The 54,009-nt window shown below is 65.1% G+C and carries 52 protein-coding genes and 1 pseudogene; 22 read left to right on the forward strand and 31 right to left on the reverse strand.

Annotated elements, in window-relative coordinates:
• The 9 genes and pseudogenes from D769_RS23135 to D769_RS32440 all read left to right on the forward strand — a co-directional run.
• Positions 1–256: pseudogene (locus tag D769_RS23135) on the forward strand (hypothetical protein); the annotation flags it as partial.
• Between the two features lie 107 nt (positions 257–363).
• Positions 364–765, forward strand: a complete 402-nt coding sequence (locus D769_RS23140; protein WP_008650032.1) for a hypothetical protein — start codon at positions 364–366, stop codon at positions 763–765.
• Between the two features lie 14 nt (positions 766–779).
• Entirely contained in the window at positions 780–3,782 is a 3,003-nt protein-coding gene (locus D769_RS23145; protein WP_008650034.1) for a type IV secretory system conjugative DNA transfer family protein, read from the forward strand.
• A 130-nt stretch (positions 3,783–3,912) separates the two neighbouring features.
• Positions 3,913–4,467 (forward strand): hypothetical protein, encoded by a 555-nt coding sequence (locus D769_RS23150; RefSeq protein ID WP_008650036.1) that lies wholly within the window; start codon positions 3,913–3,915, stop codon positions 4,465–4,467.
• Between the two features lies 1 nt (position 4,468).
• Positions 4,469–4,996 carry a hypothetical protein gene (locus tag D769_RS23155; RefSeq protein WP_008650038.1) on the forward strand — a complete coding sequence of 176 codons (528 nt, stop codon included), beginning with the start codon at positions 4,469–4,471 and terminating at the stop codon, positions 4,994–4,996.
• 91 nt (positions 4,997–5,087) lie between these two features.
• The gene (locus D769_RS23160; RefSeq protein WP_008650039.1) at positions 5,088–5,378 is read left to right on the forward strand and encodes a hypothetical protein; all 291 of its coding nucleotides are present in this window, start codon (positions 5,088–5,090) and stop codon (positions 5,376–5,378) included.
• Positions 5,379–5,770: 392 nt separating this feature from the next.
• Positions 5,771–6,259, forward strand: a complete 489-nt coding sequence (locus D769_RS23165; protein ID WP_008650040.1) for a hypothetical protein — start codon at positions 5,771–5,773, stop codon at positions 6,257–6,259.
• Positions 6,260–6,337: 78 nt separating this feature from the next.
• Positions 6,338–7,042, forward strand: a complete 705-nt coding sequence (locus D769_RS23170; protein ID WP_008650042.1) for a hypothetical protein — start codon at positions 6,338–6,340, stop codon at positions 7,040–7,042.
• Positions 7,043–7,143: 101 nt separating this feature from the next.
• On the forward strand, positions 7,144–7,293 hold the full coding sequence (locus D769_RS32440) for a hypothetical protein (RefSeq protein ID WP_155630252.1): 150 nt from the start codon (positions 7,144–7,146) through the stop codon (positions 7,291–7,293).
• 69 nt (positions 7,294–7,362) lie between these two features.
• On the opposite strand, the gene D769_RS23175 is transcribed toward D769_RS32440, so the two are convergent.
• The 4 genes from D769_RS23175 to D769_RS23190 form a co-directional block, all read right to left on the reverse strand.
• Positions 7,363–7,824 carry a hypothetical protein gene (locus D769_RS23175; protein WP_008650045.1) on the reverse strand — a complete coding sequence of 154 codons (462 nt, stop codon included), beginning with the start codon at positions 7,822–7,824 and terminating at the stop codon, positions 7,363–7,365.
• Positions 7,821–8,078 (reverse strand): toxin-antitoxin system HicB family antitoxin, encoded by a 258-nt coding sequence (locus tag D769_RS23180; RefSeq protein ID WP_008650047.1) that lies wholly within the window; start codon positions 8,076–8,078, stop codon positions 7,821–7,823. The genes D769_RS23175 and D769_RS23180 overlap by 4 nt, the downstream gene beginning before the upstream one ends.
• 83 nt (positions 8,079–8,161) lie before the next feature.
• On the reverse strand, positions 8,162–9,067 hold the full coding sequence (locus tag D769_RS23185; protein WP_008650049.1) for a murein L,D-transpeptidase catalytic domain family protein: 906 nt from the start codon (positions 9,065–9,067) through the stop codon (positions 8,162–8,164).
• 90 nt (positions 9,068–9,157) lie between these two features.
• Positions 9,158–9,745, reverse strand: coding sequence for a hypothetical protein (locus tag D769_RS23190; RefSeq protein WP_008650050.1), 588 nt, complete (start codon positions 9,743–9,745; stop codon positions 9,158–9,160).
• 237 nt (positions 9,746–9,982) lie between these two features.
• On the opposite strand from D769_RS23190, the gene D769_RS23195 reads away from it, so the two are divergent.
• From D769_RS23195 to D769_RS23205, 3 genes are all read left to right on the forward strand, one after another.
• Positions 9,983–10,729 (forward strand): hypothetical protein, encoded by a 747-nt coding sequence (locus D769_RS23195; RefSeq protein WP_008650052.1) that lies wholly within the window; start codon positions 9,983–9,985, stop codon positions 10,727–10,729.
• Between the two features lie 74 nt (positions 10,730–10,803).
• Complete coding sequence (locus D769_RS23200; protein ID WP_008650055.1) at positions 10,804–12,990, forward strand: Surface-exposed protein; 2,187 nt, start codon at positions 10,804–10,806, stop codon at positions 12,988–12,990.
• Positions 12,991–13,137: 147 nt separating this feature from the next.
• Complete coding sequence (locus D769_RS23205) at positions 13,138–13,815, forward strand: hypothetical protein (protein WP_008650056.1); 678 nt, start codon at positions 13,138–13,140, stop codon at positions 13,813–13,815.
• 86 nt (positions 13,816–13,901) lie between these two features.
• Here D769_RS23205 and D769_RS23210 read toward each other — a convergent pair whose 3' ends face one another.
• Together D769_RS23210 and D769_RS23215 are read right to left on the reverse strand one after the other, a co-directional pair.
• A complete protein-coding gene (locus D769_RS23210; RefSeq protein WP_008650057.1) occupies positions 13,902–14,564 on the reverse strand; it encodes a hypothetical protein in 663 nt (220 codons plus the stop codon).
• On the reverse strand, positions 14,561–16,267 hold the full coding sequence (locus D769_RS23215; RefSeq protein WP_008650058.1) for an integrase arm-type DNA-binding domain-containing protein: 1,707 nt from the start codon (positions 16,265–16,267) through the stop codon (positions 14,561–14,563). Before D769_RS23215 ends, D769_RS23210 begins: the two co-directional genes overlap by 4 nt.
• A gap of 156 nt (positions 16,268–16,423) precedes the next feature.
• Here D769_RS23215 and mutS point away from each other — a divergent pair, with 156 nt between their 5' ends.
• A complete protein-coding gene (gene mutS, locus D769_RS23220) occupies positions 16,424–19,102 on the forward strand; it encodes a DNA mismatch repair protein MutS (protein ID WP_040011211.1) in 2,679 nt (892 codons plus the stop codon).
• Positions 19,099–20,151 (forward strand): hypothetical protein, encoded by a 1,053-nt coding sequence (locus D769_RS23225; protein WP_008650060.1) that lies wholly within the window; start codon positions 19,099–19,101, stop codon positions 20,149–20,151. Before mutS ends, D769_RS23225 begins: the two co-directional genes overlap by 4 nt.
• A 94-nt stretch (positions 20,152–20,245) precedes the next feature.
• Here the strand turns inward: D769_RS23225 and D769_RS23230 are convergent, their stop codons facing one another.
• Positions 20,246–20,779 carry a peptidylprolyl isomerase gene (locus D769_RS23230; protein ID WP_008650061.1) on the reverse strand — a complete coding sequence of 178 codons (534 nt, stop codon included), beginning with the start codon at positions 20,777–20,779 and terminating at the stop codon, positions 20,246–20,248.
• 11 nt (positions 20,780–20,790) lie between these two features.
• On the opposite strand from D769_RS23230, the gene D769_RS23235 reads away from it, so the two are divergent.
• Positions 20,791–21,999, forward strand: a complete 1,209-nt coding sequence (locus D769_RS23235; protein ID WP_008650066.1) for a cupin domain-containing protein — start codon at positions 20,791–20,793, stop codon at positions 21,997–21,999.
• A 197-nt stretch (positions 22,000–22,196) separates the two neighbouring features.
• Positions 22,197–22,436 (forward strand): hypothetical protein, encoded by a 240-nt coding sequence (locus D769_RS32785; protein ID WP_080672714.1) that lies wholly within the window; start codon positions 22,197–22,199, stop codon positions 22,434–22,436.
• Between the two features lie 97 nt (positions 22,437–22,533).
• Here D769_RS32785 and D769_RS23240 read toward each other — a convergent pair whose 3' ends face one another.
• From D769_RS23240 to D769_RS23270, 7 genes are all read right to left on the reverse strand, one after another.
• Positions 22,534–23,322 (reverse strand): MBL fold metallo-hydrolase, encoded by a 789-nt coding sequence (locus D769_RS23240; RefSeq protein ID WP_008650068.1) that lies wholly within the window; start codon positions 23,320–23,322, stop codon positions 22,534–22,536.
• Between the two features lie 70 nt (positions 23,323–23,392).
• On the reverse strand, positions 23,393–24,634 hold the full coding sequence (bamC, locus tag D769_RS23245; protein WP_008650072.1) for an outer membrane protein assembly factor BamC: 1,242 nt from the start codon (positions 24,632–24,634) through the stop codon (positions 23,393–23,395).
• A gap of 57 nt (positions 24,635–24,691) precedes the next feature.
• The gene (gene dapA / locus D769_RS23250; protein WP_008650073.1) at positions 24,692–25,576 is read right to left on the reverse strand and encodes a 4-hydroxy-tetrahydrodipicolinate synthase; all 885 of its coding nucleotides are present in this window, start codon (positions 25,574–25,576) and stop codon (positions 24,692–24,694) included.
• 137 nt (positions 25,577–25,713) lie between these two features.
• Complete coding sequence (locus tag D769_RS23255; RefSeq protein ID WP_008650074.1) at positions 25,714–26,289, reverse strand: methyltransferase domain-containing protein; 576 nt, start codon at positions 26,287–26,289, stop codon at positions 25,714–25,716.
• A 40-nt stretch (positions 26,290–26,329) separates the two neighbouring features.
• Positions 26,330–26,995 (reverse strand): site-2 protease family protein, encoded by a 666-nt coding sequence (locus D769_RS23260; RefSeq protein ID WP_008650076.1) that lies wholly within the window; start codon positions 26,993–26,995, stop codon positions 26,330–26,332.
• 48 nt (positions 26,996–27,043) lie between these two features.
• On the reverse strand, positions 27,044–27,691 hold the full coding sequence (locus tag D769_RS23265) for an L-threonylcarbamoyladenylate synthase (protein ID WP_008650078.1): 648 nt from the start codon (positions 27,689–27,691) through the stop codon (positions 27,044–27,046).
• A gap of 21 nt (positions 27,692–27,712) precedes the next feature.
• Positions 27,713–28,558, reverse strand: coding sequence for a 3',5'-nucleoside bisphosphate phosphatase (locus tag D769_RS23270; RefSeq protein WP_080709686.1), 846 nt, complete (start codon positions 28,556–28,558; stop codon positions 27,713–27,715).
• 121 nt (positions 28,559–28,679) lie between these two features.
• Between D769_RS23270 and D769_RS23275 the strand changes: the two genes are divergently transcribed.
• Complete coding sequence (locus D769_RS23275) at positions 28,680–29,741, forward strand: NAD(P)/FAD-dependent oxidoreductase (protein ID WP_008650083.1); 1,062 nt, start codon at positions 28,680–28,682, stop codon at positions 29,739–29,741.
• Positions 29,742–29,785: 44 nt separating this feature from the next.
• Here D769_RS23275 and D769_RS23280 read toward each other — a convergent pair whose 3' ends face one another.
• Positions 29,786–30,679, reverse strand: coding sequence for an alpha/beta hydrolase (locus tag D769_RS23280; protein WP_008650084.1), 894 nt, complete (start codon positions 30,677–30,679; stop codon positions 29,786–29,788).
• Positions 30,680–30,824: 145 nt separating this feature from the next.
• On the opposite strand from D769_RS23280, the gene D769_RS23285 reads away from it, so the two are divergent.
• Entirely contained in the window at positions 30,825–32,552 is a 1,728-nt protein-coding gene (locus D769_RS23285; RefSeq protein WP_008650085.1) for an AMP-binding protein, read from the forward strand.
• Here D769_RS23285 and D769_RS23290 read toward each other — a convergent pair.
• A complete protein-coding gene (locus D769_RS23290) occupies positions 32,549–33,400 on the reverse strand; it encodes a ferritin-like domain-containing protein (protein WP_008650086.1) in 852 nt (283 codons plus the stop codon). The two genes, D769_RS23285 and D769_RS23290, sit on opposite strands and share 4 nt — an antisense overlap.
• A 125-nt stretch (positions 33,401–33,525) precedes the next feature.
• Here D769_RS23290 and D769_RS23295 point away from each other — a divergent pair, with 125 nt between their 5' ends.
• The 3 genes from D769_RS23295 to D769_RS23305 all read left to right on the forward strand — a co-directional run bounded on the left by D769_RS23295 (position 33,526) and on the right by D769_RS23305 (position 35,644).
• Entirely contained in the window at positions 33,526–34,050 is a 525-nt protein-coding gene (locus tag D769_RS23295; protein ID WP_008650087.1) for a gamma carbonic anhydrase family protein, read from the forward strand.
• Between the two features lie 49 nt (positions 34,051–34,099).
• On the forward strand, positions 34,100–35,104 hold the full coding sequence (locus tag D769_RS23300) for an Hsp33 family molecular chaperone HslO (protein WP_008650088.1): 1,005 nt from the start codon (positions 34,100–34,102) through the stop codon (positions 35,102–35,104).
• Positions 35,105–35,248: 144 nt separating this feature from the next.
• Positions 35,249–35,644 (forward strand): hypothetical protein, encoded by a 396-nt coding sequence (locus D769_RS23305; RefSeq protein WP_008650089.1) that lies wholly within the window; start codon positions 35,249–35,251, stop codon positions 35,642–35,644.
• A gap of 98 nt (positions 35,645–35,742) precedes the next feature.
• On the opposite strand, the gene ftsB is transcribed toward D769_RS23305, so the two are convergent.
• The 12 genes from ftsB to edd all read right to left on the reverse strand — a co-directional run bounded on the left by ftsB (position 35,743) and on the right by edd (position 48,886).
• Positions 35,743–36,084 (reverse strand): cell division protein FtsB, encoded by a 342-nt coding sequence (gene ftsB, locus D769_RS23310; protein WP_008650101.1) that lies wholly within the window; start codon positions 36,082–36,084, stop codon positions 35,743–35,745.
• A gap of 201 nt (positions 36,085–36,285) precedes the next feature.
• Positions 36,286–37,575, reverse strand: coding sequence for a phosphopyruvate hydratase (gene eno, locus D769_RS23315; RefSeq protein WP_008650102.1), 1,290 nt, complete (start codon positions 37,573–37,575; stop codon positions 36,286–36,288).
• Positions 37,576–37,639: 64 nt separating this feature from the next.
• A complete protein-coding gene (locus tag D769_RS23320; RefSeq protein WP_008650103.1) occupies positions 37,640–37,930 on the reverse strand; it encodes a DUF1330 domain-containing protein in 291 nt (96 codons plus the stop codon).
• Between the two features lie 128 nt (positions 37,931–38,058).
• Complete coding sequence (gene kdsA, locus D769_RS23325; RefSeq protein ID WP_008650105.1) at positions 38,059–38,928, reverse strand: 3-deoxy-8-phosphooctulonate synthase; 870 nt, start codon at positions 38,926–38,928, stop codon at positions 38,059–38,061.
• 25 nt (positions 38,929–38,953) lie between these two features.
• Positions 38,954–40,603: a CTP synthase gene (locus D769_RS23330; RefSeq protein WP_008650107.1), complete on the reverse strand. Its 1,650-nt coding sequence runs from the start codon at positions 40,601–40,603 to the stop codon at positions 38,954–38,956.
• A 175-nt stretch (positions 40,604–40,778) separates the two neighbouring features.
• A complete protein-coding gene (locus D769_RS23335; RefSeq protein WP_008650108.1) occupies positions 40,779–41,600 on the reverse strand; it encodes an alpha/beta hydrolase in 822 nt (273 codons plus the stop codon).
• Positions 41,601–41,647: 47 nt separating this feature from the next.
• Positions 41,648–42,454, reverse strand: coding sequence for a peptidase (locus tag D769_RS23340; protein ID WP_193750063.1), 807 nt, complete (start codon positions 42,452–42,454; stop codon positions 41,648–41,650).
• A 126-nt stretch (positions 42,455–42,580) separates the two neighbouring features.
• Positions 42,581–43,438 (reverse strand): transglutaminase family protein, encoded by an 858-nt coding sequence (locus tag D769_RS23345; protein ID WP_008650123.1) that lies wholly within the window; start codon positions 43,436–43,438, stop codon positions 42,581–42,583.
• Between the two features lie 84 nt (positions 43,439–43,522).
• Positions 43,523–44,476: an alpha-E domain-containing protein gene (locus D769_RS23350; protein ID WP_008650125.1), complete on the reverse strand. Its 954-nt coding sequence runs from the start codon at positions 44,474–44,476 to the stop codon at positions 43,523–43,525.
• Between the two features lie 131 nt (positions 44,477–44,607).
• On the reverse strand, positions 44,608–46,083 hold the full coding sequence (locus D769_RS23355; protein ID WP_008650127.1) for a circularly permuted type 2 ATP-grasp protein: 1,476 nt from the start codon (positions 46,081–46,083) through the stop codon (positions 44,608–44,610).
• Between the two features lie 226 nt (positions 46,084–46,309).
• Positions 46,310–46,825 (reverse strand): gluconokinase, encoded by a 516-nt coding sequence (locus D769_RS23360; protein WP_035881898.1) that lies wholly within the window; start codon positions 46,823–46,825, stop codon positions 46,310–46,312.
• A 171-nt stretch (positions 46,826–46,996) separates the two neighbouring features.
• Entirely contained in the window at positions 46,997–48,886 is a 1,890-nt protein-coding gene (gene edd / locus D769_RS23365) for a phosphogluconate dehydratase (RefSeq protein WP_008650131.1), read from the reverse strand.
• A 301-nt stretch (positions 48,887–49,187) separates the two neighbouring features.
• Between edd and D769_RS23370 the strand changes: the two genes are divergently transcribed.
• Complete coding sequence (locus D769_RS23370; RefSeq protein WP_008650133.1) at positions 49,188–50,213, forward strand: SIS domain-containing protein; 1,026 nt, start codon at positions 49,188–49,190, stop codon at positions 50,211–50,213.
• Here the strand turns inward: D769_RS23370 and D769_RS23375 are convergent.
• The 3 genes from D769_RS23375 to D769_RS23385 all read right to left on the reverse strand — a co-directional run.
• Positions 50,180–52,723 carry a DNA internalization-related competence protein ComEC/Rec2 gene (locus tag D769_RS23375; protein ID WP_040011213.1) on the reverse strand — a complete coding sequence of 848 codons (2,544 nt, stop codon included), beginning with the start codon at positions 52,721–52,723 and terminating at the stop codon, positions 50,180–50,182. The genes D769_RS23370 and D769_RS23375 overlap by 34 nt on opposite strands.
• 130 nt (positions 52,724–52,853) lie before the next feature.
• Positions 52,854–53,681: a TatD family hydrolase gene (locus tag D769_RS23380; RefSeq protein ID WP_008650136.1), complete on the reverse strand. Its 828-nt coding sequence runs from the start codon at positions 53,679–53,681 to the stop codon at positions 52,854–52,856.
• Positions 53,682–53,732: 51 nt separating this feature from the next.
• Positions 53,733–54,009 (reverse strand): ATP-binding cassette domain-containing protein (locus D769_RS23385; protein ID WP_008650137.1); only part of this gene is annotated, 277 nt, incomplete at its 5' end.

Below are 54,009 nucleotides of genomic sequence, written 5' to 3' on the forward strand. Positions count from 1 at the left end.
CCCGATCGCGGCTGCGCCCGTCGCCGCTCTTCCGGCGCCGAGCGCTTCCGTGCCCGTGGTCCAGCCGGCCAAGGTCCCCGCTTCGGAGCCGGTCAAACCCGCCGCCCCCGTGTTGGTGAAGCCCACGGCTGCGCCGACCGTGCACCGCCTCGTTGTGGTCCACCATGTCGACAACCTGGCGCGTGAACAGGCCCAGCTCAACGCGGCCAACGCCAAGCTCGACGCTTGGGCCAAGGCACAAAACGAGCACCCGTGATGTTGTGCACGGAGGGGTGCCATAGCACCCCTCGTTTTGACGCCCCGTCGACTTGACATGCCTGGCGAACCTGCCAGATTGAACCCACCAACGACAAGGAGGAGACCTTGACCGACGCCACCGCGATCACCGCCCAGCCTGTAGAACCGTCGCCTCTGGTGCCGGTGCCCAGCGACGAACGTCCTCTGCCGTATGGCGCGTTGCCGGACGAGATTTCCTGGCGGAGCAAGGTCTTCGACGCGATCGGCCGATCCCTGTTCGGCACGCCGGAACGGCTCGGGGTCAGCCCTGCCTTTTACTACATCGCGGCGGAACGTCCCCAGTCGAAAGCCGATTACAGCGAAATGGTCCGCGACAACGTGCGTGACCAGTTCACCCGTCGTGAACTGCGGGTGTTGATCGCCCGCCGCATGCTGATCGTGGGCGTCATCGTGGTCGCGGTGAGCTGGTCGTTCACCGGCAGCTACGCCCATGCGCTGGCGTCGTCGGCGACGCACTTCTTCAACTGATCACGGGAGGAACCATGGACCAGCGCGAAACGATCGACCACGGCGATACCTCGGTCGCGGTGATGCCCGAGGAGGCCCAGGCCACGCACCATAGCTCGAAGTTCGACGCACGGGCCGACGCGTTCATCCAGGACATGCTCGAGAATCTGCGGAACGGTGCGCTCCCGGTGCTGGATCCCCGTGCTCGCGATGCGCGCGAGCGCATCCGCAAGGACATCCTGCTCAAATGCTCCGATTATTTCGGCCGCAAGATCCCCAGCACGGCCAACGTTCCGTTCGATCTGCAGGACAAGGAAGGCGATTTCGCCGTGTCGCGCAGCGGCAAGCCGTTGACCCAGTTCATCAAGGTCAGCGGCGACGAAAGCGAGATCGGCTACGGCGGGGCCAGCCTGGCCGAAACCGCCCTGCTGTACGCCCATCCTCTGGTCACCGTTGCATCGCAAGCCTGCATGGCCATGGGGTGGATCGGCCTGCCGGGCTTCGTCGCGACGCAAGCCGCCTACGCGATCGGCACCCTTGCCCTGCAAGGCCGGAACTGGCGCTACGCGATCCGCCCGACCGCTCAGTACACCCTGGGGATCACCGCGGTGCAAACCGCCGCCGCAACGTTCCTCGGCGAATACGCCGGCCCTGTGGTGGCGGCCGGCAATGCTCTGCTGCTGGGGCGTCCGTTCCTCGAATCGTTCCTGGCCAACCGCTCGGGCAAGAACCGCCAGTTCGAACTTCCCAACGTGTTCGAGCAGCCCGACGATTCGCAGGACCAGTTGAAGCGCGACGCCCAGCTCGATGCCGCTGCGAACTTTGCCGCGAACGGACCGGTTATCGTCATCGCCCGCTCGCAGGGCCTGGTGAAGTTCCAGTCGAAGGATCCGTCCGCCCCCGATGCCAACATGCCGATGGGCCTGTCCGCGCACGGGGATTTTCCGACCCACATGCTGGTCGTCGGCCAGACCGGTTCGGGCAAGACCTACGGCATTCTCACGCCGATCGCCCAGCAATGGCTGGCCATGGGGACCCTTCGCAACGGCCGGTTCCAGAACTGTGGTGGGGCGGTGTTCCTGGACGGCAAGGGGAAGCTGGCCGACGAACTGATCAAGGCGTTGCGCGACCAAGGCCTGGACCAGGTGCTGGAGATCATCCGCGTGTCCCCGGAACCCGGCGGTTCGCCCCTCGCCCTGCTCGAGGGGATGACCCCCGACGAGTTCACCGCCGCCATGATGGAGATCAACAACAGCCCCGGCCGCGGCGACGACGACGACTTCTGGAAGATCAGCCCGGGCAACTGGCTGGGGCACTCCTCGTGCCTGAACTGGGCGTGCTACGAGACCGAACAGCACCTGCTGAAGAAGCGGGCGAAAGATGCCGGGTTCGACAGTTACGAGGCATGGGTCGCTCACCTGGACAAGGAGATTCAGGCCAAGAAGCGCAGCGATGGCACGAGCTGGGGCTTCACCGGTCTGCGCCAGTACATCGCCTGGCGCCGGAAAAACGGCAAGGACGTGCCGCAGAAGTACGCGGACGCCGAGCGTCACTTTTACTGGCACTTCAAGGGGATGAACGACTTCACCATGTTCTACATGGAGGACTACCTGTTCATCACGGGGAAGGAGCCCGAGCCTCCGAAGGACCCGAAGGCTCCTCCGCGCATGCCGTCCATCGCGCCGAAGCTCCCGGGCGGTCTCATCGCCTGGCTGGAAGCCAACCACCCCGATATGCAGGAGGAGGACAACACCAACGCTAACCTGATCCGGCAGTCGTTGCTGTACGCCTCGCGTGAACTCCCGGGCTTCCGCGCCGACCTCCGTTCGGACCTGCGTGCCACGCTTTCGTCCTGGTTCACGCCAGTCATGCGCAACAAGAAGCTGGCCCCCTGGACCACGCTCGAAAATGGCTGCGACATCCTCGCCTGCCTGCGCGGGGCCGTGGTCGGTATCACCTTGCCCGAAACTGCCTACCAGAAGGCCGGCCGGATCATCACCACGCTGGCCAAGAAGCGCATCTTCAACGCCATCAAGAACCGCCCGGACGACTGGAAGGTGTCCTGCCCGGATCAGCGGCCGGTGCTGTGCATCGCCGACGAGGCCCAGCTCCTGATCGGCAGCGGATACCATACCGACGAAGCCCAAATGCTGTCGATCGCGCGCAGCCTCGGGTTGGTGTGCGTGTACGCCACCCAGAGCGTGAACGAGTTCTACGGACGCATGGGCGACGACGCCGGGAAGGCCTTCATGGCCAACTTCGTGTCGTGGGTGGTGCTGCGGTCCGTGCCGGCGACGAACGAGTGGGCGAACGCTCGCTTGAAGATCCGCAAGATTTTCCGGTACAACACCTACCTCACGGGCCTGTTGAAGCGGATCCTGTCGAACGACTTCCAGCGCGCTCACGTCCAGGCGCTGAACGACCAGTTCATGGGTACCCCCGAGCTGGACCCGGGCCAGCGGCTCACGCTGCTGAAGCGCATGCGCTACGACCTCAGCCGTCCGGCGGACGTTTTGCTGACCAAGAAGGACCGCGAGGCCCTGAACAACAAGAAGGATTGGACCGGTCGCCTCCCTCGGTCGATCTTCGACCTCGCCTGGATGCTGACGGGTGGAGTCGTGACGACGAACGTCCTGGAAGCTGCACGCGGCACGGTGTCGATCACCAAAGGGCTGGCTCGCCGCGTCGGTAACACGTTCAGCCGGATCTTCTTGGGCGGCCACGTGGAGCACGAGGACTACAAGCCGGGCAGCTTCAAGGTGGAACGCAAGATCCCCTATGGCAACGCCCATTTGCCGGGTGAGTACGTCGAGCTGTTCCCCAAGGAGAACTGGAACCTCCTGGACCGGCCGCGCACGGCCCTGGTCTGCGTGAACCGTGGTGGGGTGCCCCGTGCCGACGTCTGCGACACGATCGGCAAGCTGTCGGTCGAGGAGATCCGGACCATCGCCGCCCTTCAGGGGGTGCCGACGATCTACGACGAGTTGGAACGCCGGGCGAAAGCCGCCGCCAACGACGCGACGAAGGCCGCCGCTTGACCTGCCCGCAAGCCTGGACGCGTCCGGGCTTGTCCGTGCCCTGGCACGGGTTGACAGGCCATGGAGAGCTGCTAAGTGTTGTACCTGGACGCCCACCCTCCACGTGGGCACCACCAAGGGAGGACACCTGATGTTGACCGCCACGATTCCCGCCTACGCGTACTGGGCCGGGAACATGTTCATCCACTCTATTTATGACCCGCAGTCGACCGCCAACGTCGTGGCGTTCGTCCTCCCGTTCATCGTCGCCGCGATGGCGTACCTGGGCCTCCGGATGCACCTCGTAAAAAGGAGCCAGGCCCGGCTGAGCCGGTATCGCGACTGGATGGAAAAGACACTGCAAGAGCACAAGCAAGCGCGTCTGGAAGGTCGCGAGCACGAGCTCGAGGACCTGACGGTCTCGGCCGGGGACGTCAAGCAAGCCGGGTGGGAGCTGATCACGGGCCGGCGACGGGTGAAGATGTGCATTGCCGGGCTGGCCATGCTCGGCGTTCTCGTGGCCCTCGGCGTGGGCGTCATCGCGCTGTGCTGGGGTAACTGGTGGCTGGAGGGCGGCTACAAGTGCACGGCCCCTGGTGTTGTTGTGCACAACCAGCTCGACCCGCAGGCTTACGAAAACCCGATGATGGCCCAGCCGGTGAATCTCTGCGATCCCGGCGTCTTCACCCTTCGTTGGAGTCGCTGATATGAAACTTGATCCCCGTGTCCAACAGGGCGCTGCCCTCCTTGCCGGCCTGTGCGTGCTGTTCGCCGCCACCGTCGGGGTGACCAAGTTCCTGCACCGTCATCCTGCGGGTCCTGCGCCTGCGACACCGGAACAGGTCGTCGCCCAGGAGGTGGCGGTCAACCCGGCGCTGGTGTCGCGCGAGGCGTGCATCCGCCTGGCCATCCTACCGCTGCCGCCGTCGCTGCAGGACCCGTATCGCCACCCGCTGCCGACCCAAGCTGACGCGGAAAAGCAGACCGACCAGACCCTGCGCAACTGGCTGTCGCGTTTCAACCCGCAGGTCCTCGCAATGCCGATGAACCACGCTCAGCTCGTGATGTCGGTGATGGCCACCATGCCGCAGGCCCAGGCCCGCCGTGATGCTGAGCACACCCAGGTCGAGGTCGAAACGCGCCAGATCGAGGTCTACAAGGGCATCTGCGCGAAGACCTGGCCCGCGAAGGACCGTCTGGCTGAAGCGCTCTTCCGCCTGCACCGTACCCACTGATTCACCACGACCAGGAGACCACCTCCCGCTTCACCTTGTTGTTCAACCCCGGGCCGCGCCCTGCGGCCCACGCACACCGGAGGAGACCACCGTGCACCCGCTGACCGTTCCGTTCTACATCGCCCACCCGCTGCTCGCCTGCCTGTTCGAGGCCCTCGTCCTGCTGGCGTGCGTCGCCCTCGCCCTGGGCGGTGCGTACCTCGGCTTCGTCCTGGGTGCGCGTCGCCACGCCTCGCACGCGCTGCCCATCGAGCTGGACCACGAGGTGCAGCCCACCTGGATCCGCCCGGCCCGTCCGGCGTTCACGCAGGCCGAAGCCGGTGCCCGGCTGCGCGCCACGATCGCCGCGTTCAACGCCAACCGGACCGGCACGCTCGCCTGAGCACCGCCACCACCACCTGATCTGGGGGGCTCACGGCCCCCTTCGCCTTGCTGACGCCCCTGTGCCCTGGCACATCGATTCGCCGCCTCCACGGGCCGAAGGCACGCGCCCCCTGCTTTTTGCCCGGGTTTCGACGCGCACGCGCACGACCCCTGCAAATAAATCCTGGAATCGCCCCTTTTACGGGGCTATGGCTATTGACCGACCGATAGACGCTGCTAGGTTGAGAGTAGGAGGTTCGCAAATTCACACCTGACCGAGAGCACCATGCATCACCTCAACCCGCTCAACGTTCGCGCCCGCGGTTGTGCCCTGGCACGGGCTAATGACCTCACGACCTGCAGCGGTGGCCAACCCTGCACCACCACCCCGCCCCTTACCCATACCCCATCATGAACGACCTGATTGTCATCCCCACCCCCGAGAGCCTGCCCGCTCCTGTCCCGGCCACCGTGGCTGCTGTGCCCGCCCGTGTTCGCCGGAACGACGAGATCGACCGCGCCATCGCCCACTACCGCAAGCTGGTGTCCACTGGTGTTCGGGTCGAGGTGCCCCGCAGCACGCCGGTCACCGCGCTGACCCTGTTCACCAGTGGCAAGGCCATCCACATCGCCCACGTGCCCACCTTCATCCGGGCCGAGGCCGACACGATCGGGGTGTCCCCCAAGGTCCTCGCCGCCGTGGTGACCGCTGTCCTGAAGCGCCGCAGCGAGGCCGACGCGGCCAGCCTGGCCATGTCTACCGAGAGCAAGGCCGCCTACGACCCGGTGAGCTACCCCTACGACGCCGAGGACGGCGTGGTGAAGGCCTACGACACCCGAACCATGGACCGCATCGACGGCAACCCGTCGTGGTCCGCCGGCTTCGGTCTGAAAGCCTGAGCACGACGCCCAGGAAACCGAACGCGGGGCCAACGCTCCACGAACCGATGCCGCTGAACCACCACCCGGAGGAGATCGATGAACGCTGACGACAACGATGTGCTGAACTGTGAAGAGGGGCGCTACCCCTACCCGGACGCGTGCGTGTTCGTGGTCATCGGCCTGCTAAGGAAGGCGGCCACCCGAGACGGCTATACGGCCGCCGTCCTTCGCACGTACGTGGCCGTTAGCACCCAACGACGCATCGTGGAACACGCCTTCGACCGGGCCTACCCTGAGTTTCGTTCGATGCTCACGCTGTCGCTCGACGAGCTGCGCGAACGTGTGACCGCCCTTCGGGCCATGAGGACTCAGCGACGAAGCGGGGCCGTCGGGCTGCTGCTCCGCGTTGTTCAGCCGTTCGCCGAGCCCTACCTCGTGGCCCACAACGACGTGCTCGACCACATCGCCCTCGATGCTGTCTACGCGCCGAGCGTCCACGACGCCCGGAGGCAGGTCCGGCAACCGATCCGGGCCGGCATGGCGGTGTCCCTAACCCACCTCGAAAAGACCTTGGCCCAGATGGAGCGCATCAAGACCGGGGATGACGCCGCACCGTATCACGGGGATTACAGCGAGGCCGGCGATTTCGACCGTTCCTTGGAACAGTGGAACCGAGAACAGCCGCCTGAATACCACGCATGGAAGGAGCGGAAACTGAAAGAGCTGGCTCCGTATCTGACCATTCGCCCTGGGGAACCTTCCGCGGCCCAACACGAAACCGGCCATGACCCGTCCGCGTGAGCGACACCGTGCCAGGGCACGGGCTTGACGTGTCCCGGATTGCTGCTAAGTGTTGACCATCGCCCACCCGCCCGGTGGGCACCACCCAGGGAGGAACCATCATGCTCTACATCGTCGCCATCATCGTCGCGCTCGTCGTTCTCGTCGCGGCGTTCCGGAACACCCCCAGCTCGCTGTTCGGCGGCCAGAGCCTGGCCCAGCGATTCAAGCAGAACCTCGAGGCTGTGCGGGCCAAGCGCCACCAGCGCTGAGCGAACCACCGCCACCATGTGCAAACGGGGCCATCGGCCCCGTTTTCCATTGCCCGCTCCGCCCTGCGATCACTGCCAGCGGGCGCCGTCCATCTCCAGCTTGGCTTCGTGCACCCGCGTCAGGTGGGGCTGCTGGTGGTGCTCGAACGCCGCCTCGCTGGCCAGGGCCTCGATCGCGGTACGCACGTCCTGCGTGAAAAAGATGTCCTCGAACGCCATCAGCTCGCCGTCGAACACGTCGTCGACGATCTGCCGCTTCAACGCCTGCCAGGCCGGCCCGTCGTCGATGGAGGTGCGCAGCGCGTCCAAGCGCCCATGGCGGGTGTACATCGTCCACCAGCTATCGTCCGCCTGCTCCGTCGCCGGGATCGCGTGGTGCCGGCCGTTGAGCGTGACGCCCACCGTCACCGTCATCGCCGGGTACACCGCGTCGAGCCCCTCCACCACCACCGGCTCCTCCACCAGCTCCACCACCAGGCTGCCCAGGATGGCCGCCTGCGTCGCCCGCTGCTGTTCGGTCAAGTAGCTCATCGCACGCTCCCCAGGATCCGGTCGATGTCCACGCGCAACTGTGCCAGCCGTTGCGCCTGGTGGGGCTGCGTGCCGGGCGCCGCCTCGTTGAAGGCCACCCACCACCGCACCTCGGGGTGGTCCGACAGCACCGTCACGAGCAGCTCGTTCAGGCTCTGGTGGTGGCGACGGGCCACCGCCGTCGCTGCGTCGTGCAGCACCGGCGTCATGCGAAGCGTGGCGGTCCGTCGAGGGGTCTTGCAGGTGGTGGTCATCGGGTCCTCCGGTTCTGGGTGGTGGGCGGCCTACTCAACGTAGCAGCTCGATTCGGGTCGGCAAGATCGGGGGTACCCCCGGATCAGCACAGCTTCCCCGTCAGGAACCCCGACGCCTGCTGCCAGCGCGTGTCCGGGTAGTACGAGAAGAGGTACGCCCCCTTCTTCAGGCTGTTGATCATCGGGACGATCACCCCCCGCTGGACGGCTGCGCAGCCCTCTGATTGCGACACGTGGCCCGTGGCCGCGCGCTCGTCGTTCACGTAGTCGGTGCCGTGCAGCCAGATCCCGCGCTCCACCGCGTGGTCGTTGATGCCCTTCTCCAGCCCCACCATGCTCATCGCCGGACCGAACTGGCTCTTGAACGGACTCCCCAGCTCGAACAGGCCCAGGCTGGACTGCTCGCTGTCCGGCTGGTTCGAGAACGACCGGGCGTAGAGCCCTGCGCCGGATCCGCGCCCGTGCAGGACGTACTCGTTCCAGAGCAGCGTGCCGTTGCGCAGGTCGAAGACCCAGAGCCGGCGCGCGGTGCTGGGCAGTGAGTAGTCGATCACCACCAGACGGTCCTTGTCCCCGTAGTGCTTCGCCGCGCATTCCATCGCCCGGATGGCCAGGCGCAGCGCGTCCGGGTTGATCGTGGGCGCCACCGCCAGGAGCTGCTGCTCCGTCACGCGGAACGCCGGGCGAGGCACGACCACCTGCGCAACCCCAGCCACCGTGGGCCAGAACGCGCCCACCATGCGCTCAGGCATGCGGGTAAAACGGGCCAGCCGCGGTGCCGCGTCGAATGCCGGGGCCGGTTCGCCGAAGGACGCCGGCACGTCGACCAAGGACGCGGGTTGGGAAATCGCGGGAACCGCGATGTCGAGCGGCTTTGGGGTGTGCCCTGGCACAGCCTTGAGCGAACTTGGGCAAAGCGCGAACGCACCAAGGCAGGTCGCGGTGAGCACCACCAGGCGGTGGGCGATGGGTTTGAACGTCGGGTACAAGGTCTCCTCCGAGAGCGTGTGGTGATCGCCTCCTTGTCGTGTTGTTGGCGACGGTGGGTGATGGCCCCTGAGCGGGGGGCCCGTGGTGGTTCAGCGCGGGCTGAACCGTGAACGGGGACGGTAAGCCTCCACCCCGTTGTTCTGGTCGAACGCGACGGCGCTGGGCCGGATCACGCTCGGTTCGATGCGGCCCTCCACCCGACGCACGTCCAGGCGGTCGCCCAGGCTGCGCCGGTTGCGAACGTTGATGCCGTCCGAGGGGGTGCGGATCTCCGCGGCCCGCCCGTTGGGGTCGACGCGAGGACCACGGCTGGCCCGCACGTCCGCCATGCTGAACTTGCGGCGTCCGCCGTCGATGCGCCGCCCTTCGACGTCCAGGGCCTGCGGCTCGCTGGTCAGCACGTCGCGCGGCACGATCGTCACGCCGTCCGCTTCCAGCTTGCGAACCCGCGCCAGCTTCGCGGTGGCCCAGGCCTGCCGCTGCCGGATCTGACGGATTTGCTCCGCCTGCATCGCGATCGCGCGGCTCTGCATCTGGACGGTGAGCATCACCAGGATCGCCTCGAGCATGTCGAGCAGCGCCTCGATCGGCTTGCCGATCATCGCCTTCAGATCCTCGTCGGGTTCGATCGAGAAGTCATACAGGCCTTCTGGGGTGTATCCGTTGCGGGTGGTCATCGGGGTCTCCTGGTGCGCATCGCTGGCGCGTTGTCCTCTACCTTCAACCTAGCAGGACGTACAGGCCGGTCAAGCCTTTTGGAGGTGCTTTTCCGCCCCGTCCGACGAACGGTTAACCCGTGCCATAGCACGCTCTAAAATATTTTCACAAGTCGCTTGACTCGCCGTTTTAACCCGTTAGGTACAGAGGTGTCGGGCCCGGAGAGGAGGCCCCTGGATCGTCAAGGGAGGAGAACCGTGACGCGTAAGACCAAGTACCGCCTGAAACAGCTTGGGGCCGTGGCCCTGGCCATGATCACCGGGCTCGAAGCCCTGCCCGCCTTCGCCCAGAGCGATGCGGAACGCAACGTGAGCGACAGCACCGGTCAGCCGCAGAACGCGGTGGTGAGCTACGAGCAGGACCCGGTTCCCCAGACGCCGTTCCTCTACCCGAGGGTGTCGTTCCAGCCGCTGGGCTCGAAGGACTTCCACCTCTACGTGGACCTGAACCTCCACGCGTACCACTTCGACCGCCAGGCCAAGAAGGAATACGACTTCAACGAGAACAACTGGGGCGGTGGCCTGGAATACACCAACGACGTCATCGGGGTGATGGCCGGCTACTACCGGAACAGCATCTGGCGCCCGAGCTGGTACCTGCTCGCCCGTTACACCCCGGCGCAGCTCGACATCACGTCGAAGGACCGGGTGAACGTCGGGATCGTGGCCGGTGCTCTGAGCGGCTACATGAAGAACACGATGGTGCCTGGTTTCACCTACACGCCCGTTCTGAACGCCCTGGGTGCCACGTGGGTCAAGACGCCGACCTCGGTGCCGGGCCAGGAGCCCCGTGGGTTCATGCCGGCCGCCGGCCTGATCGTGTCCTACGAGCACGACCACAAGTGGGGCGTGAACGTCATCGCCGTGCCCAACGTCAAGAGCGCCGGCATCTACGGCTTCGTGGGCGCCCAGGCTCGCATCGCCATCCCGCCGTCCTGGTTCTGACCACCCGATCGCTGCACCTCGTTTCGCCCGCTGTCCGTCGTTCCAACCACAAAGCTTAAGGAGACCTACCCATAATGTCCGCATTTTCCAGATCCACCCTGCACCGCGTGTCCCTGGCGCTGGCTGCTCTGACGCTCGTCGCGTCGGTGGCGGCCAACGCCCAGGTGACGCAAGGTAGCGGGGCCACCGCCGATGCGACGTCCATCGCGATCGGCGACAACTCGACCGCGAGCAACACCAGCGCCGCGATCGGTGCCAACAGCACGGCCACCGGGGTCGACAGCACCGCCGTCGGGGCGCTCTCGAAATCGACGGGGCAGAACAGCGTCTCCTTGGGCTACCAGGCGAACGCGTCGGCCAACGGTGCCTACGCCATCGGCTACGGTGCCGGGGCGAGCGGGGTGGGCGCCTACGCTATCGGGTCGGGCGCCAGCTCCACCGGGTCGAACGCCTACGCGATCGGCACGAACAGCCTGGCCTCCGGTGACTACGGCCTGTCCTTTGGGATGGGTGCCAACGTCGTTGCCGCTGCTGCCAACGGTATCGCGATGGGCCAGTCGGCCGGTGTCTACACCGCGGGGAGCATCGCGATCGGCTCGACGTCGATGGTGTTCGGCACGGACGGTGTTGCGCTGGGCTACAACGCAATGGCCAACGGTGCCTACGGTGTCGCGCTGGGCTACCAAGCGAACGCCTCGCAGCCGAACAGCGTGGCCCTGGGCAACGGCTCGACGACCTACTCCGTGACCGGCACCTCCGGGATGACGATCCGGGGAACCGGGTACACCTTCGCAGGCGCCGCGCCGACCGGCACCGTCAGCGTGGGGACCGTGGGCGGTGAGCGCACGATCACCAACGTGGCCGCCGGCCAGGTGAACGCCAACAGCACCGACGCGGTGAACGGGTCGCAGCTCTACGCCGCCACCCAGGCGATCGAAGCCCTGACCAGCGCCTCCAGCCTGGTGGCCCAGTCGAACGGTACGAGTGGCACCATCACGGTGGGCGCTTCCACCGGTGGCACGACCGTGGACCTGACCGGTACCAGCGGTGCGCGCACCCTCACGGGCGTGGCCGCCGGCAGCGTGTCCGCCACCAGCACCGACGCGGTGAACGGTTCGCAGCTCAACGCGACGAACCAGACCGTGTCGTCGCTGAGCAGCCAGGTGTCGACCAACACCACCAACATCGCGTCGAACACGTCGTCGATCAACGCGATCAACTCGGGCCTGAGCAACGGCACCGTGGGTCTCGTGCAGCAGACCTTCGGCTCGCCGGGCAACGGTTCGATCACGGTGGGCGCGTCGACCGACGGTACCTCGGTGGACTTCACCGGGACCACCGGTGCGCGCACCCTCACCGGGGTGGCTGCCGGCACGGGCAGCACCGACGCGGTGAACGTGGGTCAGCTCACCGCCGCGCTCGCCAACGTGACCAGCGCCACCTCCAACGCGGTGTCGTACGACAGCTCCGCGAAGACCAGTGTGACGCTGGGCGGGGTCGGGGCCACCACGCCGGTGATCTTCACCAACGTGGCCCCCGGTGCGCTCACCGCCACCAGCACGAACGCGGTCAACGGTTCGCAGCTCTTCGCGACCAACCAGGCCGTGTCCTCGCTGGGCACCCGGGTCACCGCGCTGGAAGCCGCCGAAGGCACGTCCTCGGGGGTGTCCGCCGCCTACGTGCAGCAGCAGGTCGCTGCGGCCGTGTCCTCGGCGAACACCTACACCGACCAGCAGTCCGCCGCTGCGGTGACGTCGGCCAACGGGTACACCGACCAGGCGATCGCCAAGATCCCGACCACCGGTTCCGGTTCGGGGGATGCGACGACGGTCCTGCAGTCCGCGAATACCTACACGGACCAGCAGACCGCCCAGACCCTGTCGCAGTCGAAGACCTACACCGACCAGCAGGCCGCTCAGACGCTGTCCCAGTCGAAGAGCTACACCGATCAGCAGGTCGGCGCCCTCTCGAACAGCGTGGACCAGCGGTTCGACGCGGTGAACCGGGGGATGAACGACCTGAGCAACCGCATCGACGGTGTGGGGGCCATGTCCGCTGCGGCTGCTTCCGCGATGTACAACCCGGACAGCGCCCACGACACCCAGGCCGCCATCGGGGTGGCGAACTTCCGCGGCCAGTTCGGCTACTCGGTGAAGGTGTTCCACCGGTTCGGCCCGAACGCCGTGGTCAACCTGAACGTCGGGGGCGCCACCGGTGCGGCCGGCGTCGCGGTCGGCGGTGGGATCAACATCGGTTTCTGACCCACGGTCCGACGTCGAGCACAACGCCCACTCCGGTGGGCGTTTGTCCGTGCCAGGGCACGGGTTGACAGCCCTGGTAATGCTGCTAGATGTGGACCACGGACGCCCGCCCCGTCGCGCGGGCATCACTCGGGAGGAGACCCTTTCATGCTCAAAACGACCATCACCGCCGCACTGCTCGCCGCTTCGCTGGTCAGCGGGGCCGCGATCGCTGCACCCCAGCCGTACACCTTGCTGAACGATCTGAAGACGCCGCAGCAACTGACCGCCGACGGTCAGGCCTCGGTCGAGGGCTACAGTTTCCTCCCCACCGACGGTTATAGCTTCCTCACCACCGGCTTCGTGCACGGTCTGGTGCTCGGTGAAGCGCTGCCGGCCCGTTGCTCGAAGAGCACCACGCCCGAGCAGCTCCCCTGCTCCATCCCCGTGCCGGGCACGTCGAACCTCCACGTGATCGCCGGGCTGCACCCGGACGCCAACGACGGCGCGTACGAAACCAGCGCCCTGGCGGTGACCGGTCTGGGCAACACGATCGTGGGAATCGGTCAGCCCCTGGGCGCCACCGACGAAGCGGTGTCCGCCACCGCGAAGGACCTGCTGGTCTTCCTGGGCTCGCCCAGCGAAGCGAGCGCGAATCAGGCGACCTTCGACAAGACGACCTACGCCGTGACCATCGTGCGCGGCGAGGGCCCGACGGGTCCCTTCGCGAACGTGTGGGCGTATCAGAAGGCCGCGTTCCCGGTCACGAAGGTGCCGTACGTGGCGGGCACCGCGCCGATCGCCAACCTGCTGCGCTGGAAGCAAGAGGTCTTCATCGCCCCGTGAGCGGTGCCCCCGGGCCCGCCGGATGTGAAAACGCCCCAGGATTGGGGCGTTGGTCGTTGAAGCATCCGGAGTTTGGGGTTCGGGGTTCAGAGGGGTCTGTGTCCCGGCCCGTCCGGCAGGGGTTCGCCCCGCTCGTCGTCCAGCGCGTCGAACTCCGCCCGCAGGATCGCATCGTCCTGCCGAACCTGGCTGAGGCGCATGGCCTCGCCGAGCACTTCGGTGTACGCGTCGTGGAACGGTGTGCGCTCCCGCAGGTTGGGCCAGGGTCGTGCCATGGCCTCGGGCATCGGGAGCCAAACCACCTCCAACGACTTGTCGTCGAGACGTTCGCCCAGCAGTTCCTCTGGCCCGGTCAACGCGTGCCCCACCAACTGGTCGGTGCCGGCCTTGGCGAACCACGGCTGATCGTCTAGCAGGTCCGCGATGGTCTCGAAACGCAGGGCCTGGCGATCGCGAACCGTTGCCTCGCGTGGGTTGCTGACCTTGTGGCTCTCGCGCCAGGCCCGCAGGTCCCGCATGAGGTATGTGACCGACGGCTTACGGCCGGTGTGCTTGGGTCCATCCTCCTGCTTCGCCTGGGTGTAGACGGGTCCCCGCCCCTCGCTGCGCATACGTTCCAGCGTGCGCGCGGAGCGCCCCAGGAACAAAGCGGCCACCGGCTCGCTCACGCTCTGTTCGTCGTGCAGCGACGCCGCGACGTTCATACGCCGGACCACCACCTCATCGTCCAGCATTTCGATACTGATCATGCTTCTGCTTCCTCGTCTTCGTCGCTGGTATCGGTGTCGTCCTCGTCGTCCACCGTGATCGTGTCCAAGCCGCGGACCTCGATGCCCGCCCTCGGTTTCGGCCACTTTAAGGCAGCGGGCTCCCACATCGGCATCGGCGGGTACTCCGGCGAGGTGGCGATCAGCATGTTGTACAGCAGCGGGTAGGTCGACAGGATGGTCGACTCGACCGTTTGCATCGCCTCGCGCAGCCGCTCCGCGTCCGGGATGGTGTAGCGCACGGTCACGTCCGACAGCGGCTGGGAGTTCTGTAAGGTCCTAACCACGTTCGGGGTCACCGCGTGCGCCTTCTCGATGCGCTGATCGGTCTGCGACCGGGCGTTCGTGAAGTGATTTAGCAGCTTCTTGGTGGTGTCCTCGCTGTAGTGCAACGCGTCGGTCACCCCACCGAAGGTCCGCCGCAGGTCGTGCATGCCCAGCGCCGCCACCGGCACCTGGAAGCGCCCACCGTCCGGGTCGGTCTTGACCACCCACCGAACGATCCCGACGTCGCGGCAGATGTACCCGCGCAGGGACTTGCTGTCCTTGTAGTGCGGGGTCTTGCGCAACCGCGACACGGATCGGGGCGGGAACACCCAACGCTTGCGGGACGCCCGACGGAACGTGTCTAGGTCCGCCTCCGCCTCCCGATTGCGGATGTCCAACCGCTCCTCGAGGATCTTGCGAGCGCCTCGGCACAGCGGTATGACGTGATCCAGATGGTTCTTGGTATCCCTCATCATCACGTAGCCCTCGTCCATGTTGACGAACGAGGCGCGCGCCGCTTCCTCGGGCGTGATCTGGTCCAGCCACATGAGGTCGGAGCATTCCTGCGACCTGCACCCCCAGAGGGTCGCCAATAACAGGTAATCGCAACCGGTGCGGTTTTCCTTGCGCCGACCGTAGATGCCTTTGAGCCACGGGCCCAGGCTCTCGTTCAACGTGAGCGGGCGGCGACGCCCCACCTCCTTATAGAGGTTCTCCAACTCCTGACGCGTGCGGTACCGGTCCTTCAAGATGTTGAAGGGGTTGTACGTCAACACCGGGCGCTCGGACCGCCGCTGCGCCATGCGCGCTTCCTTCTCGATGGCGAACGACACGGCCGTGCTAGCCCATCGGAACGTCTGCTCTGCGGTCGTGGGCGTCTTGGCGTTGAGGGCGTCGAAGGCATCGACGATCTCTTCGTCCACGAGGTCGTTGATCCGTTTGTTCTTCCAGCGCTCCAGTTTTCGCACGGCCTTGTCGTAAGACTTTAAACTACCGGGTGTTGCTGGACGCTTTCGGTGCAACAGTTCGTGTCTGTAAACGTCCAGCGCTTCGCCCAGCGTCAGATCCCGTTCGTCGCGGTTGCGTTTGTCCGGGCCCGGTGCCCGTCCCGTTTCGACGATGCCATCCAGCACCTCGTGCGCTTTCTTGCGCGCCTGCTGAACGGTCATCTCCGTGACGCGGCCCAGGGTCGCGCGAATCACCGCGCCCGGCCCGGATGTACGCACCCGCTTTTGAACGATGTACGACGCGTTGCTCGCGGTCACCTTGATGCCGAACCCGGTCGGACCGATGGCGTCGGTGACCACGTACGGCTGCCGATCCAGGTTTTTTGGCCACTTGTCGGGTGGCACGCCGACCTCGGGTCGAACGCCGATGTGCAGCGCGCTGGCGATGGTAGCTGTGATCTCGATTTTCATGATTTGTATGCCCGAAAGAGCCTGTATGCCTAGAAACGACCTCGCACGCCGATTCTATTACACTGGCATACGCCCGGCATACTTTCAGGTGCGGGCTATTGGCGGCAAATGCCGCGCTAGATACCCGCACAAAACCCTTAAAGAGGCCCGCCCAGTATGGCGTTGAAGGAAAAAGACCGTGCAACCCCCGATCAGGCGGAAGGGGTAAAAGCCCACACGCCCTACATGCAGCAGTACCACCGCATCAAGGCCGACCACCCGGACACGCTCCTTTTCTACCGGATGGGTGACTTCTATGAGCTATTCCATGACGACGCCGAGAAGGCCGCGCGATTGCTCGACATCACGCTGACCGCGCGCGGCCAGTCTGGCGGTGTGCCAATCCGCATGGCCGGGATCCCATTCCATTCGGCAGACCAGTATCTGGCGCGCCTGGTAAAGCTTGGCGAATCCGTGGCTATCTGCGAACAGATTGGTGACCCAGCGACCAGCAAGGGCCCGGTCGAGCGCAAAGTGGTGCGCATCGTTACGCCCGGCACGCTGACCGATGCCGCCCTGCTGCCGGACAAGTCCGACACGTTCCTGCTGGCCGTGCACCAGCAGACCACACGCCGCGGCGTCGGCAAGACGGGCCTGGCATGGCTGAACCTGGCCAGTGGCGAACTGCGACTCATGGAGTGCGACGCCGCGCAGTTGTCCCGCGAACTCGAGCGTATCCGCCCCGCGGAGGTGCTGTACACCGACGGCATGGACCTGCCGGCGCTGACATGCGCGCGCACCCGGTTGCCGGAATGGCACTTTGACCAGGAAGCCGGTACTCGCCGCCTGCGCGAACAGATCGGCGTGGCCAGCCTGGAGCCGTTCGGCTGCTCGGGCCTGGGAGCCGCCCTCGGCGCTGCCGGCGCGCTGCTCAACTATGCGGCCACTACGCAAGGCCAGTCTCTGCGGCACGTGCAGGGCGTCACCGTCGAGCGGGAATCCGAATTTGTCGGCCTCGATTCGGCTACACGCCGCAACCTCGAACTGACCGAGACGCTGCGTGGCACCGAATCGCCAACGCTCTTCTCGCTGCTCGACACATGCGCGACGACGATGGGCAGCCGCGCGCTGCGCCACTGGCTGCATCATCCGTTGCGCGACCCGGCCCTGCCGCGAGCGCGTCAGCAGGCCATTGGGGCACTGATCACACAAGGGCCGGACGGCTTGCGTACCGTGCTGCGCAAGCTTGCCGACGTCGAGCGGATCACCGCGCGACTCGCGTTGCTGTCGGCACGTCCGCGCGATCTGTCCTCGCTGCGCGACACCCTGCGTGCCCTGCCCGATGTGCAGGCCGCCACGGTCAGTTCAGAGGATGCGCCGCTGCTGGCGCAGACCCTTGAGGAAATCGACATTCCGCAGGACTGCCTGGAACTGCTGATCCGCGCCGTGGCGGATGAACCCTCAACGGTGATTCGCGACGGCGGCGTCATCGCGCGCGGCTACGACGGTGAGCTCGACGAACTGCGCGATATCTCGGAAAACTGCGGTCAATTCCTGATCGACCTCGAAACCCGGGAGCGCGAGCGCACAGGCATCACGAACCTGCGTGTCGAATACAACCGTGTTCATGGCTTCTATATCGAAGTCACCAACGGGCAGGCCGACAAGGTGCCCGACGACTATCGACGCCGGCAGACCCTCAAGAACGCCGAACGCTACATCACACCCGAACTGAAAGCGTTCGAGGACAAGGCGCTCTCGGCGCAGGATCGCGCGCTGGCTCGCGAGAAGCAGCTCTACGACGGTCTGCTGCAGGCCCTGCTGCCGCATATCGGCAGTCTGCGCCGCGTAGCCGGCGCGCTCGCCCGCCTCGACGTGCTTGCCACACTGGCCGAACGGGCGAAAACACTCGACTGGGTCCAGCCGGAGCGCGTCCACGAGAACGTCATCGACATCTCGCAGGGCCGCCATCCCGTCGTGGAAGGTCAACTGGCCGCGGAATCGATCGCGTTCATCGCAAACGACTGTCAGTTGAACGAGGCCCGCAAGCTGCTGCTGATCACCGGCCCGAACATGGGCGGTAAATCGACGTTCATGCGCCAGACCGCATTGATCGTTCTGCTGGCCTGCGTCGGCGCCTGGGTGCCGGCACGCCGTGCCGTGATCGGCCCGGTGGACCGCATCTTCACGCGTATTGGAGCCGCCGACGATCTGGCGGGCGGACGTTCGACCTTTATGGTCGAAATGACCGAGGCCGCAGCCATCCTGCACAACGCCACGCCATCCAGCCTTGTGCTGATGGATGAGATCGGCCGCGGTACTTCGACCTTCGACGGCCTCGCCCTCGCGTGGGCCATCGCGCGTCATCTGCTGTCCCACAACCGCAGCCACACACTGTTTGCCACCCATTATTTCGAGCTGACGCAACTGCCGGTCGAGTTCCCGCAGGCCGCCAACGTGCACCTGTCAGCCGTGGAGCATGGCGATGGCATCGTATTCCTGCACGCGGTGCAGGACGGTCCGGCCAGCCAGAGCTACGGGCTGCAGGTGGCCCAATTGGCGGGTGTTCCGCAACCGGTCATTCGCGCAGCACGCAAGCATCTCGCGTGGCTGGAAGAACAATCGGCGGACGCCACGCCCACGCCGCAGATGGATCTGTTCTCGGCGCAGTCTTCACCGTCCGCGGACGATGAAGATGAAGATCACAAATCGACGAGCCAATCCGCCGTGCCGCCCGCGCAGGCTGCCACGCTGGAAGCGCTGGCCGATCTCGACCCGGACAGCCTCTCGCCGCGAGAAGCGCTCGAGGCGCTGTACCGACTCAAGTCCATCTCGGAGACCGCGCGAACGGTATGACGGCACGCTTCCGGGGTCGAAGCTCGGCGGCCACTTGCCTGGCGGCCATTGCCTGCGCGTTGCTCGCGGTGCCGGCGCTCGCGCACGCGGCGCGGGCGGGCAACGTTGCGCCGCCGCCAATGCCGACCGTGCAGATGACCCGGATTGCCCTGATTGCCGACACCCCGCAATGGCCGGCCGCGGAAGCGGACACCACTGCGCTGTTCGACATGATGAACGCGCAGCAGGTAGCGATGATCGTCCATGCTGGCGGCATCAAGGGTGATACCGAATCCTGTGGTGACACCCTTCTCAACGCGCGGCTGCAGGTGCTCGACGATTCGCCCACACCGCTGCTCTACGTACCGGGCGAGACCGACTGGGCTGAGTGCCAGAAACCCTCAAACGGGAAGTTCGATGCCGTCGAGCGGCTCAACCGATTGCGGGAGCTGTTTTTCCCGCTCGACACCACGCTTGGGCGACGCACGTTGCCAGTGGTGCGTCAGTCGGACCAGGCGCTGTTCCGCAGCTATCGGGAAAACGTGCGGCTCGTCACCGGTGGCGTGATGCTGGTGGGCCTGAACCTGCCCGGCGATAACAACCACTATCGCATCGAGGGCGGGCGCAATGGCGAATTCGAGGATCGGCGCGAAGCCAACCGGCAATGGCTGGCCAGGGCATTCTCGGTTGCCGAGCAGCGCGATCTGCCCGGCATCGTGGTCATCGCGCACGCCGATCCGCTATTCGGGAACGGCTGGGAAAAACGGGGCAAGCCAAGCCTGCTGGACGCGTTCGTGCGCCACGGGGCACGCGACGGCTATCTTGAGTTCAAGCGTCAGCTTCGCGACCTGTCCTCGAAGTTCTCTGGCCAGGTGCTGCTGGTCCATGCAAGCGATAACGGCTTCAGCGTCGACAAGCCTTTACGCGACACGTCAGGGAAGATCGTTGCCAACTTCACGCGAGTCGCACTGCCCATTGGCGCTCCTTCGCGATGGACGGAGCTGACGATCACGCCAGGCACACGTTCGGTATTCCAGGTCCAGCTACAGGATGGGCCCAAGGGCAATTGATGCTCATCAACAAGAGGACAAAATGAAAAAGCCGGCAAATGCCGGCTTTTTCATTTTCGCGATGACCTATCGCGGATCGCTCGTGTTGTGAGACTCAGTGCAGCGTGCGAGGTGCCTCGCCTTCGCCGTCCTCGTCTTCGTCCACCACTTCAATGCCCGAAGCGCCGTGCGCGTGACCGTGCTCGACTTCCTCGCTCGTCGCCTCGCGGACTTCCGACACCTTCAGCCAGAAGCGCAGCGCCATGCCGGCCAGCGGGTGATTACCGTCGAGCACGACCTTGTCCTCGGCGACATCGGTCACCGTGTAGATGATCGAATCTTCGTCGTCACCGTCCTCGGGCACGCCCTCGAACTGCATGCCCACTTCGAGCGGCTCCGGGAAACGATCACGCGGCTCCACCTTCACGAGTTCGGCGTCGTAGTCGCCAAACGCCTCGTCCGGTTCCAACTGCAGCTCGGTCTCGAAGCCGGCGTCGTGGCCGTCCAGCGCTTCCTCGATCTTGGGGAACGTGCCATCATACCCGCCGTGCAAATAGACCATGGGCTCATCCGACTCTTCGATCAGATTGCCCTGCGCGTCCGACAGCTTATACACCACGGACACCACCGTATTCTTAGCGATTTTCAATTCTTGACTCCATGAGCGATTCCGCATTATACGCGCACGCCTTGCCTCCGGAACCTGTCGATCCCGACGCGCCGCTCACCCTGCTCGGCGGCATGACGCCCACAGCCTTCATGCGTGATATCTGGCACCGCAAGCCGCTGCTGATTCGACAGGCCGTGCCGGAAATCGTGCCCCCAGTGTCGCGCGAGGCGCTTTTCGAGCTTGCCGATCGCGACGACGTGGAATCACGTCTGGTGTCGTTCTTTCGCAACCGCTGGAAGCTCGAACACGGACCGTTCTCCGAGGACAACCTGCCCTCGCGCAAGACCGGCAAGTGGTCGTTGCTGGTCCAGGGCGTCAACCTGCACGATCGTGCGGCAGCCGAGCTCATGAGCCAGTTCCGCTTCGTTCCCGATGCCCGGCTCGACGACGTGATGATCAGCTATGCCACCGATGGCGGCGGCGTGGGACCTCACTTCGACTCCTACGATGTGTTCCTGCTGCAAGTATCGGGCCGGCGCCGCTGGCGCATTTCGTCACAGACGAAGCTCGACCTGATCCCCGACCTGCCCCTCAAGATCCTTTCGGATTTCAGCGCCGAGCAGGAATGGGTACTCGAGCCCGGCGACATGCTCTACCTGCCACCTCAGTACGCGCACGATGGCGTGGCCGAAGGCGAATGCATGACGGCCTCGATTGGTTTCCGCGCCCCCGCCTATCGTGAGCTCGCAGGTCATTTCCTGGCCTGGCTTTCGGAGACCGTTGCCGACAACGAAGGCCTCGACGGACGTTACGCCGATGCAGGCGAATCGGCGACCTCGACGCCCGCGCAACTGCCGGCAAACCTGGCACGGGCGGTGGCGGAACGCCTTCAGGCGCTCAAATGGAATGCGGGCATGGTGTCGGAATTCCTTGGTACGCATCTGTCCGAGCCGAAGCCGTCCGTGCAATTCGACGAAATCGAGGAAATTCCGCTGCGTCAGTTCACGAAGCTGGCGCGCGCGCATGGTGTTGTTTTGGCGCCCGCTTCCGTTGCGCTCTATGACCGCACGCACTTCTTCCTGAACGGCGAAGCCTACGAGCCGCCAGCGTCGCTGACCAAGTGGCTGCGACGTCTGGCTGACCGTCGTCAGCTCACCGCGAGCGAGGTCGAGGCATGTGTTGCGCTGCCCGACTTGATGGATACCTTCCACGACTGGGCAATGGAAGGATGGCTCCAGATTGCACCGAAACGCGTGTAATAATGCGTAACAAATCAAACCTGCAAATCTTGACTGTACACAAGCAGGGGAAACGCGGATATAATCGCCCGCTGGCTAGTACTGTGGACCACTGCACTGTCGGCACCCGGGAGAGCCACAAATTCGCAGTTCAAGAGCGATAATTACCGGTAATTATTCATCGCCTGTTTTCGTTATTAAAAGTTAAAGGACGAACAATGAAGAAGTCTCTCCTGATCGCATCCCTGCTGGCTGCTGTTGCTCTGGCCGCTTGCGGTAAGAAAGAAGAAGCTGCTGCTCCCGCCGCTGACACGGCTGCTCCGGCTGCTGCTGCTCCGGCTGAAGCTTCGGCTCCGGCTGCTGCTCCGGCTGCTGACGCTTCGGCTCCGGCCGCTGCTCCGGCTGCTGACGCTTCGGCTCCGGCTGCTGACGCTTCGGCTCCGGCTGCCAAGCAATAATCGGATTCGTCCGATAAAAAAGCCGACCTTCGGGTCGGCTTTTTTTATTTCTCGGATTTTTCTCACCCCTCATTCGCGGGGAAGATGAATGCCGAGATTATGGGCGCACCGTCTGCCAGCCCAATCCCTCTTCCTGATCCGCGATCAGGATATCCCCCGGCGATGTGCCAAGCACCGAGGCCAGCGCACCTGCCGCCAGTTCGCACGTATTGTTCTGCTTGCTCAGATGCGCGGCAACCACGCGCGACATCTGCCCATGCATGACCTGAGACAGAATACTCGCGGCAATGTCATTCGCCAGATGCCCAAAATCGCCACCAATGCGCTGCTTGAGCGAATACGGATAGACCGACTTACGCAACATCTCCCGGTCGTGATTGCATTCGAGCACCAGTGAATGCACGCCCGCCAGCCGAGCGGTCACATACGGCGTCTCCATCCCTGCATCGGTCAGCACACCGAGCCGCGCATCGCCATCAGTCAGCACGAACTGCAATGGCTCACGTGCATCATGCGGCACCGTATAGGGATGGATCTGCAAGCCACCGACCGAGAATGAATGATCGGCACAGCACACGCGCACATCCGCCACATCCGCGCCTCGCATATGTGACGTCGCCAGCCACGTGCCGTGGCTCGTGTGGACCGGTAGCTTGTGGCGCGCCGCGAACGCATAGGCCGAGCCGACATGGTCGCCATGCTCGTGTGTGACCAGCACCGCGTCGAGCTGCTCCGGCACGACGCCGAGCCGCTCCAGCCGGCGAGCGGTCTCCTTGATGCCGAAACCGCAATCCAGCAGGACGCGCGTCACGCTCGCACCATCGCCCGCCTCGATCAGCAGCGAGTTGCCCTCGCTGCCGCTGCCCAAAAAAGCAAAGCGCATCATGGATGCGCTCGCTCGGGTTGGCACTCGACGGCTCGCGCCGTCGGTGCCACTTGACTGCCTGGGACGATCATCAGTGAAGCTGTTCGTCGAGCAGGGTCAGGATCTTCTTGCCGATCTCGGAGTTCTCGGGCTGGCCAGCATCGTTCAGGACGGTCACGGTGGTGCCGGTACCGTTGCCCTTCAGCGCCACGCGATACTTCTTCGCGGTCTTGCCATCATTGGGCTTGGTGAAGAGCTTGCCAAAGAATCCGCGATCATCAACGGTGGTCTTCGGATCGACGTAGCGCACGTAGTACAGGCCCTGAGCGCGATCACGATCTTCCACGGTGAAGTTCACACGATCCAGCGACAGACCAACCGAGCGCCAGGCGCGATCGAACGGCTCCGGCAACTGCAGCGCGGGCGAGCCATTCACCTGCGCCAGGAACGACTTGTTGCTAGATGCCGCGGCTGCCGTGGCCGCGCCAGTAGCGGCGGCGGCACCAACGCCTGCTGCAGCAGCCGACGGCTGGGCCGTACCGATACCGGCCGGCGTCGGGTTCTTGGCCATCTTGTCGGCCTGCTCCTTCTGCACGCCCAGGCGTTGCGCCAGACGCGAGAGGAATTCGGCCTCCAGCTCCGGATCAGCCGGACGCGGCGTCCAGACCGTCTGCGACTTGTCCACGCCGGTCAGTTGTTCCTGCGCACCACGGTGGCTGATGAACACCTCGAGCTGGCCGTTCTGCGAACGCTCGACGCGCGTGCGGAACTTGTCGCGCTCCGACGTCGAATACAGGCCATCGAACACCTTGCCGATCGTGTTGCGGATGATGTCCTGCGGAATCTTGGCGCGGTTCTCGGCCCAGTCCGTTTCCATGATGCCGGTCTCAGGAGAGTCCTGCGTCAGCAGGAAGCCGTTCTCCTGCCAGAAGCCACGCAGCGACTCCCAGAGCTTGTCAGGGGGCATGCCGTTGTTGATCACGAGCCAACGCTGGTTGCCGTCGCGCTCCATGCGGATGCCGTCCGTGCTCGGCAGCACGTTGTCGGTCGGCGAGGCTTCGCGGGTCTTGTTGGCCTGGCTGTAGTTCGACAGCGTCGACGTACCGGCGGCATCAGGCACCGTGTAGCGGCGATCGCCCTCGAGCTTGGTCAGGTCCGGCGGGATATCCAGCGATGCGGTCTTCTTGCCCTGGGACTTATAGTCGATCTTGTCGGGCTGCATGGCCTCGTTGATGCTGCTGCAGCCTGCAATCAGCGACAGCGCCAGCACCGGCGCAACCACAGCGACACGGCGGACTTGCGTCGCGCCGCGACGGTTAAGCTTCTGTTTCATTGACACGTAATCCTGGTTTCAAGAGTCGGCACATCGCCGCATGTGGGCCGGTAAGTCTTAGCCAAGCAGGCCGGCGGCGGCGAGCGCGCGGCGCACGGTTTCATGCTGACCTTCGGCCAGCGGGGTCAGCGGCAGGCGGATACCACCTTCCATCTTGCCCATTTGCTGGAGCGCCCATTTCACGGGGATCGGATTGGCCTCCACGAACATTGCGCGATTGAGGTCAATCAGCTCCATATGCAGACGACGTGCCGTCACCACATCGCCCTTGAGCGCGGCAACACACATCTCATGCATCTTGCGCGGCGCCACGTTCGCGGTCACCGAGATATTTCCATGGCCGCCCAGCAGGATCAGCGCCACGGCCGTGGGATCGTCGCCACTGTAGATGGCGAAGCCTTCCGGCGCGCCATTGATCAGTTGCGCGGCACGGTCGATATTACCAGTCGCTTCCTTTACGCCGACGATACCGGGTACCTGCGCCAGGCGCAGGATCGTATCGTTGTTCATGTCCGCCACGGTACGGCCGGGTACGTTGTAGAGCACCACCGGCAGATCCACCGCTTCCGCGATCGTGCGGAAATGGCGGTACATGCCTTCTTGCGTCGGCTTGTTGTAGTAGGGCACGACCTGCAGCGATGCGTTGGCACCCACCTTCTTGGCGAAGGCGGTCAGCTCGATCGCCTCGCTGGTGGAGTTGCCGCCCGTGCCCGCGATGATCGGTACACGGCCCGCGGATTGCTCGACGGCCACGCGAATCAGTTCGCAGTGCTCGTCGACGTTGACGGTCGGCGATTCGCCCGTGGTACCCACGATCACGATGCCATCGGTACCTTCTGCCGCGTGCCAGTCAATGAGGGCGCGCAGCGCGGGAAAGTCCAGGCTGCCATCCTCGTGCATCGGGGTGACGATGGCCACGATGCTGCCGGTAATCTGTGTCATAGCTCAGGAATTCGGAAATTCGAACATCCGCGATTGTACCGGAACCGTCAGGCCCTCCGGACACCTACGGAATGAGGGAAAACGTTAGCGGGCGTAACGTGTGAAGGCGCCGCCGCGCTGACACCTGCGCCCACGTTTCAGGTGGGCAATCGGTAACGCGGCGGCGCAGTGCCATCCACGCCACCCGGCGCTTCGCGCACCGCACATATGCGCTGCACGAACGCCGTACGGGGCACTTCAAGCGTGCCATCTTCGTAACCGACCACGCGCAGCGCGTCATGCGCCACTTCAAGCAATTCGCCCGGACGCAGCAAAAAATCTGGGCGGGAAGGCTTGCCCACGGTCTCGTTACCGGCCGCGAACGTCTCATAGATCAGCACGCCACGGGGCGCCAGCACTTCAATCAGGTGCGGCCACAGCGGGCGGTGCAGGTAGTTCGTGACCACCACGGCGTCGAACCGGCCGGCATCGGCCAGCGGCCAGGCGCCCTGCTCCAGGTCCACCGTGCGGCGCTCGATGCCCGACGGCAGCGCCGCGATGGCCTCGGCATCGCGATCCACCGCCAACACGGCAAATCCCTGCGCCGCCAGCCATGCCGAATGGCGTCCGCTGCCGCAGGCAAGGTCGAGCACGCGGCCGCCAGGTCGAATCAGATGCGCCCATCGGGTCAGCCAGGGCGATGGCGCCGCGATCGGCGGGTGTGTCAGGGTCATGCGCGGGACAGGCAAGGATTGGGAAAGACGGAGACTGGCGTCACTGGAGCAGCCACATGACCGGACGCAGCATCAACTCGACGATCGACAGCAGCCCGTTCATGACCGGACGCATCCAGATCTTGGTGATCACACCCGCCGCCACCAGCGCGAGAACGACAAAAATGCCATAGGGTTCGATGCGCGCCATGACGCCGGCAAGCCGCTGCGGCAGCAGCGCAGTCAGTACCCGCCCGCCATCGAGTGGTGGAATCGGAAACAGGTTGAACGCCGCCACCACCGTGTTGACCAGTACGCCAGCGCGGGCCATTTCGCTCCAGAACGGCTCCTGGATATGCGCCACCGCCAGACCAATGGCCACCAGCGCCCACGCGAACGCCTGGACGATATTGCTGGCCGGGCCGGCCAGCGCCACCCACATGCCATGCCAGCGCGGATTGCGCAGGCGATCGAACGCCACCGGCACAGGCTTGGCGAAGCCGAAGACGAACTGGCCGGCAGTCAGGAAGTACAGGAGCAGGGGTACCGCCACAGTGCCGATCGGATCAATGTGCCGTACCGGGTTCAGGCTAACCCGGCCAAGCAGGTAGGCGGTGTTGTCGCCGAAATGCTTTGCCACATAGCCATGCGCGGCCTCGTGCAGCGTGATGGCGAACAGAACAGGCAGGGCGTAGACCGCGAAGGTCTGAATCAGGGAGGAATCCATGCGGACTATTCTATCGGGCAACCTGCCCACGGAGGCATCGAATGTGTGTCAGGTCGTGGCGAAGTCCGACGCATTCAGGCCGAAGCGCTCCACATCGCCCCTGCCCGCCCGCACCAGTACCGGCTCGCCGCTGGTCAGATCGATGACCGTGGTCGGCTGAGCCGGCGCCGAACCACCGTCGATCACCAGGTCGAGGCGCTTTTCCAGACGCGCCCGGATCTCTGCCGGGTCGTTCATCGGCGCATCGTCGCCCGGCAACTGCAGCGTGGCGGAAATCAGCGGCTGACCCAATTCGGCCACCAGCGCCAATGGAATCGGATGCTCGGGCACGCGCACGCCGATGGTCTTGCGCGCCGGGTGCGACAGCCTGCGCGGCACTTCCTTCGTCGCCTCCAGGATGAACACATACGGTCCGGGCGTCGCGCCCTTGATCCAGCGGTACTGGCGGTTGTCCACCCGGGCGAAGTTGCCGAGTTCGGACAGATCGCTGCACATCAGCGTCAGGTGATGCTTCTCGTCGATCTCGCGCAGTCGGCGCAACTGCTCCACGGCGGCCTTATCGTCGATCTGGCAAGCCAGCGCGTAACTCGAGTCAGTCGGGAGCGCAATCAGGCCGCCCTGGCGCACGATCTGCGCGGCCTGCTTGACCAGTCGCGCCTGCGGATTGTCGGGATGAATCTCGAAGTATTGGGACATGTAGGCTGGCTATGAGGGCGCTTACCAGTCGTACCAGACCGGCGTGACATCGGCCGGCAGCGGGGGCAGCGCGCCGAGTTCCACACGGCCCTCACCGGGTCCGTGGAAATCCGAACCACGCGACGCGAGCAAGCCATAGTGGCGTGCCACGTTGGCATAGCGGCGGAACTGATCGGGCGTGTGGCTGCCAGTCACCACCTCGACGGCCCGGCCGCCAAGCTGCGTGAACTCGTCGAACAGCGCATCGTGCTGCATATCGGTGTAGTTGTAGCGACCCGGATGCGCCATCACTGGAATACCACCAGCGGTCCGAATCCAGCCTACAGCCTCGGCCAGCGTGGCCCAGCGATGCGGCACGAAACCGGGACGCCCTTCGGAGAGATACTCGGCGAAGACATCGCCAATCGTCGCGCAACGTCCTTCGTCGACCAGCCAGCGCGCGAAGTGCGTACGAGAAATCAGGTCGGGATTGCCGACGTAGCGCAGCGCGCCATCGTAGGCGCCGGAAATGCCGACTTTCGCCAGCGCTTCACCAATATCCTGCGCCCGGCGCGCGCGGCCATCGCGCGTTTTCGCCAGACCATCGATCAGTTCGGGATGAAAGGGGTCGATCTGCAGGCCGACGATGTGGACGGTCTGCCCGGCCCACGTCACCGATATCTCCACACCCGGCACATATTGCATGCCAAGCGCTTCGGCGGCGCGGCGCGCCTCGATCTGTCCGCCTACCTCGTCATGATCCGTCAGCGACCAGAACGCGACGCCACCGGCGTGCGCCCGGGCCGCCACGTCGGACGGCGACAACAGCCCGTCGGACACGGTGGAATGACAATGCAGATCGGCGTTGATGGCGTGAGCATTTTGCATGGCAACCATTCTACTCCCGGCAGGGTTTTTTAGCCCTGCCGGCAAAGGTGGCGTGCCCGGATTGCCGACGACCGCAAGGTATGATGGAACCGTTACGAAACCGATACCTTCCTCGTCCGCCATGTCCACGACACCCACCTCCGCGCCAGAAACCACCCAGACCGATGTGCTGATCGTCGGCGCAGGCCCGGTGGGGCTGTTCGCGGCGTTTCAGGCCGGCGTGCTAGGGCTGAAATGCGAGATCGTGGATGTGCTCGACCGCGCCGGCGGCCAGTGCACGGAGCTGTACCCCGAAAAGCCAATCTACGACATTCCGGCCGTCCCGGGCTGCCTTGCCCAGGACTTGGTCGACCGCCTGCTGGAGCAATGCGCGCCTTTTGCGTTTCCGATGCACTTCAGCCAGCGCGCCGAATCGGTCAGCGACACCACTTGCACAAACGGCCATCCGCGCCTGCTGGTGACCACCGACGCAGGCAAGCGCTTCGACGTGGCTGCGGTGCTGATCTGCGCCGGTGCCGGCGCCTTCGCGCCGCAACGTGTGTCGCTGCCAGAGGCGGCAGCGCTGGAAGACCGTCACGTCCACTACGCCGTGCGCGATCTATCGCGCTTCGCCGGCAAGCGTGTGATCGTGGCCGGCGGCGGCGATTCGGCTCTGGATTGGGCGATGGCGTTGCGCAAGACCGCGGCGCGCGTGACGCTACTGCATCGGCGCGAAGGATTCCGCGCGGCCGACCACACGGTCAATGCGATGCGTGACGCGGTAGCCGCTGGCGAGATGGATTTCGTGGTCGGCATGCTTGGCGGGCTCCAGACCAATGCGGATGGCGCGCTGACCGGCGCGGTAGTCAAGTCGCGCGACGGCGAGCAGGCGATCCCCGCCGACGACCTTGTCGCGTTGTATGGTCTGGTGTCCGAGCCGGGCCCGATCGCACAGTGGGACATGGATATGCGCGCGGGCCGTATCGCGGTTGATACCACGACGTATGAAAGCTCCCGCCGGGGCATCTTTGCGGCCGGCGACATCGCGTTCTATCCGAACAAACAGAAACTGATCCTGTCGGGCTTCCACGAGGCCGCGCTGGCGCTGCGCAAGGCCTATCACTACGCATTCCCCGAGAAGTCGCTGGTGCACGTGCATACGAGCAACAACGCGGCGCTCAAGGAGAGGCTCACGCACGGGTGATGTCGCTGCCCCCTTCCACTCGTGGAAGAGGGAGACAGCCGGCCTCAGCTCAGAAAATCCTCGATCAGTTTGGCCACCACCGCCGGCTGGTCGTGATGCAGCATGTGCCCCGCATCGTCGACGGTGGCTTCGCGGAAGTCGGAGAACGCCCGGAAGCGTTCCCTGAACTCCTCGATGGTCTGCTTGTGCGCGATGTGCTTGAGCGTGGCGGAATCGCGTGCCTCCACGTGCAGCACCGGCGCCGTGACCTTGGCCCAGATCGCCATGATTTCGTCGATGCGATACAGCATCGGGTTGGTCATCTTGTGGGCGGCATCGCCAAGAATTTCCCACCTGCCATCGGCATTGCGACGCGACCAGTGCGCGGCGAGGAAGGCGGCCCGGTCATCGGGCAAGCGCGGATTGGTCTTCTGCAGACGCGCCGCGACCGCTGCCTCGCTCTCGTAGGTCTTCAACTCGGGCGGGTCGCGTAGCTCGTCGAGCCAACGCGCCATGCGGCCCGGTGCCTGCTCGGGGCGCGTGCGCGTCATCCCGAACCCCTCCAGGTCCACGACGCGCCGCACACGTTCCGGACGCACGCCGGCGTAGATGCACACCACATTGGCACCCATGCTGTGCCCCACCAGATCCACCTGCCCGTCGGGCTGGTAGTGGTCGATCAGTCCCTCGAGATCGGCAACATAATCAGGAAACCAGTACGACGCGGTACCCGGATAGCGCGTCGGATGATCGGTCTCGCCGAAGCCGCGCCAGTCCATGGCGATCACGTGCCAGTCGCGCTGGAACGCATCGACCAGGAACTGGAAGGAAGCGGCCACGTCCATCCAGCCATGCAGCATGAACAGCTTGGGCGCGCCAGGATCTCCCCATTGGCGCACGTGCGTGCGGAGCCCCCGCAGCGTGATAAATTCGGAACGCGAGGTTTCCGTGATGGTCATTGTTTCTGTCTCCGTGTCCGGGTCTTCTGGCACGCGCGGCTCAAACCCACGCGGCAGCCCGAATAAAAATAGAACGATCGTTCGCTTGCCGGATTATAGCCATTTCGCGAGATCCGGGCGCGGCCGACAACCTGGAGACAACCGGATGACCGCCTTGCCGGCCACGCGGCGCGACGACTATCGCGCACTGCACGATTCCTTTCACTGGGACGTGCCCGAGATATTCAACCTGGCCGAAGTCTGCTGCGGCCGCTGGGCACGCGACCCGGCCACGATGCACCGCATCGCGGTCTACACGGAGCACGAGGACGGCCGACGCGCGTCGCACACCTACGCGCATATCCAGGCCGAGGCAAACCGTCTTTCGCGCGCGCTGCGCGAACTCGGCGTGCAGCGTGGCGACCGCGTGGCCATCGTCATGCCCCAGCGCATCGAGACCGTGATCGCCGGCATGGCTGTCTACCAGCTCGGCGCGGTAGCCATGCCACTGTCGATGCTGTTCGGCCCCGAGGCCCTGTCCTACCGTATCGACCACAGCGAGACCTGCGTGGCCATCGCCGACGAGACCTCGATCGACAACATGCTCGCCGCCCGCCCCGACTGCCCGACGCTGCGGACAGTCATTGGCGTGGGCGACGCCACCGGCCGCGGCGATCTGGACTGGGACACGCTGCTGGCCGCGCAGATCCCCGAGTTCACCGCCGAGCAGACCAAGGCCGAGGAAGCCGCGGTGCTGATCTACACCAGCGGCACCACTGGCCCTCCGAAGGGCGCGGTCATCCCGCATCGCGCGCTGATCGGCAATCTGACCGGCTTCGTGTGTTCGCAGAACTGGTATCCACAGGACGACGACGTGTTCTGGAGCCCGGCGGACTGGGCCTGGACAGGTGGCTTGTGGGATGCACTGATGCCGGCGCTCTACTTCGGCCGTCCGATCGTCGGATATCAGGGGCGATTTTCGGCGGAGCGCGCGTTCGAACTGCTCGAACGCTACGGTGTCACCAACACGTTCCTGTTCCCGACCGCGCTCAAGCAGATGATGAAGGCCTGTCCGACCCCATCGGATCACTACCAGCTCAAGCTGCGGGCGATCATGAGCGCCGGCGAGGCCGTCGGCGAAACGGTCTTCACCTGGTGCCGCGACGCGCTTGGCGTGATCGTCAACGAGATGTTCGGCCAGACCGAAATCAACTACATCGTCGGCAACTGCACCGCGCAGTACGACGAAAGCCGCCTTGGCTGGCCCGCGCGACCTGGGTCGATGGGACGCCCCTACCCCGGCCATCGCGTGGCCGTGATCGACGAGGACGGCCGCCCCTGCCCGCCGGGCGAGGATGGCGAAGTCGCAGTCTGCGCGACCGATATCCACGGCCATCCCGATCCGGTGTTCTTCCTGGGCTACTGGAAGAACGAAGCGGCCACCGCGGCCAAGTATTCGGAATATGACGGCCTGCGCTGGTGTCGCACCGGTGACCTCGCGCGAATCGACGCGGATGGCTACCTCTGGTACCAGGGCCGCGCGGACGACGTGTTCAAGTCATCGGGCTACCGCATCGGGCCGAGCGAGATCGAAAACTGCCTGCTCAAGCATCCGGCGGTGTCGAACTGCGCCGTGGTGCCGTCGCCGGACCCCGAGCGTGGGGCGATCGTCAAGGCGTTCATCGTGCTGACGCCGTCGGTGACGCGTTCGTTCGATAACGACGCGGCACTGATCGCCGAGCTTCAGCAGCATGTGCGAGGCCAGCTTGCGCCGTACGAGTACCCGAAAGCGATCGAATTCATCGACCAGTTGCCGATGACCACCACCGGCAAGATCCAGCGCCGCGTGTTGCGGCTGCAGGAACAGGAGCGCGCCGAAAAGCCAGCCGGCTAGCCGGCCGAGGCCTCGAGCCAGGCCAGTTCGTCCTCGTCGAAACCGGCCGCGCGGCGAGCGTCGAGATTGAACGGGCCGCGCAGCTTCGGCGCGCGGTACTGTTCGGCAAGCCGCGCGTAGGTGGAGATCGGGTCCAGCCCTCGCTGGGCGCAGAGCCAGCGGTACCAGTGATTGCCAATGGCCACGTGCCCGACTTCGTCGCGCAGGATGATGTCGATGATCTCCGCGGCCGCGGTATCGCCCACCTCGGCCAGCTTGGCACGCACTGGCGGCGAGGCGTCGAGCCCACGCGCCTCCAACGTGCGTGGCACCAGCGCCATGCGCGCCAGCACATCGCCCGAGGTGCGATCGGTCATCTCCCAGAGCGAGTTATGTGCCGGATAGTCACCATAGGTCGCCCCAAGCGTGGCCAGATGGTCGGCCAGCAGCGTGAAATGGAGTGCCTCCTCGTCAGCCACGCGAAGCCAGTCGCGGTAGTACGCCTCCGGCATCCCGGCAAAACGCCAGACCGCATCGAGCGCCAGATTGATCGCATTGAATTCGATATGGCACAGCGCATGGATCATCACCGCGCGGCCGGCCAGGGTGTGTAGCGAGCGCCTGCGGTCCACCTGCTGCGGGGGCACCAGCTCGGGACGCGCCGGGCGCCCCGGGATCGCCGCCGAGGCATCGGCCACCAAAACTTCATCCACATCCGTTACCGTGCCCCCGTGCGCCAGCAGATCGGCATGGAGCGCACGCGCAGCGGCCGCCTTGGCCCTGGCGTCGGTGATACACAGCACCGCCAGCGCCCGGCGGCGCGTGGCAAGTGGCGAATCGGCGATTTCGGCGGGTGCGATGTCTGGCATAGGCGTAAAATCCGGGAAGCCGTCATTGTAGAGCCTCGCCGGTGCCACGCCGGCCCGCGGGAACCGGCTCTTTTAATCGCGACGGCCACCCCCAATTACTTACATTGCTTCAGGCAGGAGACCCCATGGCGCTTTACCAGCTCGGCGAGATCGCCCCGACCATTCACGACGATGCCTACGTGGCCGCGGAAGCCACCATTATCGGCAATGTGACGCTAAAGGCGCGTGCGAGCGCCTGGCCCGGCGTCGTGATCCGTGGCGACAACGAACCGATCGTGGTGGGCGAGGATACGAACATCCAGGAAGGCTCGGTGCTGCACACCGACCCGGGCCGCCCCCTGACGCTGGGCGACAAGGTCTCGATCGGCCACCAGGCCATGCTGCATGGCTGCACGGTCGGCGAAGGCTCGCTGATCGGTATCCAGGCCGTGGTGCTGAATGGCGCAGTAATCGGCAAGGAATGCCTGGTCGGCGCCGGCGCCGTCGTGACCGAGAACAAGGTGTTTCCTGACCGCTCGCTGATCCTGGGCGCGCCCGCCAAGGTGGTGCGCGAACTGACCGATGCTGACGTGGCCAACCTCTATCGCAATGCGGAGACGTATGCGAAGCGGCAAGCCACTTACAAGACCGATTTGAAGCGTATCGGTTGATACCGATACGCCGGATTGACATTGCTTTACGTGAAAGACTGATAGAACCGTGACCGCTACATCGAATCCCGACACACTCCAGAAATTCCTGTTCGACGCTGCCCCCGTGCGCGGCGAGCTGGTCCGCATGGAGGCCACCTGGCAAGAAGTGCTGAACCGCCATGCCTACCCGGCACCGGTGCGGCGCCTGCTGGGCGAGATGATGGCGGCCGCGGCGCTGCTATCGGCCAACCTCAAGTTCAACGGCGCGCTGGTGATGCAACTGCACGGCGACGGCCCGGTGCGGATGCTCGTGGTGGAGTGCCTGTCCGACCTGTCGATGCGCGCCACGGCCAAGATTGCCGAGGACGCCACGATTACCGACGATGCCACGCTAACGACGCTCGTCAACGCGCATGGTCATGGCCGCTTCGCCATCACGCTCGACCCGCAAGACAAGCTGCCGGGCCAGCAACCGTACCAGGGCATCGTGCCGCTTTCCGACGAGAACGGCCCGCTCGAATCGATGGCCTCAGTGCTCGAACACTACATGCAGGCGTCCGAGCAGCTCGACACCCGCCTGTGGCTTGCCTCGAATGAGCAGGTCGCCGCGGGCATGTTGCTGCAGAAGCTGCCGTCTTATGGCGGCACCATGGAAGCACAGGTTGGCGAAACCGGTTCGCCGCTCTCCGGTGATGTGCAGGCGCAGGACCTGGATACCTGGGATCGCGCGTGCCAGTTGGGCGCCACGCTCAAGCAGGACGAACTGCTGGCCGAGTCGCCTGAGACCCTGCTGCGCCGCCTGTTCTGGGAAGAACTGCAGAATGCCGGCCTGCGCGTCTTCGAGCCAATGACGCCGCATTTCCAGTGCTCGTGCTCGCGCGCCAAGGTCGCCGGCATGTTGCAGTCGCTGGGCCAGGCCGAAATCGAAAGCATCATTGCCGAACGCGGCGACGTGGAAATCCATTGCGACTTCTGCGGCCAGCGCTACGTGTTCGACCCGGTGGATGCCGCGCAGCTCTTCACGGTACCCGTGGCAACGGGCGCAGGCGAAGGCGCGCAGCAGCAGCACTGAGCATCCGTCCGCTCCCCTGCCTCATCAGGGAGAAGGGGAAAAGACCACGGGTATGTCAAAGGTTCCGGATCTGCGCGGAACCACATACCCGCGCTCGCGGGTCCAATGACATTCCCGAACCCCAGTTGCCGGACGGAGGCCGACATGATCAAGACGTATCGTTCCCGCGCACTGTCCGGGCTGGTCATTGCCATGGCTGTGATGATCGCCGGCTGCGCAGCGCCCGTTCCACGCGATATGTACGGCAGCCCTGCCACCGCGCGCCTGGAGCCCGGTTCGACTCCCCCCGCCCCCCTTACTGACGAAGAAAGGCAGCACCTCACGGCGCTGAACCAGCAAGTGCTGCGCGAGCAGGAGCAGGCGATCGCCAGCCAGCAACAGGCCGAAGCCTGGGCGCGGGCGGCTTACGCCTACCCGACTACAAACTGGAATCTGTACTACGGCGGATGGGGCGGCGGCCACTGGGGTGGCGGCGTAGGAATCAGCTCGCCTGGCTGGGGCTGGGGTGGTTACCCGTACGGCTCCCCGTACTGGTGGTAATTCAGAAGAAATCGAAACCGGGCCGCAGGGATACGCAAACGCGACAGACCGAACGGTCAAGGTCGCACCTCGGCATCGGAATAGTCCTAGTAAGCCAGTTAATGTCCGCCGCGTCCCGCGACGGAATTGGGTGGCGGCGGCAGCGGAGGCGTGGCGCTGACCTTCGGAGCCGGCGCCACGAACTGGACGAAGACTTCCCCGTCCTTGACCATGCCCAGCTCATAGCGGGCACGCTCCTCGATGGCACCCGTGCCATCCTGCAAATCCTTCACTTCCCCTTCCAGCTTGGCATTGCGCAGCTTGAGCGCCTGGTTGTGCACGGTCTGCTCATTGACCTGGCGATTCAGATCCCATACGCGTAGCCAGCCGCCCTTGCCCAGCCATAGCGGGTACTGGATTGCGAGCAGCAGCACGAACAACAGCAGGGAAATCAGGCGCATCAGGGCGAAAAGGCGCTAGGAAAAGGATGATTTGGCTATTTCTGCGGGACCAATGATCCACCAAGCCGCCAAAGATTGCAAAACAAAAGACGATACAAAGCGAAACAACGGCGCAACAGGCATCCGGTTGACAAAAAAAAGCGCCGCCCCAGTGCTCTGGGGCGGCGCTTTTTCTGGAACTCAGAACACTAACCGGCGATATCAGCGCAGGTTGTAGAACGTGCTCTTGCCCGGGTACGTGGCGATGTCGCCCAGGTCTTCCTCAATACGCAGCAGCTGGTTGTACTTCGAGATACGGTCCGAGCGCGACAGCGAACCGGTCTTGATCTGGCCGGCGTTCGTACCGACGGCGATGTCGGCGATCGTGCTGTCTTCGGTCTCACCCGAACGGTGCGAGATCACGGCGGTGTAGCCGGCGCGCTTGGCCATCTCGATAGCGGCGAACGTCTCGGTCAGCGTGCCGATCTGGTTGATCTTGATGAGGATCGAGTTGCCGATGCCCTTCTCGATGCCTTCCTTCAGGATCTTCGTGTTGGTCACGAACAGGTCGTCACCCACCAGTTGGACGCGCTTGCCCAGCTTGTCGGTCAGCGTCTTCCAGCCTTCCCAGTCACCTTCGGCCATGCCGTCCTCGATCGACACGATCGGGAACTTGTCGCACAGGTTGGCCAGGTAGTCGGCGAACTGGGTCGACGTCAGCTTCAGGCCTTCGCCTTCCAGCGAGTACACGCCTTCGGCTTCGTGGTAGAACTCGCTGGCGGCGCAGTCCAGCGCCAGCAGCACGTCCTCGCCAGCCTTGTAGCCAGCCTTTTCGATGGCCTGCACGACCGTGTTCAGGCACTCCTCGTTCGACGAGAAGTTCGGGGCGAAGCCGCCCTCGTCGCCCACGGCGGTGGACATGCCCTTGTCGGACAGGATCTTCTTCAGCGCGTGGAACACTTCGGCGCCGCAACGCAGGGCTTCACGGAAGCTGGTCTGCGACACGGGCATGATCATGAATTCCTGGATGTCCAGGCTGTTGTTGGCGTGCGCGCCACCGTTGACGATGTTCATCATCGGTACCGGCATCTGCATCGCGCCCGAACCGCCGAAGTAGCGGTACAGCGGCAGGCCGGCTTCCTCGGCAGCTGCCTTGGCCACGGCCATCGACACGGCCAGCATGGCGTTGGCGCCCAGGCGGCCCTTGTTCTCGGTGCCGTCCAGTTCGATCAGCGTGCGGTCCAGGAAAGCCTGCTCGGAGGCATCCAGGCCCATGATCGCTTCGGAGATCTCGGTGTTGATGTGCTCGACAGCCTTCAGCACGCCCTTGCCCAGGTAGCGCGACTTGTCGCCATCACGCAGTTCGATGGCTTCGCGCGAACCGGTCGATGCACCCGACGGCACGGCAGCACGGCCCATCACGCCCGACTCCAGCAGCACGTCGCACTCGACGGTGGGATTGCCGCGCGAGTCGAGAACCTCACGACCGATGATATCTACGATTGCACTCATATTTCCTCTCTGGACTGTTGAATCTGGTGAATCTTATTACCGCGCAGGATGCCCGACGAATATGTCAGATGCCTTCCACGACGATCATGTTCATCTTCGCCGCATGCTCGCGGGACTTGCGCGCCGCCAGGTATTCCTCGCTGGCGTGGAACGCGCGGGCGGCTTCGTAGCTCTGGAACTTCAGGACCACGACGCGCGTGGGGCCCCAATCACCCTCGAGCCGTTCGGTCTGGCCGCCGCGCACCAGCACTTCCGCGCCGTGCGCCTGCATGGCTTTCGTGGAAAGCACCTTGTACTGCTCGTACTGCTGGGGATCTGTCACATCGACGTACGCGATGATATAACCGGCGGCCATGCGCTATCTCCGAATCTTTTGTATTGTCTTTCGATACCGTTTCGTCAGCATTGAAGCCGGAGGTCCGGCAGCGGCACCAGAAACAGCACCGCCCGCGTCAGGCGCGGGCGGCAGTTGCCAAGGCAGGCTCAGGCGCAGGCCGGCCAGCCGAAGTTGTCTTCCAGGAAGCCGGCACGCTTGACCATGCTGTCGAGATCGCGCAGCACAGTCAGCAGTTCCTTCATGCGCGACAGCGGCACGGCGTTGGGGCCGTCCGACATCGCCTTGCTCGGATCGGGGTGGGTCTCCATGAACAGACCCGCCACGCCCGTAGCCACCGCGGCGCGCGAGAGCACCGGCACGAATTCGCGCTGGCCGCCCGAGCTGGTGCCCTGGCCACCCGGCAACTGCACCGAGTGGGTGGCATCGAACACCACGGGGGCGCCCGTCTCGCGCATGATCGCCAGGGAGCGCATGTCGGAGACGAGATTGTTGTAGCCGAAGGAAACGCCACGCTCGCAGGCCATGAAGACGTCATCAGGCAGACCCGCCTCACGGGCAGCGTCACGTGCCTTGTCGATCACGTTCTTCATGTCGTGCGGCGCCAGGAACTGGCCCTTCTTGATGTTCACCGGCTTGCCACTCTGGGCGCAGGCACGGATGAAATCAGTCTGGCGGCACAGGAAGGCCGGTGTCTGCAGCACATCCACCACGGCCGCGACGGGCTTGATCTCGTCGATCTCGTGGATGTCGGTGAGCACCGGCACACCGATCTGACGCTTTACCGTGGCCAGGATCTCAAGACCCTTTTCCATGCCGAGGCCGCGGAACGACTTGCCCGACGACCGGTTGGCCTTGTCGAACGACGACTTGTAGATGAACGGAATGCCCAGTTCACCCGTGATCGCCTTCAGCTCGCCGGCCGTATCGAGCGCCATCTGCTCGGACTCGATCACGCACGGGCCAGCGATCAGGAAAAACGGCTTGTCGAGGCCGACGTCGAATCCACACAGTTTCATGGCAGTTTCCTTCCCCACCAGCGCCTCAGGCGCCTTGGCGTTGCGCGGCGAGCGCGGCTTCCACGTAGGCCTTGAACAGCGGGTGGCCATCACGCGGCGTCGAGGTGAATTCCGGGTGGAACTGAACGCCGACGAACCACGGGTGCATCGATTCCGGCAGTTCCATCATCTCCGGCAGGTTCTCGGTCGGCGTGCGCGCCGAGATCACCATGCCAGCCTTTTCCAGCTCCGGCACATAGTGGTTGTTGACTTCGTAGCGGTGACGATGACGCTCGTTGACTTCGGCGCCATAGATCTGCGAGGCCTTGGTGCCGGTCTTGATAGGCACGCGCTGGGCGCCCAGACGCATCGTGCCGCCGAGGTCGGAGTCCGCCGAACGCTGTTCCACCTTGCCGTCGCGATCGACCCACTCGGTGATCAGCGCGACCACCGGGTGTTCCGTGTCGAGGTTGAATTCGGTCGAATTGGCGTCGCCCATGCTGGCAACGTGACGCGCGAATTCGATCACGGCGAGCTGCATACCCAGGCAGATGCCCAGGTACGGCACCTTGTTCTCGCGGGCATACTGGATCGCGCGGATCTTGCCTTCGGTGCCGCGCTTGCCGAAACCGCCCGGCACCAGGATGGCATCCAACGGCTTCAGCACTTCGAGGTGACCCGACTCGAGCTCTTCCGAATCGATGTACTCGATGTTCACGCGCGTGGCGGTATGCATGCCGGCGTGGCGCAGCGCCTCGATCAGTGACTTGTACGACTCGGTCAGGTCGACGTACTTGCCAACCATGCCGATCGTGATTTCATGCTCGGGGTTTTCCTGCGCGTTGACCAGCTTCTGCCACATCGACAGGTCAGCCGGTTTCGGGTCCAGACGCAGTTCCTCGCAGATCAGGCGGTCGAGGCCCTGCTCGTTGAGCATCTGCGGAATCTTGTAGATGCTGTCGGCATCCCAGACCGAGATCACGGCTTCCTGCGGGATGTTGGCGAACAGCGAAATCTTGGCGCGCTCGTCGTCCGGAATCGGGCGGTCGGCGCGGCACAGCAGCGCGGTCGGCGAAATGCCGATTTCGCGGAGCTTCTGCACCGAGTGCTGGGTCGGCTTGGTCTTGAGCTCGCCGGCGCTGGCGATGAACGGCACCAGCGTCAGGTGCACGAACGCGCAGTGATTGCGGCCCATGCGCAGACTCATCTGGCGCGCGGCTTCCAGGAACGGCAGCGACTCGATGTCACCCACCGTGCCGCCGATCTCCACCAGTGCCACGTCGGCCTTGCCGTCATGCGACGCAGCAGCGCCACGCTCGACGAAAGCCTGGATTTCGTTCGTGATATGGGGAATGACCTGAACGGTCTTGCCGAGGTACTCGCCGCGGCGTTCCTTGCGGATCACCGATTCGTAGATCTGGCCAGTCGTGAAGTTGTTCGACTTCCGCATCTTGGCCGACACGAAGCGCTCGTAGTGACCCAGATCGAGGTCGGTTTCCGCGCCATCTTCGGTCACGAACACCTCGCCATGCTGGAAGGGGCTCATCGTGCCGGGATCGACGTTGATGTAGGGATCGAGCTTGAGGAGGGTGACTTTGAGGCCGCGCGACTCGAGAATAGCCGCGAGCGAAGCAGCAGCGATGCCCTTGCCGAGAGAAGAGACGACGCCACCGGTGACGAAGACGAATTTGGTCATAAACCGAGCTTGCCGGGGAAATCGGGATTATACATGAGAGCCCGATCCCCGCCGACGCCGAATTTGTGAAATCGGGGTGTCGGCCCGGCACGCAAAGGCGGCCTGCGGCGCATACGCCGCACTGCAAGCCGTACCGCAAGCCGAGCCGGCGCCGCGCGCGCCGGCTTCCTGGACTTCAGCGCCCGGACTTGCGCATTTCCTCGATCAGGTCCCGCACCAGACCGGCGGTCTCGAGGGGCCGCTCCATTGGATACAGGTGGCCGCCTTCGATATAGCGCAGCCGGTCGCCCACGAGCTTGCGGGTTGCGCCGAGCCCCGCCTGCCTAACCTCGCGCGAGCGGGTGCCTGCAACGAAGCTGACCGGGATCGGCGCGCCACGCGCCACCTTGCGGCCAAGGCTGGTCGGCAGCGTCCGGTAGATCCAGTATTCGACCTCGCGATCGAAGCGCAGCTTGCGTTCGTTGGCCACACCAGTGGGCTCGGTCCCATGCTCGGCGTAGTCGCGCAGGACCTCGGGATCCCACACCTTGAAATTGCGCTTGGACTGAAAATGACTCCAGACCGCGTCGGTATCGGGCCAATGGGTGCGCCGGTTCTTGGTGACGGCGGCGGGGCCCGGCTTCTCGTCGAGCCCCAGCATCTGGGACGCGCGCACCAGTGACGCCTTCCAGCCGGCGATGATCGGTGAATCCAGCATCACCACGCCCCGCACCCGCTGCGGCCGACGCAGCGCGGCCATCAGCGACAGGAAACCGCCCAGCGAATGGCCGACCAGCCAGACCTTGGGCGCGTCGGCACCGCTCCGCCCCGGGCGATCCAGCTCGCCAAGCAGTTCGTCGACCAGATGCGGCCACTCGCGCGTGACCGGAAACTTGGGATTGTGGCCGTAACGTTCGACGGCGCGGATGTCGAAGGTGTCGTCTAGCGCGCCGAACAGCTTGCGATAGATCGGCACCGGAAAACCGTTGGCGTGGGAAAAGAGCAGGATGTCGCGCATGGCGGCAAGTCGATGGAATGAGTCGGAAAAACCTGGAATGAAAAGAATCAGCTTCGGTCGCGGCTGGCCCGAACCGGCTGGCCCCAGCGATCGGCTTCGTCGCGTGCCAGCGGGAATTCGGCCGGCTGGCTCGCATCCCATTCGGGATTGGCGATCTCGCCGAAAACCTGGCGCAGGCGCTGCCCCCAGGTGTCGCGGATCATGCGGAAGTATGCGTTCTTCTCGTCGATGCTGACGAAGCGCGTCACGCGGAGCGAATCGGCCTCGTAGACCAGCAGGTCGAGCGGCAAACCGACCGAGATATTCGACTTCAGCGTGGAATCCATCGAGACCAGCGCGCACTTGGCCGCCTCGCCCAGCGGCACCGACGGCGTGATGACACGGTCGACGATCGGCTTGCCATACTTGGCCTCGCCAATCTGGAAGTAACAGTTCTCGGGCGTGGCCTCGATGAAGTTGCCTGCCGCGTAGACATGGAACAGACGCGTGCGCTCGCCCCGGATCTGCCCACCGAAGATCAGGTTGACGCTGAATTCGATGCCAGCCTCGCGCAACGCATGGGCATCGCGCTTGTGCACGGCGCGCACCGCCTCGCCGACGATGGTGACCGCCTCGAACATGTCGCGCGCGGTCCACAGCGAGCGCTTTTCGTCACGCGCCTCGGCCAGGCATTGGCGCACAGACTGGCTGATCGCGAGATTGCCGGAGGTAAGCAGCACCATGACGCGGTCGCCCGGCTCCTCGAATACGGTCATCTTGCGCGCGGTGGAAATGGCATCCACACCGGCGTTGGTACGGGAATCAGACAGGAATACCAGACCGGCATCCAGCCGCATGGCTACACAGTACGTCATGGGTTCGGGTTGACAGAGGCGCGACGGCAACGCCCCATTCTAGCCGCACGGCAGGCGCAACGGCGGTGTATGAATACCGAAGGATTACTCTGCCGCCGCACGTCGAACCAACCAGCCCGCGCCATTTCAGACCAGCGGCGTGATCTCGATGTCGACTTCCATTGTTTCCCCGGCCCCGCCTTCGAGAATGCCCCGGATTGGTGCGGCCGAGGCATAGTCACGCCCCACGGCAAGGCGGACGTGGCGTCCATCGGTGATGCAGCGATGCGTGACATCGATGCTGCACCAGAGCCCGCGGTCCGCGTTCAGACAAATGTCGGCCCAGGCATGACTGGCCAGCGAGGCTGCGGCCGCATCGTAGAAGTAGCCACTGACATAGCGGGCCGGAATGCCGAGCGCGCGACATGCCGCCACCATAACCTGCGCCTGATCCTGGCAGACCCCGCTACCCAGCCGGAAAGCCTCGACGGCGGACGTGCCGACATCGGTCGTATTGGCCCGATACTGGACCCGGTCGGCGATGCCGTCGGCCAATGCCAGCAGGGCCGGCACCTCGTGACCAGCGGCCAGGTATGGGGCCGCGAACGCCTGCATGTCCGCCGGCGCCTGGGTCAGCGGCGTGCCCGAAAGAAAATAGAGCGGCGACACGCGCGACTCACCAGCTTCTGGCAGGTCCTGGAAAGCGCCATGACCACCCTCCCCGGCATCGGCGCCCGCCTGGCCCGTTGGGGCTGGATCGATCCTGACCTCGACCTCGCCGGTAGCGACGATCGCAATCGTACGGGCCGGGCCGGCCATCGTGAAGTTGTGGACGATATTGCCGAAACCGTCACGCGCTTCGGACAGGTTGCCCGGCGCGGAAAGCGTCCAGTACTGCACGGACTGCAGCGGGCCGCTGCGGGGCGCCAGACGCAGCTCATGCACGCTGCGGCGCACCGGCTCGGTGTAGCGGTAGATGGTCTTATGATGGATCTTGTATTTCACGGGTATATCTCGCGCCACATGCATGCCGGCCCCAGTCGGGGATGCCGCACACCCGGCGCATGGCGCCGGGCGTTCCTGCAACGGTCAGGCAGCCAGCAGCGGCACGAGGAAATCCCGGCTGATGCCATTGCCGAGGTCGCCGATGCGCTCCAGGAAGCTGGTCAGGTAGGCATGCAGGCCGACGGCGAAAATGTCGTCGATGCGCGCGTACTTTAGGTCTGCGTGAAGTTTACCAGCCTGCCTTTCGGTCTCCGCCGACTGCTGGTTCGACACCAGCGCCAGAATCGCAACCACTTCGTCCATGCTGGAAACCAGCGAACGCGGCATGTCGGGCCGCAGGACCAGCAGTTCCGCCACGCGCTGCGGCGTGATCACGGCACGGTAGATCTTGCGATAGACCTCGAAGCCGGAGACCGACCGCAACACGGCCGCCCAGTGATAAAAATCGTTCTGCTCGCGGTTCGGGTCGCTGTCGTCGCGGCCCGAGGCCTGAAACTTGACGTCGAGAATCCGCGCGGTGTTGTCGGCCCGCTCCAGGAAGGTGCCAAGCCGCATGAAGTGGAACGCATCGTCCTTGAGCATGGTGCCGAACTGGACGCCACGGGCCAGATGCGAGCGGAACTTTACCCACTCGAAGAAGCGCGATGGATCTTCGTGCAGCTCGCCATCGGCGATCATGCGCTGGACGTCGAGCCAGGTGGTGTTGATGGTCTCCCAGACCTCGGTCGTCAGCGATCCACGCACCGCGCGCGCATTCTCGCGGGCCGCGCGCAGGCAGCTCATGATCGACGAGACATTGGTCATGTCGCGCACCATGAAGTCGATCACGTCGTCACGGTGCAGCAAGCCGTACTTGTGGTCGTAGGCCTGGGTCAATTCGGAGATATCGAGCATCGCCCACCAACCCTGCTCGGCCACTTCGGCCGATTGCGGCAGCAGCGAAGTCTGGTAGTTGACGTCGAGCATGCGCGCAGTATTCTCCGCGCGTTCGGTATAGCGGGCCATCCAGAACAGGTGGTCGGCGGTACGGCTCAGCATGGTGAAATCTCCCGGCAAACAGCGCCTGTGGACTTAGAAGCCGTTGCAGATTGAAGCGAAGCGGTTCTGGCCAGGGTGAAGCGGTACGGCAAGGCCGCGCAACCACGCCAGAATCATTCTGAAACGGTTTCCTAGCGTTCCAGCACCCAGGTGTCCTTGGTGCCGCCGCCCTGCGACGAATTGACCACGAGCGAGCCTTCTCTCAACGCCACCCGCGTCAGCCCACCCGGCACCATGCGCACCTCCTTGCCCGACAGCACGAACGGGCGAAGGTCGATATGGCGCGGCGCGATGCCCGCATCGACATAGGTCGGGCAAGTCGACAACGCCAGCGTCGGCTGCGCGATGTACTGCTCGGGGCGCGATTTCACGACCTCCCGGAACTGGTCGATCTCCGCGCGCGTCGCGGCCGGCCCCACGAGCATGCCGTAGCCGCCGGCGCCATGCGTTTCCTTGACCACAAGATCCTGCATATGGTCGAGCACGTACTGCAGGTCGTCCGGACGCCGGCACATGTAGGTCGGCACGTTCGACAGGATGGGTTCCTCGCCGAGATAGAAGCGGATCATGTCGGGCACGTACGGGTAGATCGACTTGTCGTCGGCCACGCCCGTTCCGATCGCATTGCTGATCGTCACGTTGCCGGCACGGTAGACCGAGAGCAGCCCGGCCGCACCCAGCGCGGAATCGTGGCGAAAAACGAGCGGGTCGAGGAAATCGTCGTCCACGCGCCGGTAGATCACGTCGATACGCTGCGGCCCCTGCGTGGTGCGCATATAGAGGTGGTCGTCCTCGACGAACAGGTCATTGCCTTCCACCAGTTCGACGCCCATCTGCTGGGCCAGGAACGCGTGCTCGAAGTAGGCCGAGTTATACATGCCCGGCGTGAGCACGACGACGGTCGGATCGGCGATATTCTGCGGCGACACGCTGCGCAGCATGTCCAGCAGCAGATCGGGATAGTGCGCCACCGGGGCCACGCGGTTGCGGGCGAACAGGTCGGGGAACAGCCGCATCATCATCTTGCGGTTCTCGAGCATGTACGACACGCCCGATGGCACCCGCAGGTTGTCTTCGAGAACGTAGAACTCGCCCTCGCCCGCGCGTACGACGTCGATGCCGGCCACGTGCGCGTAGATGTCGCGAGGCACGTCGATGCCCAGCATTTCCGGGCGGTACTGCGCATTGTTGTAGATCTGGTCCGGCGGAATCACGCCGGCACGGATGATGTCCTGCCCGTGGTAGATGTCGTGGATGAAGCGGTTTAGCGCCGCGACGCGTTGCCGCAGGCCGCGCTCGAGCGTGGCCCACTCGCTGGCCGGGAAAATGCGCGGAATCACGTCGAACGGAATGGTCCGCTCGGTTCCGCTGTTGGACTCATCCTTGTCGCCGTAGACGGCAAAGGTGATACCCACACGCCGGAAGATCAGATCCGCTTCCGCGCGCTTGTTGCTCATCGTCGCCGCAGACTGCCGCCCCAGCCATTCGGCAAAGTTCCGGTAGTGGGGCCTGACCGCCCCCGACGGCAGCGCCCGCCCGGCCTCGATGGCCTCGGTTGCTCCGTCCTCTCGCCCTTCCAGCATCTCGTCGAAAAACCGCGCCGCCATGATGGCCGCTCCTTCGTGAAATTGGGCGCCTTGCCGCGGTTGTCCTCCGGTGGTTGTCTCCCGGTTACTGCCTGATACCAACCGCCGCCGCCCGTTTATCGATGCCTTGTCGAGTCGACTCCTTCAGCATATCCGTACCGACTGAACCCGCAAGGGGTTGCACACAAGTGACACGCGCCGGCACACAGAAAACGATTTAGCAAGATGCTTGCCAGCCACAGGTGATTCAGGGCGCCTTCCCGGAACAGGAGGCCGATGCCGGCGGGCATTTTTCAAGAATATCCTCGACCAGTGCCTCAGGGGTGCGGCGAATATCGAGCACGAGCGCGTCGCAAGGCTCCTCCAGGGTCTCGAACTGGCTCTGGAGCAGCGCGGGATTGAAAAAATGGTCCGTGCGCGCGGACAGGCGGCTGCCGATGGTCGAGGCGTCGCCCTTCATGAACACGAAGGTCACGCCGCCGTCCGACGGCAGCAGGCGGTCCCGATAGACCTGGCGCAGCGCCGAACATGTGAATACGTGGGTGCGGCCCTCGGCGCGGGCGGTGTCGATGGCGGCCCGCATTGCGTCCAGCCAGGGCCAGCGGTCGTCATCGGTCAATGGGATGCCGGCGTGCATCTTGGCCTTGTTGGCGTCGCTGTGAAAGCTGTCCGCGTCGTGGAAGCCGCAATGAAGCCGGTCCGCCAGCATCTGGCCGACCGTGCTCTTGCCGCTGCCGGAAACGCCCATCAGGATATAGATCATGTCTGCTCCATCGATCATGTGTCGGATGGTGTTGCCATCCTTGTCGGTAGCCTTCGGCCACGTCGATGTGGCGCGAAGGTGCTTCCGGGGTGCAGCGCGTGCTGCCGGGCACCCCGGAAGAATACGCAAGAGAAACGGAATGATTGGCGCGAGCGCCGCCTGACGGCCCGCCTATTGTGCGACGGCGGACGCCGTTTGGACAGCGGGCGCCAGCGCATCGGCTTCGGACAGGTCCAGCGCGCTGCCCCCCTCCTCGGCGGTCCGCGCATGGCGGCGGAACAGGCCGAACAGGCCCCGGCCCATGCTGAAACGGGCGAATTCGTCGGCTGGCGCCGCTGCCGGCACTCGCCCGGCAAAGTTAGCCTGGGTGGCAGCATCGCCCACCAGATCGAGTGTGCCCGCCAATGCGTCCACGCGAATGACATCGCCGTCGCGCACCCGAGCCAGCGGCCCGCCTGCCAGCGCCTCCGGCCCGACATGGATTACGGCGGGCACCTTGCCCGACGCACCCGACATGCGGCCATCGGTTACCAGCGCGACCTTGCGTCCGGCATCCTGCAACGCGCCAAGCGCGGGGGTAAGCCGGTGCAACTCGGGCATGCCATTGGCATTCGGGCCCTGGAAGCGCACCACGGCCACCACGTCACGATCGAGCTCGCCCGCCTCGAAGGCGGCCTGCAGCGCTTCCTGCGAATCGAAAACTCGCGCCGGCGCCTCCACCACCCGGTGCTCGTCGGCCACGGCCGAGACCTTGATCACCCCGCGCCCCAGGTTGCCCGCCATCAGCCGCAGCCCCCCCTCGGGCGAGAACGGCGCCGACGCTGGCGCCAGCACCGACTCATCCCCGCTCGTGGCCGGGCCAGCCCGCCAGCGCAGCACGCCATCGGTCATGACCGGCTCCTCGGTGTAGCGCTTCAGGCCGGGGCCCGCCACGGTCTGCACGTCCTCGTGCAGCAGACCGGCGTCGAGCAGTTGGGCAATCACATAGGCCACGCCGCCCGCTGCGTGAAAATGGTTCACATCGGCCGAGCCATTCGGATACACACGCGCCAGCAATGGCGTGATGGCTGACAGGCCGTTGAAATCGTTCCAGTCGATCAGGATGCCGGCGGCACGTGCCATCGCCACCAGGTGAATCGTGTGGTTGGTCGAGCCACCAGTGGCCAGCAGGCCAACCATCGCGTTGACGATCGCCCGTTCATCGACAATCTTCGCCAGCGGGGTATAGGCGTCACCGCGAGCGATCAGCGCCAGCGCCCGCTGGGCTGCCGCGGCGGTCAGCGGGTCACGCAGGCCGCTGTCCGGGTGCACGAACGCCGAGCCGGGCATGTGCAGGCCCATGATCTCCATCAGGAACTGGTTGCTGTTGGCGGTGCCATAGAAGGTGCAGGTACCCGCGCCATGATAGGCGGCGCATTCGGCCTCCAGCAACGCATCGCGCCCGACCTGCCCGGTGGCATAGAGCTGGCGCACACGCGCCTTTTCCTTGTTCGACAGGCCCGTTGCCATCGGCCCGGCCGGGACGAACACGATCGGCAGATGGCCAAACTGCAGCGCCCCCATCAGCAATCCCGGCACGATCTTGTCGCACACGCCCAGCATCAACGCCGCATCGAACGTGTTGTGCGACAGCGCGACGGCCGTACCCATCGCGATCGCATCGCGCGAGAACAGCGACAACTCCATGCCGGCATTGCCCTGGGTAATCCCGTCACACATGGCCGGCACGCCACCTGCCACCTGCGCCACGCCTCCCACGGCGCGCGCGGCTTCGCGAATCACGGCCGGGTAACGCTCATAGGGCTGGTGGGCGGACAGCATGTCGTTGTAGGCGGTCACGATGCCAAGATTCGGGGCATGCTCGACCCGCAGCTTGAGCTTGTCGTCCGAAGGCAGTGCGGCGTAGCCGTGGGCAAGGTTCGCGCAGGACATGCCACGCAAGGGCCCGAGTTCCTGCTGGGCGCGCTCGCACCTGGCCAGATAGGCTGCCCGGCTGGCGCGACTGCGGTCGACAATGCGTTGCGTGACGGCCAGTACCTCGGCATGAACGGCTTGGGACATGTTGGAGTTCTTCCTGGTGGGGAAGCCGAGGCACTCATTGGATGCCTCGGCATGTAGAATTTCTACATTATATCCAAGAGACTCACGCCACCGGAAGATATGAGCCTCAGGTCGATGGGCGTTTTTATGGGAAATCCGGGTAAATCCCGAGCACAACACCCCACGTAAGCCCTTCCGAGAATCCTCGCAATCTGTGTAGAATCTCTACATTACCGAGGCTGCACCGAAGCCAGCCCAGGGACACCGACACAACCGGCGCCCCCCCCCAATACCTTTACGCACGATCCCGCACTCTCTCACCATGCGCGACAGAATCCTTGCCGTCTACGACTCGCTACGCCCGTCCGAACGCCGCCTGGCCGATTACGTGGCACGACACGGTGCGAGCGTCATCCGGCTGACCATGCCGGAACTAGCGGAACGGGCCGGTGTCTCGCAGCCCACGATCGCCCGCTTCTGCGCCGCGCTTGGCTACGACGGCTTCAAGGAGTTCAAGCTTCAGTTCGCTCAGAATGTGGGGGGTGGCACGCCCTTCGTTCACCAGGATGTGGAAGCCGACGATCGGCCTGCCGATATCGCCGGCAAGGTGTTCGATCGCACCATCGCCACGCTGATGTCCGTGCGCAACGCGCTGTCCGCCGACCAGATCGAGCACGGTATCCGGCTACTGGCCGGGGCGCGCCGCATCGAGTTTTATGGCTGCGGCAACTCGGGCATCGTTGCGCTCGACATCCAGCACAAGTTCTTCCGCCTGGGCATTCCCACCACGGCCTATTCGGACCCGCACGTGTTCAGCATGTCCGCAGCGCTGCTGCGCCCGGGCGATGTCGCCGTGCTGGTGTCCAACAGCGGCCGCACATGGGACATGCTCACCGCCGCCACGCTGGCGCGCAGCAGCGGCGCCAGCGTGCTGGCGCTGACCCATAGCGGATCACCGCTCGCCCGCCTTGCGGACGTCTGCGTCTTCTCCGACGTCGAAGAGGACAGCGAGGTCTATACGCCCATGACTTCGCGCATCTGCCATCTCGTGCTCGGCGACGTGCTGGCCGCAGGCGTGGCACTGGATCGCGCCGACTCGGTCGCCGCAGGCCTGCAGCGAGCCAAGGCACATCTGCGCGAGCGCCGGATTGCGGGGGCCGATCCGACGCCGCTAGGCAAGACTCCGGCATCGACCTCGGCCACGACCGCATCCGAGGCGACATCACAAGCATCCAAACCGAGCCGTGCAGCGCGTCGTCCGACAAAATCCGACAGCCCAGACAGCCCCGCCAGCAAGACTACCAAGCCCGCAGCTCACCGTGGCGCGGGGGGCGCGTCCCGCCAATAACGGCGCTGTTGCTGGCGGAACGACGTCACCACGTAGTCGCCGCCGCCAGTAACGATCGACACCGCGCCGGTTTCATCGGTGCGATACCGCGCCGCCCCTGCACGCGCGTACCGCTGCCAGACATCTTCACGCGGATGCCTGTGCCGGTTTGCGAAACCGAGCTGAAACACCGCCACTTCGGGCCCTACAGCCCGCAGGAATGCCGCATGCGAAGACGTGCCACTGCCGTGATGCGGCACCAGCAGGAAATCCGCGCGCAATCGCTCACCTAGTTCGCTATCGATCAGCCGCCGCTCCTCCGATACACCAATATCGCCGGTCAGCAGCACGCTGCGCTGCGCCGTTGCCACGCGGAGCACGCAACTCCGGGCGTTGGCCGACAGGCGCCGCTGCGCCAGATCCTCTTCCGTCGGGTGCAGGACCTCGAACTCCACACCATCCCAACGCCACGCAACGCCAGCCAGACACGGCTGCCACGCGCGCCCCTCCGGCAAGCGTGGCAGTGGCTTGTTCCCAGGCCCTTCGGCGGTCAGCCCCCGCGCTACCGGCACGGCCTGCAGCACAGCTTCAACGCCGCCCGCGTGGTCGTCATGCTCATGGCTGACCATCAGCATGTCCAGATGCCGCACCCCGGTCGCGCGGAGATAGGGCACGATCACCTGACCACCTGCGCTGGCACCCGACACATACGAAGGCCCTGTGTCGTAGAGCAGCGCGTGGCGGCGCGTTTCCACGAGCACGGCTTCACCCTGCCCGACGTCGAGCGCCGTCACGCGCATTTCCCCTTCCTCCACCGGCTCGCGCCCGGCCGAGAGCATCGGCGCCATCAGCAGCGCGCCCAACCAGCGCGGCACGATCCGCACTCGCCTGGCGCCTTTCGCATCGGACGGACGGGGGATGAGCAGGACGTAGACACCAGCCAATGCCAGCCCGGTCGCCACCGTCCCCGGATGCGCGGCCTCCCATACCGCCCACGCAGGCGCGGCCAGCCACGCGAGCCCCCCGACCAACCACTCCAGCGCTTTGTGGGCAATCCACAGCAACGGCGCAGCCCAGTCAGGCGGCAACACCGCGCCAGCCAGCGCCAGCGGCGTAACAAGCAGACTGACCACCGGAATCGCCACGGCATTGGCGAACACGGATACCACCGATACCTGCCCGAACAGCAGAAGCGTCAACGGTACGAGCCCAATAGTCACCGACCATTGCGTGCGCGCCGCCTCGGCAACCACGCCCCCAATCCGGCTCATCCAGCGGCTCACCCAGCTTCTCGGATCCGCCTGCCGTTCCTCCACCGTCTCCCCATCCCCACTGCCGTCGCCCCGCGCGCCCAGGAAGATCACCGCCACCGCGCCAAATGACAGCCAGAAGCCCGGTGACATCACCGCCCATGGATCGATGGCCACCGAGATCCCCGCCGCCCAGGCGAGCACTACCGTCGGCGGTGGTGTCCGCCCGCTCCACAGCGCCACGGCAGCGACCATCAGCATCGATACCGTGCGCAGTGCCGGAATCTGCATGCCCGCAATCAGCCCGTAGCCGAGCGCCGCCTGCACCGCTACCACCATCGCCACCTTCTGCGCGGGCCAGATCAGCGGCAGCGGCCGCCGGAGCCAGCGCCCGATGCCGAACGAATGGCGCCAAAGCAGGCCCGCCAGCGCCGCAGCCACCCCCGATATCATCGTGATGTGCAGCCCGGAGATGCTGACCAGATGGGAGATGCCGGTACGTCGGAACACATCCCAGTCCGCCTGCCCAATGCCCCGCTGATCACCGATCACCAGCGCGACGAGCACTGCCCGGTATTGCGCATCGGACGGCAACGCCGCCCACAAGCGGTCACGCAATCCGGCCCGCCACTGCGTGATCCGGATCGACAACGGCATCGCGACATCACGATCCAGCAACTGACCGTGGCGTACATAGCCCGTCGCCCCGATGCCTTCGGCAAGTAGCCAGTAGCCATAGTCGAAACCATGCGGATTCGCGAGACCGCGCGGCCTGCGCAGACGGACCGTCAACCGATGGCGCTGGCCGGGCTGCAGCACCTCCGGCGGATCTCGCCACGTCAGCAATACCCTGTGCGGTAATGGCGCTATTGACAGTGGCGCCACCCCTTCGTGGCGATCTCCCATCGCCACGCCACCCGACGCCCCGCTCTCCACCGTGAACAGGAACCGCGTGCCGTGCGGGGCCGCGTCCGGCAATCCGCTGACAACACCATCGATGATCTGGTCACGCCCTGCCAGCGACGGGTCCAGCCACGCGCCGAGCCGCACGTCCGCCCGCCACGCCGACCAACCCAGCCCCACGAGTGCCGCGATCGACAAGCTCACCAACCATCGAACCCAGATTACCCATCGCGCCCCACGCCCACGCAACCCCCAGACCCCAAGCTGTCCAACCAGCGCAAAACACCCACAACCGACCCAATCCCATGGCCCCGGCAATGCTGCCTGCTGCTGCAACCACCAGCAGCCCACCACGAACGCGAGCAGCACTGCACGCATAGCAAGGCACGCCCCCGCATCTGATTGCTGAAGGGCTTATTTGTACTGCGATTGACAGCTGGGAAACGTGACCGAGCGATACGTCGGTGTGTCAGAAGGTTAAATCTGCGCGCGGAGCGCTGAGGGCCGCCTAGCGAGGGGCCATGACATCCGCGAACGCCGCCAGTCTTGGCAGCGCGGCCACGGAATTGCGCCACATGGTATCGGCGAGCTCTCGTTCCGAGACGCCGCGCAGCTCGGCCATGACGCGCGCCACGCCCACCACTTCCGCAGGCGTATTACGGGCCTTGTGCTGCTCGCCGAACTGATCGTCGGAAAGCCAGGCGGGCGCGATATCGGGCGCGTCCGTTTCCAGCACGATCGACTCGATCGGCAATTCGGCGGCCAGGCGGCGGATCTGCCGCGCTCGGGAAAACGTCACGTTGCCGCCGAATCCGAGCTTCATGCCGTGGGTCACGTAGTGGTGCGCCTGATCGTGACTGCCGTTGAACGCATGGGCGATACCCTGCCGCACGCCCGCGCGACGCAGCTGCGCCAGGATCTGGTCCTGCGACTTGCGCACGTGCAGCAGCACGGGCAGGTCGAAGTCGCGCGCGATCTTCAACTGCTCCGCGTACAGCCAGGTTTGATGGGTGGCGTCGAGCCCAGGCACGAAGAAGTCGAGCCCGATTTCGCCAATGGCAACGAGGCGCGGGTCGTCGATCGACGCCGTCACCTGGCGGCGCAGTTCATCGAGATCGGCCTGCCCGGCGGCCCGCGAGTACAGCGGGTGGATGCCGAGCGCATAGACGCAGCGTGGGTCGGCATGCGCCAGCCCACGCACCACGTCGAAGTTCGCCACTGCGACGGCCGGCAACACAATGCCGGTCACACCGGCTGCCGCAGCCGCATCCGTGACATCAGCCCGGTCGGCATCGAACTCGCTGGCGTCGAGGTGGCAGTGCGTATCGATCCACATGGCGGGGGCTGAGTGAAAGCGAAGGGAAGACTGTGGGTTGGCTACCGGCGCTCAACGCTCTTGATGCAGATGACCGTCGCGCAGCCGCAGCACGCGGTCGCAACGGCCAGCCAGATCAAGGTCGTGGGTGACGATCACGAAGCTCGTGCCCAGCGTGCGTGACAGTTCCAGCATCAGGTCGTACACGCCGCCTGCCGTGTGGTCGTCGAGGTTGCCGGTCGGCTCATCGGCCAGTACGCAGGCCGGCTTTCCGACCAGCGCGCGGGCAATTGCCACGCGCTGGCGCTCGCCGCCCGAGAGTTCGCCGGGGCGGTGTTTCGAGCGGCCG

The sequence above is a fragment of the Cupriavidus sp. HMR-1 genome (assembly GCF_000319775.1).
GTDB classification, from domain to species: domain Bacteria; phylum Pseudomonadota; class Gammaproteobacteria; order Burkholderiales; family Burkholderiaceae; genus Cupriavidus; species Cupriavidus metallidurans.

Coding starts and splice junctions, on each gene's coding strand:
- D769_RS23305 (WP_008650089.1), top strand. CDS start 35,249: ATGATCAAGACGTATCGTTCCCGCGCACTGTCCGGGCTGGTCATTGCC.
- D769_RS23260 (WP_008650076.1), bottom strand. CDS start 26,995: ATGGATTCCTCCCTGATTCAGACCTTCGCGGTCTACGCCCTGCCTGTT.
- D769_RS23235 (WP_008650066.1), top strand. CDS start 20,791: ATGAGCGATTCCGCATTATACGCGCACGCCTTGCCTCCGGAACCTGTC.
- D769_RS23205 (WP_008650056.1), top strand. CDS start 13,138: ATGCTCAAAACGACCATCACCGCCGCACTGCTCGCCGCTTCGCTGGTC.
- D769_RS23330 (WP_008650107.1), bottom strand. CDS start 40,603: ATGACCAAATTCGTCTTCGTCACCGGTGGCGTCGTCTCTTCTCTCGGC.
- D769_RS23240 (WP_008650068.1), bottom strand. CDS start 23,322: ATGATGCGCTTTGCTTTTTTGGGCAGCGGCAGCGAGGGCAACTCGCTG.
- D769_RS23265 (WP_008650078.1), bottom strand. CDS start 27,691: ATGTCCCAATACTTCGAGATTCATCCCGACAATCCGCAGGCGCGACTG.
- eno (WP_008650102.1), bottom strand. CDS start 37,575: ATGAGTGCAATCGTAGATATCATCGGTCGTGAGGTTCTCGACTCGCGC.
- bamC (WP_008650072.1), bottom strand. CDS start 24,634: ATGAAACAGAAGCTTAACCGTCGCGGCGCGACGCAAGTCCGCCGTGTC.
- D769_RS23170 (WP_008650042.1), top strand. CDS start 6,338: ATGAACGCTGACGACAACGATGTGCTGAACTGTGAAGAGGGGCGCTAC.
- D769_RS23175 (WP_008650045.1), bottom strand. CDS start 7,824: ATGAGCTACTTGACCGAACAGCAGCGGGCGACGCAGGCGGCCATCCTG.
- D769_RS23270 (WP_080709686.1), bottom strand. CDS start 28,558: ATGCAAAATGCTCACGCCATCAACGCCGATCTGCATTGTCATTCCACC.
- D769_RS23200 (WP_008650055.1), top strand. CDS start 10,804: ATGTCCGCATTTTCCAGATCCACCCTGCACCGCGTGTCCCTGGCGCTG.
- mutS (WP_040011211.1), top strand. CDS start 16,424: ATGGCGTTGAAGGAAAAAGACCGTGCAACCCCCGATCAGGCGGAAGGG.
- dapA (WP_008650073.1), bottom strand. CDS start 25,576: ATGACACAGATTACCGGCAGCATCGTGGCCATCGTCACCCCGATGCAC.
- D769_RS23180 (WP_008650047.1), bottom strand. CDS start 8,078: ATGACCACCACCTGCAAGACCCCTCGACGGACCGCCACGCTTCGCATG.
- D769_RS23295 (WP_008650087.1), top strand. CDS start 33,526: ATGGCGCTTTACCAGCTCGGCGAGATCGCCCCGACCATTCACGACGAT.
- D769_RS23370 (WP_008650133.1), top strand. CDS start 49,188: ATGCGCGACAGAATCCTTGCCGTCTACGACTCGCTACGCCCGTCCGAA.
- edd (WP_008650131.1), bottom strand. CDS start 48,886: ATGTCCCAAGCCGTTCATGCCGAGGTACTGGCCGTCACGCAACGCATT.
- D769_RS23165 (WP_008650040.1), top strand. CDS start 5,771: ATGAACGACCTGATTGTCATCCCCACCCCCGAGAGCCTGCCCGCTCCT.
- kdsA (WP_008650105.1), bottom strand. CDS start 38,928: ATGAAACTGTGTGGATTCGACGTCGGCCTCGACAAGCCGTTTTTCCTG.
- D769_RS23215 (WP_008650058.1), bottom strand. CDS start 16,267: ATGAAAATCGAGATCACAGCTACCATCGCCAGCGCGCTGCACATCGGC.
- D769_RS23335 (WP_008650108.1), bottom strand. CDS start 41,600: ATGCGCGACATCCTGCTCTTTTCCCACGCCAACGGTTTTCCGGTGCCG.
- ftsB (WP_008650101.1), bottom strand. CDS start 36,084: ATGCGCCTGATTTCCCTGCTGTTGTTCGTGCTGCTGCTCGCAATCCAG.
- D769_RS23190 (WP_008650050.1), bottom strand. CDS start 9,745: ATGACCACCCGCAACGGATACACCCCAGAAGGCCTGTATGACTTCTCG.
- D769_RS23360 (WP_035881898.1), bottom strand. CDS start 46,825: ATGATCTATATCCTGATGGGCGTTTCCGGCAGCGGCAAGAGCACGGTC.
- D769_RS23280 (WP_008650084.1), bottom strand. CDS start 30,679: ATGACCATCACGGAAACCTCGCGTTCCGAATTTATCACGCTGCGGGGG.
- D769_RS23155 (WP_008650038.1), top strand. CDS start 4,469: ATGAAACTTGATCCCCGTGTCCAACAGGGCGCTGCCCTCCTTGCCGGC.
- D769_RS23210 (WP_008650057.1), bottom strand. CDS start 14,564: ATGATCAGTATCGAAATGCTGGACGATGAGGTGGTGGTCCGGCGTATG.
- D769_RS23355 (WP_008650127.1), bottom strand. CDS start 46,083: ATGGCGGCGCGGTTTTTCGACGAGATGCTGGAAGGGCGAGAGGACGGA.
- D769_RS23145 (WP_008650034.1), top strand. CDS start 780: ATGGACCAGCGCGAAACGATCGACCACGGCGATACCTCGGTCGCGGTG.
- D769_RS23150 (WP_008650036.1), top strand. CDS start 3,913: ATGTTGACCGCCACGATTCCCGCCTACGCGTACTGGGCCGGGAACATG.
- D769_RS23340 (WP_193750063.1), bottom strand. CDS start 42,454: ATGACGTACTGTGTAGCCATGCGGCTGGATGCCGGTCTGGTATTCCTG.
- D769_RS23375 (WP_040011213.1), bottom strand. CDS start 52,723: ATGCGTGCAGTGCTGCTCGCGTTCGTGGTGGGCTGCTGGTGGTTGCAG.
- D769_RS32785 (WP_080672714.1), top strand. CDS start 22,197: ATGAAGAAGTCTCTCCTGATCGCATCCCTGCTGGCTGCTGTTGCTCTG.
- D769_RS23275 (WP_008650083.1), top strand. CDS start 28,680: ATGTCCACGACACCCACCTCCGCGCCAGAAACCACCCAGACCGATGTG.
- D769_RS23290 (WP_008650086.1), bottom strand. CDS start 33,400: ATGCCAGACATCGCACCCGCCGAAATCGCCGATTCGCCACTTGCCACG.
- D769_RS23350 (WP_008650125.1), bottom strand. CDS start 44,476: ATGCTGAGCCGTACCGCCGACCACCTGTTCTGGATGGCCCGCTATACC.
- D769_RS32440 (WP_155630252.1), top strand. CDS start 7,144: ATGCTCTACATCGTCGCCATCATCGTCGCGCTCGTCGTTCTCGTCGCG.
- D769_RS23320 (WP_008650103.1), bottom strand. CDS start 37,930: ATGGCCGCCGGTTATATCATCGCGTACGTCGATGTGACAGATCCCCAG.
- D769_RS23255 (WP_008650074.1), bottom strand. CDS start 26,289: ATGACCCTGACACACCCGCCGATCGCGGCGCCATCGCCCTGGCTGACC.
- D769_RS23225 (WP_008650060.1), top strand. CDS start 19,099: ATGACGGCACGCTTCCGGGGTCGAAGCTCGGCGGCCACTTGCCTGGCG.
- D769_RS23380 (WP_008650136.1), bottom strand. CDS start 53,681: ATGTGGATCGATACGCACTGCCACCTCGACGCCAGCGAGTTCGATGCC.
- D769_RS23285 (WP_008650085.1), top strand. CDS start 30,825: ATGACCGCCTTGCCGGCCACGCGGCGCGACGACTATCGCGCACTGCAC.